Origin of the sequence: Mesorhizobium sp., assembly GCF_004962245.1 — a bacterium.
GTDB lineage: Bacteria > Pseudomonadota > Alphaproteobacteria > Rhizobiales > Rhizobiaceae > Mesorhizobium.
On sequence record NZ_SUHQ01000003.1, the window covers coordinates 278,021 to 333,205 of the forward strand.

Annotated in this window: 57 protein-coding genes, 3 tRNA genes and 1 pseudogene (2 of these 61 only partly in view); 29 read left to right on the plus strand and 32 right to left on the minus strand. The window is 61.9% G+C overall.

Annotation, left to right across the window (positions count from 1 at the left end; genetic code table 11):
* From E5X88_RS05000 to E5X88_RS05015, 4 genes are all read right to left on the minus strand, one after another.
* On the minus strand, nt 1-694 hold the 5' portion of the coding sequence (locus E5X88_RS05000) for an NAD(P)/FAD-dependent oxidoreductase (protein WP_292158829.1). It extends 518 nt beyond the left edge of the window; only the first 694 of its 1,212 coding nucleotides appear in the window; the start codon lies at nt 692-694; the stop codon falls past the left edge of the window.
* 10 nt (nt 695-704) lie between these two features.
* Nucleotides 705-1,937 carry an NAD(P)/FAD-dependent oxidoreductase gene (locus tag E5X88_RS05005; protein ID WP_292158831.1) on the minus strand — a complete coding sequence of 411 codons (1,233 nt, stop codon included), beginning with the start codon at nt 1,935-1,937 and terminating at the stop codon, nt 705-707.
* Nucleotides 1,938-2,002: 65 nt separating this feature from the next.
* Nucleotides 2,003-2,581: an OsmC family protein gene (locus E5X88_RS05010; RefSeq protein ID WP_292158833.1), complete on the minus strand. Its 579-nt coding sequence runs from the start codon at nt 2,579-2,581 to the stop codon at nt 2,003-2,005.
* 292 nt (nt 2,582-2,873) lie between these two features.
* A complete protein-coding gene (locus E5X88_RS05015; protein ID WP_292158836.1) occupies nt 2,874-3,131 on the minus strand; it encodes a DUF1127 domain-containing protein in 258 nt (85 codons plus the stop codon).
* Between the two features lie 215 nt (nt 3,132-3,346).
* Between E5X88_RS05015 and E5X88_RS05020 the strand changes: the two genes are divergently transcribed.
* Nucleotides 3,347-3,823 (plus strand): hypothetical protein, encoded by a 477-nt coding sequence (locus E5X88_RS05020; protein WP_292158838.1) that lies wholly within the window; start codon nt 3,347-3,349, stop codon nt 3,821-3,823.
* Between the two features lie 131 nt (nt 3,824-3,954).
* Here E5X88_RS05020 and E5X88_RS05025 read toward each other — a convergent pair whose 3' ends face one another.
* From E5X88_RS05025 to E5X88_RS05040, 4 genes are all read right to left on the minus strand, one after another.
* On the minus strand, nt 3,955-4,380 hold the full coding sequence (locus E5X88_RS05025; RefSeq protein ID WP_292158840.1) for a globin family protein: 426 nt from the start codon (nt 4,378-4,380) through the stop codon (nt 3,955-3,957).
* A 443-nt stretch (nt 4,381-4,823) separates the two neighbouring features.
* Nucleotides 4,824-5,432, minus strand: coding sequence for a transglutaminase-like cysteine peptidase (locus tag E5X88_RS05030; protein ID WP_292158842.1), 609 nt, complete (start codon nt 5,430-5,432; stop codon nt 4,824-4,826).
* Nucleotides 5,433-5,826: 394 nt separating this feature from the next.
* Nucleotides 5,827-6,444 (minus strand): PilZ domain-containing protein, encoded by a 618-nt coding sequence (locus E5X88_RS05035; RefSeq protein WP_126042574.1) that lies wholly within the window; start codon nt 6,442-6,444, stop codon nt 5,827-5,829.
* 117 nt (nt 6,445-6,561) lie between these two features.
* The gene (locus E5X88_RS05040; protein WP_292158846.1) at nt 6,562-7,200 is read right to left on the minus strand and encodes a PAS domain-containing protein; all 639 of its coding nucleotides are present in this window, start codon (nt 7,198-7,200) and stop codon (nt 6,562-6,564) included.
* Nucleotides 7,201-7,603: 403 nt separating this feature from the next.
* Between E5X88_RS05040 and E5X88_RS05045 the strand changes: the two genes are divergently transcribed.
* Nucleotides 7,604-8,362 (plus strand): rhomboid family intramembrane serine protease, encoded by a 759-nt coding sequence (locus E5X88_RS05045; protein WP_292158848.1) that lies wholly within the window; start codon nt 7,604-7,606, stop codon nt 8,360-8,362.
* 178 nt (nt 8,363-8,540) lie between these two features.
* Nucleotides 8,541-8,972, plus strand: a complete 432-nt coding sequence (locus E5X88_RS05050; RefSeq protein WP_126042568.1) for a CBS domain-containing protein — start codon at nt 8,541-8,543, stop codon at nt 8,970-8,972.
* A 153-nt stretch (nt 8,973-9,125) separates the two neighbouring features.
* On the opposite strand, the gene E5X88_RS05055 is transcribed toward E5X88_RS05050, so the two are convergent.
* Nucleotides 9,126-9,395: a DUF6455 family protein gene (locus tag E5X88_RS05055; protein WP_292158853.1), complete on the minus strand. Its 270-nt coding sequence runs from the start codon at nt 9,393-9,395 to the stop codon at nt 9,126-9,128.
* 241 nt (nt 9,396-9,636) lie between these two features.
* Here E5X88_RS05055 and gatB point away from each other — a divergent pair, with 241 nt between their 5' ends.
* Together gatB and E5X88_RS05065 are read left to right on the plus strand one after the other, a co-directional pair.
* Nucleotides 9,637-11,136: an Asp-tRNA(Asn)/Glu-tRNA(Gln) amidotransferase subunit GatB gene (gatB, locus tag E5X88_RS05060; RefSeq protein ID WP_292158855.1), complete on the plus strand. Its 1,500-nt coding sequence runs from the start codon at nt 9,637-9,639 to the stop codon at nt 11,134-11,136.
* Nucleotides 11,137-11,140: 4 nt separating this feature from the next.
* Nucleotides 11,141-11,629, plus strand: coding sequence for a GNAT family N-acetyltransferase (locus tag E5X88_RS05065; RefSeq protein ID WP_292158975.1), 489 nt, complete (start codon nt 11,141-11,143; stop codon nt 11,627-11,629).
* Between the two features lie 74 nt (nt 11,630-11,703).
* On the opposite strand, the gene E5X88_RS05070 is transcribed toward E5X88_RS05065, so the two are convergent.
* From E5X88_RS05070 to panB, 3 genes are all read right to left on the minus strand, one after another.
* Complete coding sequence (locus E5X88_RS05070; protein ID WP_292158857.1) at nt 11,704-13,101, minus strand: glycosyltransferase family 39 protein; 1,398 nt, start codon at nt 13,099-13,101, stop codon at nt 11,704-11,706.
* A 159-nt stretch (nt 13,102-13,260) separates the two neighbouring features.
* Nucleotides 13,261-14,112, minus strand: a complete 852-nt coding sequence (panC, locus tag E5X88_RS05075) for a pantoate--beta-alanine ligase (protein ID WP_292158858.1) — start codon at nt 14,110-14,112, stop codon at nt 13,261-13,263.
* Between the two features lie 47 nt (nt 14,113-14,159).
* Nucleotides 14,160-15,002, minus strand: coding sequence for a 3-methyl-2-oxobutanoate hydroxymethyltransferase (gene panB / locus E5X88_RS05080; protein ID WP_292158859.1), 843 nt, complete (start codon nt 15,000-15,002; stop codon nt 14,160-14,162).
* Nucleotides 15,003-15,249: 247 nt separating this feature from the next.
* On the opposite strand from panB, the gene E5X88_RS05085 reads away from it, so the two are divergent.
* The 3 genes from E5X88_RS05085 (at nt 15,250) to E5X88_RS05095 (ending at nt 16,859) form a co-directional block, all read left to right on the plus strand.
* Nucleotides 15,250-15,648 carry an NADH:ubiquinone oxidoreductase subunit NDUFA12 gene (locus tag E5X88_RS05085; RefSeq protein WP_145714921.1) on the plus strand — a complete coding sequence of 133 codons (399 nt, stop codon included), beginning with the start codon at nt 15,250-15,252 and terminating at the stop codon, nt 15,646-15,648.
* A 339-nt stretch (nt 15,649-15,987) separates the two neighbouring features.
* Nucleotides 15,988-16,386 carry a DUF2155 domain-containing protein gene (locus E5X88_RS05090; protein WP_292158977.1) on the plus strand — a complete coding sequence of 133 codons (399 nt, stop codon included), beginning with the start codon at nt 15,988-15,990 and terminating at the stop codon, nt 16,384-16,386.
* Nucleotides 16,387-16,490: 104 nt separating this feature from the next.
* Nucleotides 16,491-16,859: a hypothetical protein gene (locus E5X88_RS05095; protein ID WP_292158863.1), complete on the plus strand. Its 369-nt coding sequence runs from the start codon at nt 16,491-16,493 to the stop codon at nt 16,857-16,859.
* 11 nt (nt 16,860-16,870) lie between these two features.
* Here E5X88_RS05095 and aat read toward each other — a convergent pair whose 3' ends face one another.
* The 6 genes from aat to E5X88_RS05125 form a co-directional block, all read right to left on the minus strand.
* Complete coding sequence (gene aat, locus E5X88_RS05100) at nt 16,871-17,488, minus strand: leucyl/phenylalanyl-tRNA--protein transferase (protein ID WP_292158865.1); 618 nt, start codon at nt 17,486-17,488, stop codon at nt 16,871-16,873.
* Between the two features lie 34 nt (nt 17,489-17,522).
* Nucleotides 17,523-18,866: an acetyl-CoA carboxylase biotin carboxylase subunit gene (gene accC / locus E5X88_RS05105; protein ID WP_292158866.1), complete on the minus strand. Its 1,344-nt coding sequence runs from the start codon at nt 18,864-18,866 to the stop codon at nt 17,523-17,525.
* Between the two features lie 18 nt (nt 18,867-18,884).
* Complete coding sequence (accB, locus tag E5X88_RS05110) at nt 18,885-19,343, minus strand: acetyl-CoA carboxylase biotin carboxyl carrier protein (RefSeq protein ID WP_292158868.1); 459 nt, start codon at nt 19,341-19,343, stop codon at nt 18,885-18,887.
* A gap of 26 nt (nt 19,344-19,369) precedes the next feature.
* Nucleotides 19,370-19,804, minus strand: coding sequence for a type II 3-dehydroquinate dehydratase (gene aroQ, locus E5X88_RS05115; RefSeq protein ID WP_292158870.1), 435 nt, complete (start codon nt 19,802-19,804; stop codon nt 19,370-19,372).
* Nucleotides 19,805-20,106: 302 nt separating this feature from the next.
* Nucleotides 20,107-20,910: a DsbA family protein gene (locus E5X88_RS05120; protein WP_292158872.1), complete on the minus strand. Its 804-nt coding sequence runs from the start codon at nt 20,908-20,910 to the stop codon at nt 20,107-20,109.
* Nucleotides 20,911-20,997: 87 nt separating this feature from the next.
* Entirely contained in the window at nt 20,998-22,392 is a 1,395-nt protein-coding gene (locus tag E5X88_RS05125) for a M48 family metalloprotease (RefSeq protein WP_292158874.1), read from the minus strand.
* 170 nt (nt 22,393-22,562) lie between these two features.
* On the opposite strand from E5X88_RS05125, the gene E5X88_RS05130 reads away from it, so the two are divergent.
* Both E5X88_RS05130 and E5X88_RS05135 read left to right on the plus strand, forming a co-directional pair.
* Nucleotides 22,563-23,711, plus strand: a complete 1,149-nt coding sequence (locus E5X88_RS05130) for an aminotransferase class I/II-fold pyridoxal phosphate-dependent enzyme (protein WP_292158876.1) — start codon at nt 22,563-22,565, stop codon at nt 23,709-23,711.
* Nucleotides 23,712-23,721: 10 nt separating this feature from the next.
* Entirely contained in the window at nt 23,722-24,651 is a 930-nt protein-coding gene (locus E5X88_RS05135) for a glutaminase (RefSeq protein WP_292158878.1), read from the plus strand.
* A gap of 96 nt (nt 24,652-24,747) precedes the next feature.
* Here the strand turns inward: E5X88_RS05135 and E5X88_RS05140 are convergent, their stop codons facing one another.
* Complete coding sequence (locus E5X88_RS05140) at nt 24,748-25,245, minus strand: hypothetical protein (RefSeq protein WP_292158880.1); 498 nt, start codon at nt 25,243-25,245, stop codon at nt 24,748-24,750.
* Between the two features lie 134 nt (nt 25,246-25,379).
* Nucleotides 25,380-28,331, minus strand: a complete 2,952-nt coding sequence (locus tag E5X88_RS05145; RefSeq protein WP_292158882.1) for a ribonuclease E/G — start codon at nt 28,329-28,331, stop codon at nt 25,380-25,382.
* A 660-nt stretch (nt 28,332-28,991) separates the two neighbouring features.
* On the opposite strand from E5X88_RS05145, the gene E5X88_RS05150 reads away from it, so the two are divergent.
* From E5X88_RS05150 to E5X88_RS05180, 7 genes are all read left to right on the plus strand, one after another.
* The gene (locus E5X88_RS05150; RefSeq protein ID WP_292158884.1) at nt 28,992-30,254 is read left to right on the plus strand and encodes an N-acetylmuramoyl-L-alanine amidase; all 1,263 of its coding nucleotides are present in this window, start codon (nt 28,992-28,994) and stop codon (nt 30,252-30,254) included.
* Between the two features lie 214 nt (nt 30,255-30,468).
* Nucleotides 30,469-32,925, plus strand: coding sequence for a penicillin-binding protein 1A (locus E5X88_RS05155; protein WP_292158886.1), 2,457 nt, complete (start codon nt 30,469-30,471; stop codon nt 32,923-32,925).
* Between the two features lie 142 nt (nt 32,926-33,067).
* Nucleotides 33,068-34,199, plus strand: a protein-coding gene (prfB, locus tag E5X88_RS05160) for a peptide chain release factor 2 (RefSeq protein ID WP_292158888.1) whose coding sequence is annotated in 2 segments (ribosomal slippage) — nt 33,068-33,133 and nt 33,135-34,199 — 1,131 coding nt in all. Because the reading frame shifts where the segments join, the coding sequence is not laid out codon by codon here.
* Nucleotides 34,200-34,643: 444 nt separating this feature from the next.
* Nucleotides 34,644-35,030, plus strand: a complete 387-nt coding sequence (locus E5X88_RS05165) for a hypothetical protein (protein WP_292158890.1) — start codon at nt 34,644-34,646, stop codon at nt 35,028-35,030.
* A 169-nt stretch (nt 35,031-35,199) separates the two neighbouring features.
* Entirely contained in the window at nt 35,200-35,568 is a 369-nt protein-coding gene (locus E5X88_RS05170; protein ID WP_292158892.1) for a GFA family protein, read from the plus strand.
* Between the two features lie 179 nt (nt 35,569-35,747).
* The gene (locus E5X88_RS05175) at nt 35,748-36,398 is read left to right on the plus strand and encodes an OmpA family protein (protein ID WP_292158894.1); all 651 of its coding nucleotides are present in this window, start codon (nt 35,748-35,750) and stop codon (nt 36,396-36,398) included.
* Between the two features lie 248 nt (nt 36,399-36,646).
* Nucleotides 36,647-37,255 (plus strand): hypothetical protein, encoded by a 609-nt coding sequence (locus E5X88_RS05180; RefSeq protein ID WP_292158897.1) that lies wholly within the window; start codon nt 36,647-36,649, stop codon nt 37,253-37,255.
* A 75-nt stretch (nt 37,256-37,330) separates the two neighbouring features.
* On the opposite strand, the gene E5X88_RS05185 is transcribed toward E5X88_RS05180, so the two are convergent.
* Both E5X88_RS05185 and E5X88_RS05190 read right to left on the minus strand, forming a co-directional pair.
* Complete coding sequence (locus tag E5X88_RS05185; protein WP_292158899.1) at nt 37,331-38,935, minus strand: DEAD/DEAH box helicase; 1,605 nt, start codon at nt 38,933-38,935, stop codon at nt 37,331-37,333.
* 191 nt (nt 38,936-39,126) lie between these two features.
* Entirely contained in the window at nt 39,127-39,900 is a 774-nt protein-coding gene (locus tag E5X88_RS05190) for an NAD kinase (RefSeq protein ID WP_292158901.1), read from the minus strand.
* A gap of 256 nt (nt 39,901-40,156) precedes the next feature.
* Between E5X88_RS05190 and E5X88_RS05195 the strand changes: the two genes are divergently transcribed.
* A complete protein-coding gene (locus E5X88_RS05195; RefSeq protein WP_162457874.1) occupies nt 40,157-40,306 on the plus strand; it encodes a hypothetical protein in 150 nt (49 codons plus the stop codon).
* 25 nt (nt 40,307-40,331) lie between these two features.
* Here the strand turns inward: E5X88_RS05195 and E5X88_RS05200 are convergent, their stop codons facing one another.
* From E5X88_RS05200 to E5X88_RS05220, 5 genes are read right to left on the minus strand one after another with little or no spacing between them, the layout of a single operon-like run.
* On the minus strand, nt 40,332-41,090 hold the full coding sequence (locus E5X88_RS05200) for an MBL fold metallo-hydrolase (RefSeq protein ID WP_292158905.1): 759 nt from the start codon (nt 41,088-41,090) through the stop codon (nt 40,332-40,334).
* 3 nt (nt 41,091-41,093) lie between these two features.
* Entirely contained in the window at nt 41,094-42,158 is a 1,065-nt protein-coding gene (locus tag E5X88_RS05205) for an ABC transporter ATP-binding protein (protein WP_292158907.1), read from the minus strand.
* Nucleotides 42,155-42,937, minus strand: a complete 783-nt coding sequence (locus tag E5X88_RS05210; RefSeq protein ID WP_292158909.1) for an ABC transporter permease — start codon at nt 42,935-42,937, stop codon at nt 42,155-42,157. Before E5X88_RS05210 ends, E5X88_RS05205 begins: the two co-directional genes overlap by 4 nt.
* A gap of 16 nt (nt 42,938-42,953) precedes the next feature.
* A complete protein-coding gene (locus tag E5X88_RS05215; protein ID WP_292158911.1) occupies nt 42,954-43,799 on the minus strand; it encodes an ABC transporter permease in 846 nt (281 codons plus the stop codon).
* A 13-nt stretch (nt 43,800-43,812) separates the two neighbouring features.
* On the minus strand, nt 43,813-44,904 hold the full coding sequence (locus E5X88_RS05220; protein ID WP_292158913.1) for a spermidine/putrescine ABC transporter substrate-binding protein: 1,092 nt from the start codon (nt 44,902-44,904) through the stop codon (nt 43,813-43,815).
* Nucleotides 44,905-44,995: 91 nt separating this feature from the next.
* Here E5X88_RS05220 and E5X88_RS05225 point away from each other — a divergent pair, with 91 nt between their 5' ends.
* The gene (locus E5X88_RS05225; RefSeq protein WP_292158916.1) at nt 44,996-45,610 is read left to right on the plus strand and encodes a TetR/AcrR family transcriptional regulator; all 615 of its coding nucleotides are present in this window, start codon (nt 44,996-44,998) and stop codon (nt 45,608-45,610) included.
* A gap of 131 nt (nt 45,611-45,741) precedes the next feature.
* The gene (locus E5X88_RS05230) at nt 45,742-46,308 is read left to right on the plus strand and encodes a DUF2569 family protein (RefSeq protein ID WP_292158918.1); all 567 of its coding nucleotides are present in this window, start codon (nt 45,742-45,744) and stop codon (nt 46,306-46,308) included.
* 398 nt (nt 46,309-46,706) lie between these two features.
* Here E5X88_RS05230 and E5X88_RS05240 read toward each other — a convergent pair.
* Nucleotides 46,707-46,782 (minus strand) — tRNA-Thr (locus E5X88_RS05240).
* 159 nt (nt 46,783-46,941) lie between these two features.
* Here E5X88_RS05240 and E5X88_RS05245 point away from each other — a divergent pair.
* Both E5X88_RS05245 and E5X88_RS05250 read left to right on the plus strand, forming a co-directional pair.
* Complete coding sequence (locus E5X88_RS05245; protein ID WP_292158921.1) at nt 46,942-47,109, plus strand: hypothetical protein; 168 nt, start codon at nt 46,942-46,944, stop codon at nt 47,107-47,109.
* 190 nt (nt 47,110-47,299) lie between these two features.
* On the plus strand, nt 47,300-47,608 hold the full coding sequence (locus E5X88_RS05250) for a BA14K family protein (protein ID WP_292158923.1): 309 nt from the start codon (nt 47,300-47,302) through the stop codon (nt 47,606-47,608).
* A gap of 84 nt (nt 47,609-47,692) precedes the next feature.
* Here E5X88_RS05250 and bhcR read toward each other — a convergent pair whose 3' ends face one another.
* Nucleotides 47,693-48,511, minus strand: a complete 819-nt coding sequence (gene bhcR / locus E5X88_RS05255) for an HTH-type transcriptional regulator BhcR (protein WP_292158925.1) — start codon at nt 48,509-48,511, stop codon at nt 47,693-47,695.
* 202 nt (nt 48,512-48,713) lie between these two features.
* Between bhcR and gcl the strand changes: the two genes are divergently transcribed.
* The 3 genes from gcl to E5X88_RS05270 are packed head-to-tail and all read left to right on the plus strand — an operon-like array spanning nt 48,714 to nt 52,263.
* On the plus strand, nt 48,714-50,495 hold the full coding sequence (gene gcl / locus E5X88_RS05260; protein WP_292158927.1) for a glyoxylate carboligase: 1,782 nt from the start codon (nt 48,714-48,716) through the stop codon (nt 50,493-50,495).
* A gap of 24 nt (nt 50,496-50,519) precedes the next feature.
* Complete coding sequence (otnI, locus tag E5X88_RS05265; RefSeq protein WP_292158930.1) at nt 50,520-51,317, plus strand: 2-oxo-tetronate isomerase; 798 nt, start codon at nt 50,520-50,522, stop codon at nt 51,315-51,317.
* Between the two features lie 58 nt (nt 51,318-51,375).
* Entirely contained in the window at nt 51,376-52,263 is an 888-nt protein-coding gene (locus tag E5X88_RS05270) for a 2-hydroxy-3-oxopropionate reductase (RefSeq protein WP_292158932.1), read from the plus strand.
* A gap of 83 nt (nt 52,264-52,346) precedes the next feature.
* On the opposite strand, the gene E5X88_RS05275 is transcribed toward E5X88_RS05270, so the two are convergent.
* A complete protein-coding gene (locus E5X88_RS05275) occupies nt 52,347-53,189 on the minus strand; it encodes an RNA methyltransferase (RefSeq protein ID WP_292158933.1) in 843 nt (280 codons plus the stop codon).
* Nucleotides 53,190-53,389: 200 nt separating this feature from the next.
* Here E5X88_RS05275 and E5X88_RS05280 point away from each other — a divergent pair.
* Nucleotides 53,390-53,474, plus strand: a tRNA-Tyr gene (locus tag E5X88_RS05280).
* Between the two features lie 26 nt (nt 53,475-53,500).
* Nucleotides 53,501-53,574 (plus strand) — tRNA-Gly (locus E5X88_RS05285).
* Between the two features lie 158 nt (nt 53,575-53,732).
* Here the strand turns inward: E5X88_RS05285 and E5X88_RS05290 are convergent.
* Nucleotides 53,733-54,205 (minus strand): annotated as a pseudogene (locus E5X88_RS05290) (YidB family protein).
* A gap of 159 nt (nt 54,206-54,364) precedes the next feature.
* Here E5X88_RS05290 and E5X88_RS05295 point away from each other — a divergent pair.
* Complete coding sequence (locus E5X88_RS05295; RefSeq protein WP_292158935.1) at nt 54,365-54,622, plus strand: GlsB/YeaQ/YmgE family stress response membrane protein; 258 nt, start codon at nt 54,365-54,367, stop codon at nt 54,620-54,622.
* On the opposite strand, the gene E5X88_RS05300 is transcribed toward E5X88_RS05295, so the two are convergent.
* On the minus strand, nt 54,619-55,017 hold the full coding sequence (locus E5X88_RS05300; protein WP_292158937.1) for a hypothetical protein: 399 nt from the start codon (nt 55,015-55,017) through the stop codon (nt 54,619-54,621). The genes E5X88_RS05295 and E5X88_RS05300 overlap by 4 nt on opposite strands.
* On the opposite strand from E5X88_RS05300, the gene E5X88_RS05305 reads away from it, so the two are divergent.
* Nucleotides 54,986-55,185: the 5' end (the start) of a sulfotransferase family 2 domain-containing protein gene (locus tag E5X88_RS05305; RefSeq protein WP_292158939.1), read on the plus strand. 610 nt of this gene lie beyond the right edge of the window; the window shows 200 of its 810 coding nt (coding positions 1-200); it begins with the start codon at nt 54,986-54,988; its stop codon lies beyond the right edge, outside the window. The two genes, E5X88_RS05300 and E5X88_RS05305, sit on opposite strands and share 32 nt — an antisense overlap.

Sequence of the window (55,185 nt, forward strand, 5' to 3'; positions counted from 1 at the left end):
CGGAGGCGACGATACAGGCAAACCCATCATTCGTCGGTATCATGCCGCCGGATAGGTTCCGGCCGAAATACCAGTGATATCCCGAGAACGCCGGCGTGGGGGCGTAGCCGAAGACATGTGCCACCGAGCACCGCCCCTGCACCAGCGTTCGTGCCTCGACCTTGCGAGCGACAAACGAGCCGAGCCCGTCTGCTCCAACCACGATATCGGCGCTTACCTCGCGAGTTTGGCCGGCGGCATCCCTGAACGTGACGCCGCGTACACGGCCATGTGGGTCGAACACGAGATCATGGACCGCAGTGTCATGCAGAACCGTCGCGCCCGCCGCGCGCGCCGCGTCGACCAGCATGCGGTCAAGCACCGTGCGCCGTGGAGCGATCAAGCCCGGCATATCTGGCTCGGGCCGGATGGGTACAGTGACCTCCTGCTCGCCGTAGTGAAACGTGGTGGACCTGATCACCGGCGCACCGCTTTGGATCAACGGTTGGAGCAGGCCCCAGCGCGAGAGCTGGATGGCGGCTGGTCGCATCAGAGCGTGTGTGGATAGCGTGTCAGATCCATAGGACTGGCGGTCGCCTGCCAGCACCCGCAATCCCGCCCGGGAGAGCAGCATTGCCGTCGAGGCTCCGGCGCAGCGCGCGCCGACGATGATGGCGTCGTAGTGAGAATGCAGGGGGACAACGTTGGAACGCATTGGAATGTCCTTATGCTGCCTTGAGGCCGCTGTGACCGAGATAGTGTGAGACATGAGCGGCGATCGCTTCCGCATCCGCGCCAACGCCTCCAATGAAATTGGAATCGCGTTTGCGCAGAAAGCGGAAGCCGAGCGCGTAGAGGCCGGCGACGGTCGTGATCCCGTCCTTGTGGGCCAGTTCGCCATCGGCGGTGAAGGCCGGTAGTTTCAGCCATGAAAACGAGCGGCTGTAGCCGGTCGCCCATATGATGGTGCCGATGATGCCGTTCGCGAACGACAGGCGCTTGAGGCAGGTTGTCGGCACCTTGACCGGCGCAGGACCGAGGCCCATGGACTTGTGACCTGCGAACTGGTCGATCTGGCGAAGGAGCCGCTCCTGCTTGGCATCCGCCGCCGTGATGCTGTCCTCGAGATCATCGGCAAAGCCAATTGTCCGGTTCGAGATGTGGCTCAACCGCCCGGTGAGTTCGACCCCAATGCCCTGAAGGGTCGCCAGATCGACATTGGAGCGATCCGCCCGACCGGCAAGCTGAAGTGAAGGCTGTCGCCTGGCGCTGTCGGGATCTGTCAATTCGTCCAGCCGCTGGGACATGAATCCCATATGGTAGAGCCACCAGAAGATATCCTTGTCTCGCCAGATGCGCGGCAAACGCGTGTGCTTGCCGACAGACAGGATTACGCGCCTGCCGCTGCGTCGCAGCTCGTCGGCTATCTGGATGCCCGACGACGATGCGCCGACAACCAGCACGCCGCCCGATGCAAGCTCGTCGGGACTTTGGTACTGCGAAGCGTGGATGCTGACCGGTTGATCCGCGCCGGCATGCGGCGGGAAGGGCATGCTTGGCACATCGCAATGACCGGTGGCCACAACGACAACTTTCGCCGACCAGTCGCCTGCGGTCGTCCTCAGCCTGAAGCCTTGCCCATCCTGTTCGCACGACAAGACATCGACGTACGAGCGCACCGGCGCTTGCGATCGATGGGCATAGCCGACCAGGGTTTCCACAAACGCGTCGCGCGTCATGTAACCGTCGGGTTCGGAGCCACAATAGGGGGAGCCTGGCAGCGAGTTCAGCCAATTGGGCGTCAAAAGGCGGAGCGAACGCCATGTCGAGGACCGCCACCGTTCGCCAATGCGCCCGCGCTCCAGAACGACATGCGAGATTCCGCGTTTTCGAAGGCAATGGCTCAAGGCGATGCCCGCCTGGCCAGCGCCGACGATGACAACGTCAGCGTGTTCCATATTGTTTCCATCAGCTTTGGAGGACGACGGTTCAGACCCCCGTCCGAACCGTCTTTCCGGGTGGATCACTGGATGGTTTTGACACCGACCGAAACGGAAACACCGTTCGTCAGCACGTCGAAGACCGCGGACCGTGCCCGTGCCTGCTCGACCAGTTGCTGAAGCTTCTCGGACGGCGCATCGCCCTCGATTTCGAACGCCACCGCGATATTCTGAAAGCCGTTTCGAACCTCGTCGGAAATCCCGAGGATGCCGCGCAGATCGATGTCGCCATCGACGGAGCACTGCACCTTGGTCAGCTTGATGCCTCTGGCGGCAGCTATGTTCGCCACGCCGGACATCAGGCAGCTGGCGAGCGCATGCAGCAGCCATTCGACCGGGGTGGGGCCGTGATCGGCGCCGCACAGCACGGCCGGGTGGTCGCTGTCGGCGTAATAGGCTTTGGCATGCTTCTGTTCCTGGCCGGCGCCGTGGAAGCCCAGCATGACGCTCTTGCTGTGGGTGCCTTCGACCCACTCGTTGTGGGCGCGGAACTGGAACTTGGCCAATTCAGGCTGGCCGGCGACAAAATTGATCGTTGCCAGAAGGTTCGGCGTGTCGACGCCGTTCAACGGTGGTCTTGAGGCCTTGGTGGTGTGTTGCATCGTCTTCTCCAAGTGATTAGTGCGGCGAATTTGCCGGACCGCTTCCTTGTGACGGCGCTTCGTTTGAACGAGGGTGGTTGCGTTCGTGGAATTTGCCATGGAATTGCTATGATCCACATGCTTCCACGCGCGACGAAACGATTTGCGAGACGTGGGCTTTGTTCAAAGCCCCAAATCCCCGGCGATGGGACCGCCAGGGATTGCGCGGTCGAGCAATTCTTGTGTTGAAGGCCCAGGCTCGACTTCAGGGCAACCTCTCGCGTCCATCGGTCGAGCCTGTCAGCAGGCCGGGTCAACGCGGATCGGCATCATTCGCGTTCAAACGATCGCTTTTGTTGGCAATTGTAAGCCGCATGGACGTGATATGATCGATCTCTGAGCGGCCGATGCCGATGTCCTTGAGCAGGTAGTCGGGCATTGAATGCAGCGCGACTCGCGCGCTGCGCATCTTCAATGCACGGAAGGCTAGGCGGATCGCCGATTTGGCGAAGCCGATCGCGTCGAGCCTGTCCCTCGAGGCGGAATAGTTTGCGTGATCGATAGTGGTCATCTTTGTCTCCATTCTCGCGACGCGACCATTCGCGCCGTCGATGGGAGAAGATTGCGACAGGATCAGGGGAATGAGCGTTTGATCATGCGTCGAATTTTGGGCCGACCAGCGGGCTTTCGGATGCGTCTGTCATTGGATAGGCTCCTGGTGATCCTCAAGCGAAGAGCGCGTCGCAGAGGGGGATGCGGCTTTGGGGTAGCGAAGGGAAGGATTTGATGCGGAACGCGATGCTTGGTCTTGCGGCATTAGCACTCGCTGGATGCCAATCGGCTCCTGAGGCACTGCCGCCTGCTGCTCCCGAACCTGCCTTGGGTCCTGTTGCTCTTCCTTCCAGCTCGGCAGTGATTGATCAATCGGTGACGATCACCCCTCCTAGCAAGGGCGTTCCCACACAGTACGCTGCATTTTCGGGTATATGGGCCGGACGGCTGGAGGGCATGTACGAAGGCAAACTGGCTGTGCAGACGGTTTCTCCGAAAGGAAAGGTGGCGGTCACCTATGCCTGGGGAGATCTGGCCGACAACAGGCCGGGCGTAGCCGATGGCACCGGGAAAATCGTGGGGAACACGTTGAAGCTTGAGCGTCTGCCGAATGGCGCAGATGCCACCTTTATGATGCTCCCCGACGGAACCCTGTCCGGAACCTACACACTTGCCGGCCAGACCTATACGGGCGCGTTCATCAGGCAATGATCAGAGATGCTTGGCCTGTTTGCCTCGGCAATCGACGAAACGGTCAGGAAGGCGTCATAGCCACGACTGCGACCACTGATCTGGCTGCAGCCTATGCGAAGACAACGGGTGATAGCTAACGGCTGTACAAGTCACGCTGCGAGCTGATCCTCGTGGGCAGCCGCTATCATCACACTGGCTAGCAACGCGTAGGCCGCCTCCCAAGCCTCGCGGACCGCCGGCGTAAAGGCAGTGCCGAGGCCGGCTGCCAGCGTGTCGATGAACGCTTGTCCGACGATCGGGTAATGATGCTCCTTGAAGCCGTAGGCCGCGTGACGCTTGGCGAGCTCGCGTACGATCGGGAGGACAGTGCTGGCACGATCCAGTCCGCGCACGACGGAGCCCAGGCTCGCCATCAGCTCTGCGCCTTGCTTGGGCATGTCGCTGGCCAGAAACAGGGCGCGAAGATTCGAGTCGATCGCGAACAGGCGTTCATAGAACAGAGCGGCGGCGGCCACGCGTATCGGGAGGACCTCGCGAAAACTATCCTGAACAAGTCTGATCTGGTCGGGTGTCATCGGCGACTCTCCTAGGGTGCTCCTAGCCTGGGCGAGGCTCGACCATCCCCCCAAAACGTTTCGCGTGGATGTCGCCTGTCGCATCGATGTGTTTCAGTTGTGTCTCAATTTTGGTTTCAGTTTGCGCTCGGTTGTATTCGATCCCTTCTGTGTCCTGGCGGTGTCCGGAAACCTCTCGAAGTGACCTCTGATCACAAATCCCTCGAATTTTCATCGCATGGCGGTTCACGGCCGAAGCTCATCGCGCGCTGAACTTGTCGCAATCGGACCAACGTCCGCACCGGTCATCTTCCGCCATTCTCAACGCGCACGTCGGATTGTCACCCATCAGGATCCCGGTGCCGCTTGAAACGGTGGAGCCGGCCCGGGGACGGGGCCGGCTCCTAAACCCGGTCGTTGGGACGGGGAGGGTGGGGACTCGACCGGGTTTTTACGTCGCGTCCTTAGCGGACGCTGGCGACCGCGTCGGAGCGGCCGTCGTTGATCGTGACCCAAGCGCCCGAATTCTGGCTCGATTGGCGCTTCAGGTAGGTGTAGTCGGTGTCGGTCCAAGACAGCACCTTGGACTCCAGATTGTCGAGGATGAACTCTCCGAGGCTGGTGCGCACGGTCAGCACCGCATGGCCATCTCCGTTCCGCTGGCGCGCAACCGTCATCAGCAGGTCGCCGGCAGGAACGCCGATGCTCATCAACGCGCGGCGCTTCGCCAGCGCATAGTCCTCGCAGTCGCCGAACCCGCTGTCGGGATAGGACCAGACTTCCTCCTTGCCCCACAGTTCCATGTCGGTGCGCGGCGCGATCTCGTTGTTGATCGAATTGTTGATGCTCACGATCCTTGCCCACAGCTTGCGGGTCAGCTCGACCGGCGCCTGCTTCGGCGTCCGCTCATTGCATTCCCGCGGGATCTGCTGACAGAGCTCGTAATGACCGACCGGCTGGGTGGTGCGGCTGCCGGTATGCATGAAGGCAGATCCCGCTGCGTTCGCCACCCCCACGGCGAAAAACTGCATCGCCATTGCCAAGAGCAACAGCTTGCCCCTCGTCTTCGTCATCGTTCCAGTCTCCCCGTTTGAGGAGACAATGACACGATTGGATTTATTCGACGCAAAAGCGCGAAGTAGATATTAAGTAAAACGCCTATAGAATAAACATAAAATTTGAATCATTTCAGTATAAAATTGTTGAGGCGCTTTTCGCGAAGCCGTGTCGGCCGGTGCGGGTTCGCCAGAAAGCCGGCCGAAACGGGCCGGGCAATCGCTTCAAGCTTGCGCTGCCCCTTCCATCTGCGAACAGCTACAAGGGACGGCGCCGACATCGACAATCGATCGCCTTCACACGAATTGCACGCCATCATTTGTCTGAATCGATTGCCCTGGCAAATGGCCCGGTTCGATTAAGGCCCGGTTCGACTAAGGCCCCGGTTCGACTAAGGCAATGTGTTGTTTGTCAGACGCCGGGTGCGTTGAATTCGGAATCGAGCGTCTCTGGCCGCTGGATGACGGCGAACTCGATGGCGACGCCTTCCTCGAAATGGCGCACCACCTGGCCGCGCATTGTGCCCAGCATGACCTGGACGCCGACTGCCGGCTTGACGTCGATTTCGACCGCGGCGCCCGAAAGCGACAGGTCGATGATGCGGCACTGGTACTGGCGACCGTCGGCGAGCTGAAGCACGCTGCTTGGATTGCGCGGCGCCACGCGTTCGTGACGGCGGTCTTCCGGCAGATCGAGCTCGTGCTTGTTGGCAAGCCAGGTCAATTGCGCGGCAAGCTTGTCCTTCTTGCGTTCCGACGCGATGACCGTCATCGCGAAACCATCTTGCAGGATGCGGGTGACAACGCCTTCGACGCGGCCGATGTGATCTATATAGGCGATGATTTTCTCGCCTGGCATGCCGATGCGCTCGGTGCGAAGTGCCACATTGCCCGGCGACATGTCGACCACCTGGCACGGATGTTCGGTGCGATCCTCCAACATGAAGCGTCCATAGATCTTCACGCGGACGCGCTGAAAGTTGCGCCTTTCAGCTCGAGACGGCGCGGTGTCGACCGCCGCTGACCTCATGACTGCCTACACCCCGTTTGGCATCCCGCGCGTTGATGCGAGGAACTTCGTCAGAAAATTACAGCAAAGCAGGTTAACAAAGGGGAAAGCCCGCCACCGTTACTTTAGGATTTGGGATTATTCCCCGCGCCCACCGTCGAATACGACCAGATGGCGGATGCGGCGCGCGTGGCCAAGCGCCGAAATCGTTTCAGGCGGATCGAGTTCCGACGGGACAAGCGAGGGAACGTCGATGGCCGGACGGTTCTTGGGGAATATCGGCTCCTTCTCCGGATCGACGGCGCGGATCGAATCGATCAAGGCGTCGACGATCGGATCCGCGCCCAGCCAGAAGGGTTTTTCCGCGGCGCTTATCACGCCGAGGCAGCGCGGATTTTCGACTCCGCCGTCGAGCGGCAGGGCGAGCAGTTCGAACTTGCTGGTGCGACCGTTGCGGCTGAAACCTTCATAGGTGATGAGCACCACGGATTTCTGGTCCAGGACGCCGTGGATCAGCCTTGAGACAAGCCGCTGGTCCTTCTCTCGCCACAGCGACGGGAAGGAAAACCCCTTGAGCTCGCGGCCATAGGCCGCGCAAAGCCTGGTGCCGGCGAGCCGGAATACCGCTTCGCCGCGCGTATCCTTTTCCAGGATAAACGTGTCGGCCAGCAGCGACTTGATGTCGGCCGGTTCGACTTCCGAACGCTTCGGGGCAGGGCGCCCGTCACGCAGCCGGTTCCAATAATGGAACAGCGTGATCGATCCGTTCTGGTTCATGCTATGCTGCTCCGCGCAATCTGTCGTCTGATGTCCCATCGGTGAACAGAAGGGCGCCCTCCGAGGACCTACATGCGTTGCGGAGCAGGATGCGTGCCAGCATCGTTAACACTTGTTCACGGGTGGGGGTCGTTAAGGTTAACAAGTGGTTTACGTTGCGCCGCGCCCAAGCCCGTGGCACGCCAAAACCACTCCAGAAGTGGTCGTTTCGCAGCGATCGGCAGCAGTTCAGTCAAGAGTTTGGGGAGCAGGGTGCTCGACCAGCCGTTCAAGGGAAACCTTGGACGGCTTCTTTTTGATTCGCGCCCAATTTTGATTCGGGTGGGCGATTCGCTGTTTGTGATTCGTTTGACCATGGCCTACATGCTCGCGAAGTCGAATCCAGCGGCCGAGCGCAAGGCATATGAGCGAACCAGCAAGCCCATCGGAAATCGAGCAGGGCGAGGGCGGTCCTTTCGGCCGAGAGCCGCAACGGCGCCGCGAGCCGGTGTTCAACCTGCCACCCGTCGTGCTGGCGGTGATCGGCATCTGCGTCGTCGTTCACCTGATCCGGTTCTACTGGCTCACCGACGACCAGGATTTCTCCCTGCTGATCCGGACCGCCTTCATTCCGATCCGCTATTCCGGTCGCTTCGATCTCGATTTCTATGCGTTTTCGAGCCCCTTCACCTATGCCTTCCTGCATGGCGGCTTTGCCCATCTCGCCATCAACATGGTGTGGCTGGCGGCTTTCGGCTCACCGCTGGCGAACCGCTTCGGCGCGCTTCGTTTCGGCTTGTTTTTCGCCGCGACGGGGCTGGCGGCGGTGGTGCTGTTCTGGGCCTTGCATCCGCTCGGCCAGGCGCCGCTGGTCGGCGCGTCGGGTGCGATTTCCGGCATGATGGGGGCCGCCGCGCGCTTTGGCTTCCGCATCGACCGCTCGTCCGGCAAAGCCGCCTTCGCCGGCGCGCCGCTGCCGATGGCGGCGGTGTTCCGCTCGCGCGGCGTTGTGACCTTTCTCGCCATCTGGATGGTGATCAATCTCGTCACCGGCCTCATGGCCTTCGCGCCCGGCATGGACAGCCAGATCGCCTGGGAGGCCCATATTGGCGGTTTTGTCGCCGGCTTCTTCGGCCTGCGCGCTTTCGATCGGCGGCAGCAGGCGGATGAGTTCATGGCCTGAAGCAGGTCGCCCAAAAGCATGCCCTCGGTCTTGAACCGAGGGTGTGCGGCGGTTTTGCGACAACGACATGCGATGCTCATTGAGGCGCCGCACTTGAAATGCGATCGATCGCGGCGCACGATGTCTGGCACTAAGCCGGTCAGGGCAGGAACCGGCAAGTAAGACTGAGGAGGACGCCATGACTGTTAAGGCAATTCTCGAGCAAAAAGGCCATGATGTGTTGACGCTCGGGCCGAACGAAAAGCTGAGCGAGGCCATTCGCATCCTGACCGAACACAGGATCGGTGCGCTGGTCATCACCAATGGTGACCACAAGATCGTCGGCATTCTTTCAGAGCGCGATGTCGTGCGGGTCCTCGCCAGGGAAGGAGCCGCCGCACTGGATATAGCGGTGCGTTCGGCAATGACGCCCAAAGTGAAGATCTGCAATGAGAACCACACTGTCAACGAGGTCATGGAGATCATGACCAGTGGCCGTTTCCGCCATCTGCCGGTGGAAAAAGACGGCCTGCTCGATGGCATCGTGTCCATAGGCGATGTGGTCAAGCGGCGCATCGAGGATGTCGAGCGCGAGGCCGCGGAGATCAGGGCCTATATCGCGACGGCCTGACGGCCTGTTTCTTCAACCGGCCGGCCGGTCTAAAGCGCGTCGCTTCTGAACGGATTCATGCGACGCGCTTTGAGTTCTTTTCATGCATGTCATTACCCCAACCCGCTGCACTCCTCGGCTCAAGACCGAGGCCATGCTTTTGGCCGACATACTTTAGCGTAGGCCGGCCGCATGTTGCAGCCGTGCGATCAGGTCACGGTTGCGGCAATAGTCCGGCGGATCGTTCGGTTGCTCGTTTTCGTCGAGCCAAACCGCGCATTCGTCCTGATGGCCGCACGAACGGCAGCGGTCGACGGCGCGGCTGGTGACGGCTTCGTGGTCGGGTATGGTTTTCAATTGCCGGTCGACGCCCAGCTTCTGCATCATGCGACCCATCAATGCGGTTCTGGCGTCGACTGAAATCAAGTAGTCGAGAAAACTCATGTCGGTCACTCCTGCCTCCCCCGCAATCATTGCCATGTCAGGGGTCGGTGACATTGATCTGGGTCAACAGGGGGATCTGGGTCAACAGGGGGGATCTGGGTCAACAAGAGGGAACTGGGTCAACAGGGAGATCTCGGCCAACAGGGCCTCCCTTGCCAGTTCCGGCCGATTGATCTAGCGAACGGTTGATTTTATCGGCCGACAACGCCAGACAATTTGAACAACAACTATCTGGATCGCCATGACCCTAATCGACACCCGCACGCCCGACGCCAAACGCCTGATATCAGGCGCCACCGGCGACTGGGAAATCATCATCGGCCTCGAAGTCCACGCGCAGGTGACCTCGGAAGCAAAGCTGTTCTCCGGCGCGTCGACGGCTTTCGGTGCCGCACCCAACGCCAATGTCAGCCTGGTCGATGCGGCGATGCCGGGCATGCTGCCGGTCATCAACGAGGAATGCGTCAAGCAGGCGATCCGCACCGGTCTCGGGCTGAAGGCCGAGATCAACCACAAGTCGGTCTTCGACCGGAAGAACTACTTTTATCCCGATCTGCCGCAGGGCTATCAGATCTCGCAGTTCAAGCAGCCGATCGTCGGCGAGGGCAAGGTGATCGTCTCGGTCGGCCCTGACCGGCAGGGCGAATTCGAGGACATCGAGGTCGGCATCGAGCGCCTGCATCTGGAGCAGGATGCCGGCAAGTCGATGCACGACCAGCATCCGACCATGTCCTATGTCGATCTCAACCGCTCCGGCGTGGCGCTGATGGAGATTGTCTCCAAGCCCGACATGCGCTCCGCCGACGAAGCCAAGGCCTATGTCACCAAGCTGCGTACCATCGTGCGCTATCTCGGCACTTGCGACGGCAATATGGACGAAGGGTCGCTGCGCGCCGACGTCAACGTCTCGGTGCGCCGGCCCGGCGGCGAATTCGGCACGCGCTGCGAGATCAAGAACGTCAACTCGATCCGCTTCATCGGCCAGGCCATCGACTACGAGGCGCGCCGGCAGATCGCCATTCTGGAGGACGGCGGCAAGATCGACCAGGAAACGCGGCTGTTCGACCCCAACAAGGGCGAGACGCGCTCCATGCGCTCCAAGGAAGAGGCGCACGACTACCGCTATTTCCCGGATCCGGACCTTCTGCCGCTGGAATTCGACCAGGCCTATGTCGACGCGCTGGCGAAGGATCTGCCTGAACTGCCGGACGACAAGAAGGCGCGGCTGATCTCCTCGCTCGGCCTGTCGACCTACGACGCCTCGATCCTGGTGTCGGAAAAGGCGATCGCCGACTATTTCGAGAAAGTGGCCGCTGGTCGCGACGGCAAGCTCGCCGCCAACTGGGTCATCAACGATCTGCTGGGCGCTCTGAACAAAGCCGGCAAAGATATTGAAAATGCTCCCGTTTCGCCCGATCAGCTTGGCGCTGTGATCGACCTGATCAAGGAAGGCACCATCTCCGGCAAGATCGCCAAGGATCTGTTCGAGATCGTCTGGAACGAGGGTGGCGATCCGCGCCAGCTGGTCGAAAGCCGCGGTATGAAGCAGGTCACCGACACCGGCGCCATCGAAAAGGCGGTCGACGAGGTGATATCAGCCAACCCGGACAAAGTCGAGCAGGCGCGCGCCAAGCCGACCATGGCCGGCTGGTTCGTCGGTCAGGTGATGAAGGCGACGGGCGGCAAGGCCAACCCGCAAGCGGTCAACGACCTCGTCAAGGCCAAGCTCGGGATCGAATAGGATGATGTTCGTCCGCACCGCCGGCGAGCGCGATCTTGCCGCGGTCCGCGCGCTGCTGGTTGAAACCTGGCACGCCACCTACGACAGCATCTATGGTGCCGCCAAAGTCACCGAGATATCAGATGAATGGCATTCGATCGCCTCGCTCAAGGCGCGGCTGGCACGGCCGAATTCCGAATTCCTGGTGGCGGACGACGGCAAGCGCATCGGCGGCATGGCTTTCGCCGCAGCCACCACGGATGCCAAGATCGTCATGCTGAACCAGCTTTACGTGCATCCGACCTGCCAGAGGCAAGGGATCGGCCAGGCATTGCTGGAAGAGGTCGAGGCCAGCTTTCCGGAGGCGCGGACACTGCGTGTCGAAGTGGAAGAGGCAAACGCTCCGGCCGTCGCCTTCTACCGCGCGAAAGGGTTTTTACCCGCCGGCAACACCGCCGACTGTGGCGGCGGCTCAGGGCTGCCGGCACTGATTTTCGAGAAGGCGATCGGATAGGTCTGGCTGCCCGGGCACGTCCCGGTCAGTTGCGTTGCACGGGCTGCGCCGGTCGGTTGCGGGGTGCCACGTCGTCAGTGTTGGCCCTTGAGGACGACAAGATAGCCTCGCTCCACGCGAAGGCTGAAAGCAGTTTGCTCCGACGCGGCAGGGGCCTTGGATTTGCCAATGACATAGCCGCCAGGATGGGAGCGAAGCCATTCCTCGGGATGGTCGGTGGTTTCAAACGGCTTTTGCAATTGGGCAAGGAAGCCGACCTCGTCCTGGTAGTCGAAGGCGACAGCCCAGTCCGCATCCTTTCGCTCGTCGATGAAGCTGGCCAGCGGCTTGAGATCGTCGCGTTTGAAGACGGTCGCTGATGCTATGGCATGGCCGATGCCGAAAATGGCAAGCAGCACGAAGGCCGGGTTTCTAAGCCTCGCGAGCGGAATCTCCGCCATGAAATACGCGAACAGGATGGCCACAAATGGCAACGTCGGCACCATATAGTGAGGCTGCTTGCCGGATATCGCGCTGAAAATGAGCAAAATCGCAACGAACGAGAGCGACAGCAGGCGCAACGCGCGCAGGTCCGGCGATCTCGTATCGACCAGGCCACGTATCCGGGCGCCCAGTTTCAGCCGCCACACTTCGGGTATGAAGATCCACGGTATGAGCATGATCGGCATTAGCACGGCATAGAAATAAAACGGCCGGCTATGGGAGTTGTGCAGATTGCCGGTGACACGCCCTGCCGACTGGTTCCAGACAAGGTCGTAGACGAAGTTGCCTCTCGTCAGGATGGTCGCCGGCACCAGCCAGATCGCCACCGGAATCAATGCGGCGAGAATTGCCAGGCTGGCCCCGGCGAAGAATTTCGGCGTTGTCAGCCCGGCCTGCCGATCGCGCCAGAACGGATAGAGCAGGATGGGGGCGCCGACATGGATAGGCACCACCGGACCTTTCGTCAAAACACCCAGTCCGATGAACAATCCCGCCAGCACGGCGTGCCAACGGTTGCCGCTCCTGGCAAAGGCAAGCAAGGACAAAAGCGCGGCCAGCACGAAAACCGTCAGCAGCATGTCGAATAGGATCAGGGTCGAATAAATGACGAAGACGGTGCTTCCGGCGACGAGCCAGGGGACACGGCTTACGATGTCGTCGCGCTCGGGAAACAGGGTTTTTGCTAGTTGCGTCGTCAGCCAGATGACAAGCGACGAGGCGACGAAGACGACGAGCATCGCGGCAATCCGGCTTGCGCCGAAAATGCCCCACACCAGGTCGATAAGCCAGAACAGCAGCGGCGGCTTTTGCAGATAGGGCGCGAAATTCATCGTCGGAACGAAGATCTGGCCGCTCAGATACATCTCCCAGGTGACGCTGAGATATCGCGTTTCATCGACAGGCAGGAGCGGCCGGAAGACGACCGCGATGCAGATCAATGCAAGCAGCAACAGATGGGGGAGCAACCGCTCGACATGTGTCGGTATCAAGACTGAGGATCCGCGCCAGAAACCCTTCTCTTTCCAGCCGTGCATGATGCTGCGCCCCTGGAGCGCGCAGGATCGCACCATGATTTTGGCCGAATTGTAACGGAACCGGCCCGGTGTTCCGAATTTTTGTCGGGGATTGAGCAGGTGAGGCCCCCCAAACTAAGCGGAAGGAACCTCCACATTGTCGATCAGCCTGGTCTTGCCCAGCCAGGCGGCTGCGAGCAGGCGTCCGTCACGGTCTCTCCGCCAAGGGGCGAGCGTCAGGCTCTCGCGCGCGGCGATATAGTCGACTTTGTCGAAGCCAGCCTTGACGAGCGCGCGGCTGGCCTCGGCGGTCGTGCTGCCTTCGTCGCTGCCTGCCGCGAGTGCCGCCGCCGTCTGGCGCAAGACGACGTTTAGGTTGCGCGCAACCTCGAGCTCGGCTTCGCCGAGATAGGCGTTGCGCGACGACATGGCGAGGCCACGCGCGTCGCGTACCGTTGGCGCGCCGATGATTTCCACCGGCAGATCGAGGTCGCGGCAGAGTTGCCTGACGACACAAAGCTGCTGGTAGTCCTTTTCACCGAAGATCGCATAGTCGGGCGATGCTTGCAGGAAGAGCTTTGCCACGACCGTCGCGACGCCGTCGAAGAAGGTCGGCCGGAAGTCCGATTCCAGCCCGGCGGCTGGCCCGCCGACCGAAATCCTCGTGGCGAAGCCGGCAGGATACATCTCCGCCACATCAGGGGTGAAGGCGAGCTGTGCACCGACCTCGGCCAGCCGGTCGAGGTCGCGGGCGAGCTGGCGCGGATATTTGTCGAGGTCTTCGCTCGGCGCGAACTGCGTCGGATTGACGAAGATCGAAACAACGCATCGATCGGCCTTTTCGAGCGCGATCCTGACCAGCGAGATGTGGCCGTCATGCAGCGCACCCATGGTCGGCACCATGGCAACACCGAGGCCATCACGACGCCAGTCGCGGACCTGTGCGCGAAGCGCGGCGACGCTGTCGACGACGTGAGGCCGGCTCATGCCATGTCCTCACTCATGCCCTGTCCTCACTCATGCTTTGTCCCCACTCATGCCTTGCCCTTGTCGGCTGTGGCGGAAAAGACGTGGTCTGGGCCGGGGAATGTCCGGCTTCGCACCTCCGCTGCATAGCTGGCCGCCGCCTGCGATATGGTGCTGCGCAGGTCGGCATACTGCTTGACGAACTTCGGCACGCGGTCGACGGTCAGGCCGATCATGTCGTCGATGACGAGGATCTGGCCGTCGCAGTCGCTGCTGGCGCCGATGCCGATGGTTGGAATTGAAATATGCCGGGTGAGGTCGGCGGCGACGGTCTCGACGGTGCCTTCGATGACCACCGAAAACGCGCCGGCCTTTTCGACAGCGTCCGCGTCGCGAAAAAGGGCCGCCACATTCTCCTGCGTCCGGCCCTTGATCCTGTAGCCGCCGTCGCTTTCCACCGATTGCGGCTGCAAGCCGATATGTCCCATAACCGGAATGCCGGCAGCGACGATCGCCGCTATCTGCGGGGCAACTGTGACGCCGCCCTCCAGCTTGACGGCCTGGCAACCGGTTTCGCCGGCGATCCGCCGCGCCGAAGCGACGGCTTGGCGCGCCGAATCCTCATAGCTTCCGGCCGGCATGTCGACCACCACGCAGGCTCTGGCTGAACCCCGCATCACCGCTTGTCCATGGGCGATCATCATCTCCAGCGAGGCGCCCAGCGTGGTCTTGTGGCCATGGAGAACCATGGCGACGCTGTCGCCGACCAGAAGCAGGTCGACGTGATCGTCGAGCAGGCGAGCGACAGGGTAGGTATAGGCGGTGAGGCAGACAATCGGCACGCCGCCCTTGCGCAGGCGGATGGAGCTGGCGCTGGTCCGCAGTTCGGGGTCGGATGCGTCTGCGGTCATCTTTACCTCCTCAACCGTCACCAGGCTGGACACGGCACCGGGCGCGCAGAGCTTTAGAAAGACGAGGAAGCCTTGGCAAGGCATGCGCCCCGCAAACGTGAAGCTTGCATCGGTTTCCCGTCAGCATTTGCGCGGCACTTGCGGCAAAACCCTTGCCTTCGCCATAGGCTGACGCCATAAGCAGGAAACAGGCGCCGCCGCTGCCGTCGCGCGAGACTTGCCACGAGGACTTGCCAAGAGGACTTGGATGAAAACTTTCCTGCTGCAGTTTTTCACATGGTGGAACAGCCAGACGCTGGGAACGCGCTTCCACACCTGGCGGCATGGCAAGAAGGTCGGGCAGGACGAGGCTGGCAACGTCTATTACGAAGGCGGTGTCGATTCGGAAGGCCGCACCCGCCGCTGGGTCATCTATAGCAACTATTCGGAAGCCTCGATGATTCCGGCCGGCTGGCATGGCTGGATGCACCACCGCGTCGATACCGCGCCGCCGAGTGACAACTACAAGCCACGCGAGTGGCAAAAGCCGCATCAGCCGAACCTTACCGGAAGTGCCGCCGCCTATCGCCCAAAGGGCTCCGTGCTGACCAATCAGCACCGCCCGCAGGTGACAGGCGACTACGACGCCTGGACGCCGGGATCGTAACCGCTCGTCCCAGAGTCTAACCGCTAGTCGAGGCGCGGGTCGGTCCTTTATCGCCACAATTGGCGTTTAGCTGCTTGCTGATCTGACAGCAGCGACTAGCCTTGGGCGCGACAGAATCACCCCGGGCGCAAACCACCGGACCCTTGCATGAGCATTTTCAGCCGAATCTCGATAGGCGGACTGACGGCGGTCGCCGCTTTTGCCGCTTGCAGCATGGCCGTTGCACAGGCGCAGGAGGCGCCAGCGGCACCGGAGGCATGGGAGGCGCCAGCGGCACCGGAGGCATGGGAGGTGCCAGCGGCACCTGAGGCATGGGAGGCGCCAGCGGCACCGGAGGCATTGGAGGCGCCAGCGGCACCAGAGGCATCGGAGGCGCCAGTGGCACCTGCGGCACCGGAACGCATCACCAACCCGGTCGCCGAATTCGCCGGCATCGACAAGATCACCGGCCGCATCATCACCTTCGATGTCTATATCGACGAGACGGTGCAGTTCGGTGCTTTGCAGGTGACGCCGCGCATCTGCTATTCGCGGCCGCAAACCGAAGAGCCGAAGACCGATTCCTTCGTCGAGGTCGATGAGATCACGCTCGACCGGAAAATCCGCCGCATCTTCACCGGCTGGATGTTTGCCGAAAGCCCCGGCCTCAATGCCGTCGAGCACGCCGTCTACGACGTCTGGCTGAAGGCCTGCAAGCAGAAGTCGGATGTGCCGGCGCCCGAGGCCAAGGCCAATTAGAACGCCAGGCGCACGGGATCCCTGTTCGGGATTGCACGCTGAATCTTCCGGAACCGCCCTGTTGTCCGTGCGTTGGTCATGGCTGGCGATACGGAGGATGTCCCATGATGGCCAACAAAGGCGAGCTTCTCGAGCTCGAAAAAGGGTTCTGGACGGGCGACGCTGCCTATTTCAAAGCCAATGCCGACACCGAATGCCTGGTGGCTTTCCCACAGATGGCGCAAGCGATGAGCAACGCCGATCTGGCCGAAACCGCGACGGACCCTAACCGCTGGCGCGATCTCGACATAGAGCTCAAGGGGATCATCGAGCCGGGCAGCGACATTGTCATGCTAACCTATGAGGCCCATGCCACTCGCGACAATGGCGAGCCTTATGCAGCGCTGGTCAGCACCGGCTATGTCCATCGCGCCGATGGCTGGAAGATGATGTTCCACGCGCAGACGCCTCTTGAGCCTGCTGCAAAAAGCTAAGCTGGCGCAGATCAGGGAAAAAAGACAGCTTCGCCTTTCAGCGCGTCAGCCAGCATCTTTTCGTATCTGCCTCTCGGGACGTCGACCGCGCCGAAGCGTTTGAGGTGCTCGGTGGTGAACTGCGTGTCGAGCAGCGCGAAGCGCCGTTCCTTCAGGCGCTCGACCAGATGCACCAGGCAGACCTTTGACGCATCCGTTTCCCTGGCGAACATGCTTTCGCCGAAGAACACCCGACCGAGCGACACGCCGTAGAGGCCGCCAACCAGCCGGCCCTCGCGCCAGGCTTCGACCGAATGGCAATGGCCCATCCGATGGAGTTCGACATAGGCTTCGCGGATCGGCGCATTGATCCAGGTCGACCGGCGTTCCTCGCGCCTCTCGGCGCAACCGTCGATGGTTGCCTCGAAGTCGAAATCGAAACGGATATCGAACAGGTTTTTCCGGATCACCTTCCTCAGGCTCTTGGGCGCATGGAAACCATCGAGCGGGATGATGCCGCGGGTTTCCGGCCGTACCCAGAACACTTCAGGATCGGTGGCGCTTTCAGCCATCGGGAAAACGCCCGAGGCGTAGGCCTTGAGCAGCAGGTCGGTCGGAATGCGATAGCCTGGCGCGTAGGGACGGGTCATCGCGTCATCATATCTAAAAATACAAGTTCAGGATCTAATCCTCTTCGGCCAGGTATTTTTCCAGCCAGTGGATGTCATACTCGCCGTTGGCAATGTCGGCATTGCCGACGAGATCACGGAACAGCGGCAGCGTCGTCTTGATGCCGTCGACAACGAATTCGTCAAGCGCCCGCCGCAGCCGCATCATGCATTCGACGCGGTTGCGGCCGTGCACGATCAGCTTGCCGATCAGGCTGTCGTAGTAGGGCGGGATCTTGTAGCCGGAATAGACGCCGGAATCGACGCGGATGCCGAGGCCGCCCGGCGTGTGGAAATGGGTGATCGTGCCGGGCGACGGAGTGAAGGTGCGCGGATCCTCGGCATTGATGCGGCATTCGATGGCATGACCCTGGAAGCGGATATCTTCCTGGCGCACCGAAAGCCCGCCGCCCGAGGCGACACGGATCTGCTCATGCACGAGGTCGATGCCGGTGATCGCCTCCGTCACCGGATGCTCGACCTGCAGGCGGGTGTTCATCTCGATGAAGTAGAATTCGCCGTTCTCGTAGAGGAATTCGATGGTGCCGGCGCCGGAGTAGCCGAGATCGGCGATGGCCCTGGCACAGACGCCGCCGATATGCGCGCGTTCCTCGGCATTGAGCGCTGGCGAGGGCGCCTCCTCCCAGACCTTCTGGTGGCGGCGCTGCAATGAGCAGTCACGTTCGCCGAAATGCACACCGCGGCCGGCACCGTCACCGAACACCTGCACCTCGATGTGGCGCGGCTTTTCGAGATACTTCTCGATGTAGACGGCGTCGTCGCCGAACGCAGCACCGGCTTCCGATCGCGCCGTCTGCAAGGCGACTTCAAGATCGCCCTCGCTGCGCGCCACCTTCATGCCGCGTCCGCCGCCGCCGGCCGACGCCTTGATGATCACGGGATAGCCGATCCCGGCGGCGATACGCTTTGCTTCCTTCTCCTCGGTGACCGCGCCGTCGGAGCCGGGCACCACCGGAATGCCCAGACGCTTTGCAGTGCGTTTGGCCTCGATCTTGTCGCCCATGACGCGGATGTGATCGCCGGACGGGCCGATGAAGGTGATGTTGTGCGCGGCAAGGATGTCGGCGAATTTGGCATTCTCCGACAGGAAGCCGTAGCCGGGATGCACCGCATCGGCGCCGGTGATCTCGCAGGCGGCGACGATCTGGTGGATGTTGAGGTAGCTGTCGCGCGACGGCGGCGGGCCGATGCAAACGCTCTCGTCGGCGAGCCGCACATGCATGGCGTCGGCGTCGGCGGTCGAATGCACCACCACGGTCTGGATGCCGAGCTCCTTGCAGGCGCGCAGCACCCTCAAAGCGATTTCGCCGCGATTGGCGATGAGGATTTTCTGGAACATTTTCAGCTGTTCCCGGCTCTACTCGATCACGACAAGCGGCATGCCATATTCGACCGGCTGCGCATCTTCGAACAGGATCGCCGTCACCGTGCCGGCACGGGGCGAGGGGATCTGATTCATCGTCTTCATCGCCTCGATGATCAGCAGCGTCTGGCCTTCCTTGACCTGCTGGCCGACCTCGATGAACGGCTTGGCGTCGGGCGACGGCGCCAGGTAGGCGGTGCCGACCATGGGCGAGGCCACCGCATTCTTGGACATGTCGGCCGCTGCCGGGACCACTGCGGCCGCCGGTTGCGCTGCTGGCGGCGTGTAGGCGGGCTGCGGTGCGGCGACCGCATGCACGGCCGGCGCCTGTCGTGACACGCGGACCTTCAAGTCGCCCAGCTCGACCTCGATTTCGGTGAGGTTGGTGTCGTTCAGTATGCCCGCCAGATCGCGGATAAGCTGCTGGTCAACACCGTTCTTCTTTATCGACATTTTCGAGCCTTCTGTTTGTTGGCCGATCATAGGCGTGCGGCCAGCGCCTGCAGCGCCAGTGTATAGCCGAGCGGCCCGAACCCGCAGATCATGCCGACGGCGACCGGCGAGACCATGGAGACGTGGCGAAATGATTCCCGCGCATGGATGTTGGATAGATGAACTTCGACGACGGGCAATGGCGCGATGGCGCGGATGGCGTCGTGAATGGCGATCGAGGTGTGGCTGTAGGCGCCCGGATTGATGACGATGCCGACAGCCTTGTCGGCGGCTTCCTGGATCCAGTCGACGAGGTCGCCCTCATGGTTCGACTGACGGAAATCGATATCGAGCCCAAGTGCCGCACCCGCCTGCTTGCAATCGTCGGCGATCGCGGCAAGCGTCTTGCCGCCATAGATGCCTGGCTCGCGCTTGCCGAGCGCGTTGAGGTTGGGACCGTTCAGGACGAAAACCGTTTTCAAAATGCCGACCTTTCCCAGTGTGGCGAATCCGAAATTGGCAATACCTCAAAGCAGCGCTTTGAACGAATTTCGGATTCAAAGCCACACTGGCAACTTATACATTTCTGATATGGTGGATTTGAAGTTCCTGAACGCTGATGCCACCAAGATAGCAGGAACTTCAAATCCACCATATCAGCGCCGGCGTCAGCCGGCGCACTGGGCCTCTATAATGGGCTTAAACGCCTGCGAAAAGAGCGCAAGTGGGTTCTTTCGCTGTCCACAACAGGTGGGAAATGGCCTGCGCCGAAACCCGTGGTCGATCAGAGTGCGGCCTTGGCCGCCTCGATCTTCTCCGCCAGCACTGCCTGCCCGAGCGCTCCGAACACCACCTCGTTGCCGACCACATAGGAGGGCGTTCCGGTGATGGCCAGCTTGTTGGCAAGGTCATAGGTCTTGGAGAGGGCCTCGGCGATCGACGGGTCCTTCATCTTTTCGCGCAGCTTTGCCTCGTCGGCGCCGAGCGAAAGCGCCACCTTGACTGCCGCCGCTTCGGTGGCGCGTCCCTGGCCGCCGAGCAGCGCGTTGTGGAACTCGCCGTATTTCTCCGGCATCATCAGGTGGAACGCCATCGAGACGACGCTCGCCTTTTGCGAATCCGGGCCGAGGATCGGGAACTCCTTGAGCACGAAGCGCAGGTCCGGATCGGCTGTCGTCAGCGCCTGCATGTCATCGATGGCGCGTTTGCAGTAGCCGCAATTGTAGTCGTAGAACTCGACGATGGTGACCTTGCCGTCCGGATTGCCGACGACACCGTCGAAGGCCGAGTTGAAGATCTCATCCTTGGCATCTTTGATGACGTTGAGGCTTGCAACCTTCTGCGCCTCCTTCTGCTTGGCCTCGAGCGCTTCCTGCGCCTCCAGCAGCACTTCCGGGTTCTTCAAGAGATAGTCGCGGATGATACCCTCGACTTCGGCCCGGTCGACCTTGGTGTCGGCGGACGCCGTCTGGGCGATCTGCGCGGCATCGGCCCTTGCCGTCTGCGGACTTCCGGTCACGAACCCGAAACCCAGCATGGCGAGAGCGACCGCCGTTCCCGTGGTGCCCAGCAGAATTGCCTTGTTCATTATCCCTGATCCTCTCGCCTGGTTTCCGGCCCGATTGGTCTGACCTCGATCGGTCCGACTATATGTCGCCGCGCACGGCCGGAAAGTTCACTTTTTCTTGCCTGATGGTGCGTAGTTTATGATGTCTTGCGCGCGGATCCAGCCGGGCTCGCCGCGCTTCATTTTCATTTGCGCACGCATAGCGAAGATTTTGGCATCCTTGTAGGCGCCGGAATAGAAATGGCCCTCAGCGGTTGCAAGATCCGCGGCCGGGATGTTGCCAAGCTCGCCATAGGCCTGCGCCAGATAGCGGTAACCTGCGGTGTTTTCCCGGTCGCGCCCAAGGCCTTTGTTGATCTGCACCACCGCTTTCTCCAGGGAATCGGGCGTGCCGGTGGCCATCAGTGCCTGACCGTAAGAGACCAGCAGCAGTCCGGATCGCGCCGGATCGAGGTTGACCGCCTTGGCATAGGCTTCCGCGGCATCCCTCGGTCTGTTCGCCTTCATCAGGATGTCGCCGCGCAATTCCTGGAAATAGGGGTTCTTTGGTTGTTCCTTGATCAGCGCGTTGGTCTTGGCAAGCGCCTTGGCCAGATTGCCGTAAAGATAGGCCGTCTGCGCGTCGCCATATCGCGAGGCGAGGCTGCCCGGATCCTTGCGCATCAGCCGCGATGCGGCGGCCTGGCCTCCCATATAGGCGGCGATCTTGATGCGCATCATGTCGTGCCGCTGCTGCAGCGCCGGCGAGTCGACCTTGTCGACGTAAGGGCTCTTCTTCACCAGCACTTCGAGATTGGAGATGCGGTCCCGCGGTATCGGATGGCTGATTCGATAGGGATCGACCTGCGCCCCCGACAGCGACAGCGCACTCTGGAAGCGGTCGAACGTCTTCAGCATGCCCATGCCGGATTGGCCGGTGGCATTGAGATAGGTTATCGCCGAGCGGTCGGCGGTCATCTCTTCGGTGCGCTGATAGGCGAGGATACTGCGCTGCGCCATCTCGCCGCCGCCAGCCGCAACACCCATGCCGGCGCCGGCGAGGCCCCGGCTGTTGGTGGTGGCGCCGGCGACCATCGCGCCAGCGCCAAGCAGCGTCGCGATGATGGCCATCGTCTTGGCGCGTTCAAGCTGGTTGCGCAATTTTTGCTGGTGCCCGCCGGCAATATGACCGGCTTCGTGCGCGATGACGCCGATGATCTCGTTGGGCGTCTCCGCCGTCATCAAGGCGCCGGTGTTGATGAACATGCGGCGCCCGGCAACGAAGGCGTTGAAGCTCTGATCGTTGACCAGCACGATGTTGACGCCGTCTTCCGGCAGGCCCGCCGCCTTGAAGATCGGCCGGGCGTAATCGCGCACCAGCGCTTCGATCTCGGCATCGCGCACCACCGGCACGTTTTGCGCGAAAGCGCTGACCGTGCCGGTTACAGCAACCGTCGCGGCAAGCGAAAGCGTCGCGAAGACGCGCGCTGCCCTGGCAATCGTCGATTTGGGTCGGCTCAACATGGCAGGTCCACTGGTAGACGAGCGGGCGAAGGATGAAAAGTCGGCACTGAAACTTTACTGAACTTGTGATCCTCACATCAATCGGGCATTTGTGCGGCGCGGGACGCCAAAGCTTAGGCGCCGGCAGCCGGCAAGGGCCGACCCAAGGGGCCGATAAGGAATGAGGTCAAATGGTTGTATCGCTTTCGCGTCGCGGCGAAGTCGAGCCGTTCCACGCCATGGACATTCTGGCGGAAGCGAATCGGCTGAAAGCCAGGGGCGTGCCGGTCGTTTCCATGGCCGTTGGCCAGCCGTCCGACCCGGCGCCGGCCGGGGTCAGGCAAGCGGCGGCGAATGCATTGAAGATGGGTCGCATCGGCTATACCGACGCATTGGGTCTTGCGGGCTTGCGCGAGGCCATCGCGCAGCACTATGCGGACCACTACGGGCTTGACGTCCCGCCCAGCCGGATCGCCGTCACCACCGGATCGTCGGCCGCCTTCAACCTGGCGTTTCTGGCGATGTTCGATCCAGGCGACCGCGTCGCCATCGCCGCGCCCGGCTATCCGGCCTATCGCAACATCATGGCCGCGCTCGGCATCGAGATCGTCGAGATCGAGCTCGACGGTGACGCCTATCTCCACGCCGAACACCTGAAGGCGGCGCATCGCGACAAGAAGCTGAAGGGCGTGTTGTTCGCCAGCCCGGCCAATCCGACCGGCGCGTTGATCCCGCCCGACGAGCTGTCGGCGCTGGTGATGGCGGCGGAAGAGCTCGGCATCGCCGTGATCTCCGACGAGATCTATCACCGGCTGGCTTACGCCGCGCCGGACACCACGGCGCTTGCCTACGGCCCGGATGTGACGGTGATCAATTCCTTCTCGAAATATTACTGCATGACCGGCTGGCGCATAGGCTGGATGGTGCTGCCGGAACAATTGGTGCGGCCGGTGGAGCGCATCGCCCAGAGTCTCTACATCTCACCGCCGGAACTGTCCCAGATCGCCGCGATCGAGGCGTTCAAGGCGACCGGGGAATTGGAGGCGGTGAAGGCGCGCTACGCCTGGAACCGCGAGCTTTTGATGAAACGCCTGCCCGAACTCGGCTTTGCGCTGGCCGCCCCGATGGACGGGGCTTTCTACGCCTTCTGCAACGTCACCAGGCACACCAACGACAGCATGGCCTTCGCGCGCAGGATGCTGGCCGAGGCGCATGTGGCGGCGACGCCCGGCCGCGACTTCGATCCGCTTCAAGGCCATCGGACCATGCGCTTTTCCTATGCCGGCAGCCACGATGAGATGGTCGAGGCGATGGTGCGCATCGAACGCTGGCTGAGGTAACGGGACGCGAATGCCGGGACTCGAACAGGCTTTAACCGAAATTGCCGCCGAAATGGCGGAGCGCACAGATCGCGGCGACGTCGCGACCTACATTCCGCAACTCGGCAAGGTCGATCCAAGGAAGTTCGGCATTGCCGCCGTGACCAATGATGGCCGCGTGCTGATGGCGGGCGACGCCGACGAGCCGTTTTCGATCCAGAGTATCTCGAAGGTGTTCACGCTGACATTGGCGCTCGGCAATGTCGGCGATGCGCTGTGGCAGCGTGTCGGGCGCGAGCCTTCGGGCAACCCGTTCAACTCGATCGTCCAGCTCGAGCATGAGAACGGCATTCCGCGCAATCCGTTCATCAATGCCGGCGCCATCGTCATTTCCGACATCCTGCTCGCCGGCCACCAGCCGCGCGAGGCGATCGGCGAGATCCTGCGCTTCATCCAGTTCCTGGCTGACGACGAGACCATCATCATCGACCGTGAGGTCGCGGCTTCGGAACGCGCCACCGGTTTTCGCAACCTGGCGCTTGCCAACTACATGAAATCCTTCGGCAACCTCAACCACGCGCCGGACCTGGCGCTGGGCGTCTATTTCCATCATTGCGCCATCGCCATGAGCTGCCGGCAACTGGCCTTGGCCGGCCGCTTCCTCGCCAATGGCGGCAGGAACCCGGCGACCGGCCATTCCGTCGTGTCGGCTGAGCGCGCCCGCCGCATTGGCGCGATGATGCTGACCTGCGGCCACTATGACGGCTCCGGCGATTTCGCCTTTCGCGTCGGCATCCCGGGCAAGAGCGGCGTCGGCGGCGGCATTTTGGCGATCGTGCCGGGCGTGGCCTCGCTTGCCGTATGGTCGCCCGGTCTCAACGCCAACGGCAATTCCAGGCTGGGGTCGATCGCGTTGGAAAGGCTGGCGAAGATGATGAACTGGTCGGTCTTCGCGCCATAGCGCATGTGCCGTAAGCGTCCGGCCTGAGGCGCCTTTTGATGGCGCGGGAATGGCAGACTGAGCCTACCTTCAATCATCTTGACTTTCGGCGCGAGGTTACGAGGCGCTTCGTCTGAGTGCTTCGACAGCTTCATGGTTGAGTTCGAGCACGGATTTCAGGCTTGTGCTGATCCGCTCAACAATATCTGTGCGCGGGCCGTTCCTCCACGCATCGCTTTTATAGAAGACTTGTTGTGACGAATTGAGATGGTCGAGGCTGTCATAGGCCCTAACGAGGTAGTAGCCATCAGGGTCGTGAAGCGAGTTTCCAAAGGAGACAACATCAATGTTGTTATTCCTATGAAGCGGAACGCTGACTTCGGTCATGATTTTGTGAAACTCGGGACCGGTACCGGATTTCAATGTGTACAAAAGAACTTCGACGATTTTGTTCACGCTCGACTCCTTCGCTAAATTTTGAAGGAGGCTTTGCCACTTCACGCTCGCCGGTACAAGGTAAGTGGGGCCGTGCTCACCGGTCCGCGGCCCAGTAAACCCGTGGAAGGAGTTTTCGATCCGGTTGATCGGGTGACCGTCGGTGATGCGGGCAAGCATGTCAGTGAGCCATGCCCCCGGGTGGACACGGTTGAGCCTGGTGCCGCTTGGGGCCGGGCAAGAAAAATCCCGCGCCGTCTTTGGACAGCGCGGGATTCTTTTTATCAGGAGATCAGGCTAATCAACTGAAAAGTTTAGAAAAAGCCCTTCTTCTGCCACCAGCCGGCACGCTTCGGCTTGTCCTCGGTCTTTGCCTCGTCGACAACAGTCGACGACACGATCGGCACAACCGGAGCATCTACCGGCACAGGCTTGCGTCGCGACGGGCGGACCTTCGGCGTTTTTTCGACGGCGGCCGCGGCTGTTTCCTCCGAAACAGGTGCGGGAGGCTCTGCAGAGGCTTCCGGCTCGGCAACCGGCGCCTCGGCGACGACGTCCGCCGCGGCCTTCTTCGGCTTGGCGGCGCGACGCGGCTTCTTCGGCTTCTCGACGCTCGGCGTGTCATCATTGGCCGGGGCAAGGGCCGCAGGCTCTTCGACCGGCGTTGCTGCCACCTCCGCCTCGCTGGCGATGGCTACGCCCTCCAGGACTTCGCTCTCGGAAGCATCGATCGACTCGGCCGTGCCGGCATCGACCACGCCGTCGCCGTCTTCACGGCGATTGCGCTTGCCGCCGCGCTTGCCGCGCCGGCGCTTCTTGCCCTGACCGTCATCCGACGTTTCGACCGCCTCAGTGACGCCGACCTGCGCCTCGTGGTCTGCTCCGGTGTCTTGATCACTCACAGCTTCGGCAACGCCATCCGCTGCCGCCGAGACATAAGCACCTTCCACGGGCGCGCCGTGCTCACGGTCGCGATCCTTGCCGCCACGCCGTCTGCGGCGCTTGCGGCGCTTGCGGTCGCGGCCTTCGCCATCCTCGCCGAGCCTTGGCTGCTGCGGCTGTTGAGCGTGGCGCGGTTGCTCCGCCGGTGCAACAGCCTCGTCCTCCTCCTCCTCGATGACGATTTCGTCGGCGGGCTCTTCCGGCTCGACATAGGCGGGTAAGGTGCGCACCTCGACAAAGCCTTCCGGCTTTTCCGCCAGCGCGCCGCGGAAGATCGCATAATGCTGGGCGCCGACGGTGTCGTCGGCTTCGACGGTGATGGTCAGGCCGAAGCGGCTTTCGAGCTCCACCAGCGTGCCACGCTTGTGGTTGAGCACGTAGAGCGCGGTCGCCGCCGGCGTCCGCACCGTGATGTGGCTGCGCGAATCCTTGAGCAGGAATTCCTCGATCGCCCGCACCACCATCAGCGCGACAGACGAATCAGACCGCACATGGCCGGTGCCGCCGCAATGCGGGCAAGGCTTCATCGTCGATTCCAGCACGCTGGCGCGGATGCGTTGGCGCGACATCTCCATCAGGCCGAAATGCGAGATGCGGCCGACCTGGATGCGGGCGCGATCGTTCTTGAGGTGATCCTTCAACCGCTTCTCGACGGAGCGGTTGTTGCGGTTCTCCTCCATGTCGATGAAGTCGATGACGATCAGGCCGGCGAGATCGCGCAGCCGAAGCTGACGTGCGACTTCCTCGGCCGCTTCCAGATTGGTGTGGAGTGCCGTGTCCTCGATCGAGTGCTCCTTGGTGGAGCGGCCCGAATTGACGTCGATGGCGACCAGCGCTTCGGTCTGGTTGATGATGATGTAGCCGCCGCTCTTCAGCGTCACCTGCGGCTGCAGCATGCGGTCGAGCTGCGCCTCGATGCCGTTGCGCACGAAGATCGGTGTCGTGTCGCGGAACGGCTGCACGACCTTGGCGTGGCTCGGCATCAGCATGCGCATGAAGTCCTTGGCCTCGCGATAGCCCTCGTCGCCGGAGACCAGGATCTCGTCGATGTCCTTGTTGTAGAGGTCGCGCACCGAGCGCTTGATCAGGCTGCCTTCCTCGTAGACCAGGGCAGGGGCCGTGGACTGCAGCGTCAGATTGCGGACGTTTTCCCAAAGCCGCATCAGATATTCGTAGTCGCGCTTGATCTCGGCCTTGGTGCGGCTCTCGCCGGCCGTGCGCAGGATGACGCCCATGCCCTGCGGCACTTCGAGATCGGCGACGACCTCCTTCAGCCGCTTGCGGTCCTGTGCGTTGGTGATCTTGCGCGAAATGCCGCCGCCGCGCGCCGTGTTCGGCATCAGCACCGAATAGCGGCCGGCAAGCGACAGGTAGGTGGTGATCGCCGCGCCCTTGTTGCCGCGCTCTTCCTTCACGACCTGCACCAGAAGGATCTGCCGGCGCTTGATCACTTCCTGGATCTTGTATTGGCGGCGCATCGGCTTGCGGCGGTTGCGCGCTTCTTCCAGCGCATCCTCGGCGCCGACCGATTCGACCTCATGGTCGTCGGAATGCGAAGACGGCACCTCTTCCAGCATGCCGCGATCATTGTCGGTGGACGCGGCGTCGCCAGCCGGCTCCGCCTGCGGCACTGTTTCGGAAATCACATCCGCATCGATGCTGGCGGCGATCGAATTGGGTCCGCCTTCTGAAGGCCCAGTCTGATCGCTATCAGTCTCATCGTTATCAGTCTCGCCGCTGCCAGTCTCTTCGTTGCTGGCAACATCCTCATGGCTGGCGACGTCTTCGCGACGTTCCGAAGCCTGGGATACAATGTCCGCATTTTCGGAAACGGCATTGAAGCTCTCCGTGATCGCGTCCTCGCCGTTCTCGTTGTGTTCGCCGCCCTCATCGGATTCGGCAGAATCGGCCGCACCTGCATCGCGCTTGTGCTCGCCTCGATCGCGGCTCTTGCCGCCGCGCCGGCGTCCGCGCCGGCCGCGATCGCGGCTCTGGCGGTCGTCGCCTTCGCCGTCCTCGTCGTCCTCATCTTCAGCTTCCTGCGCTTCCGCGCGCAGCAGCGCCTGACGGTCGGCGACCGGAATCTGGTAGTAGTCGGGATGAATTTCACTGAAGGCGAGAAAACCGTGACGGTTGCCGCCATATTCGACAAAGGCTGCCTGAAGGGAGGGTTCGACGCGGGTTACACGGGCGAGGTAGATATTTCCTTTGAGCTGCTTCTTGTCCTGGGATTCAAAGTCGAATTCTTCAATACGGTTACCGCGAACGACGACAACACGCGTTTCCTCCGGGTGGGAGGCGTCTATCAGCATCTTGTTGGGCATTATTTCGTTTCCCTCCGGCAACCGTCATCGGGCGCAGCTTGCGGGGCAAGGCCCGCCGCTGCGGATGAACATGGGTGCCGGACATCTGAATGTCCGCCGGCCGCTGCCTGAGCGTCATGGCGGTGCCGCCCGCAGCCATAATGGCGCGGTTTGCTGCGGACCTTTCCATGATTGCGCTTGAAGCCATCGTAACCAGCAGAACCTTTTTGAACCAAAGCCCGGGAAAACCGGACCAGCTTGTTTGCTCGTACAGAGCCGGCGCGGGACAATCCCGGCCGTTTTCCTCACGCAGGCGACTCCCCCGCCACGGGCTCGCATCTGCGAAATTCGTCGCGATCACCTGATACCTTTTTCGCCTGGGGCGAAAGGATCCGTCGTTCATCTGACCTGTAGCAGGAGGCTGCGGAGAAGGACGGTTCCAGGATTGCAGTGATCCACCATCGCTTTTATGATTTGGCGGGTTGGAAGGCAACCCCGATTCCGATGCCGGCAAAAAGCAGTTCCGCAACGGCAGCACAGCTTTAACCCTTGCATGAAAAGGCTTGGTTAACCTTCTCTGGATACCAATCGTTAATCGAGTTCGCGGCCACTTCGGCAAGACGCCGACACTCCGACAAACAGACTGGGCGCATGGCGCCAAACCGGAGCGACTGGAAAGAAATGGGACTGGCAGCCTTCACAGACAAGGGTGGTCGTGCCGGAGGTGCTTTCTTCCACGCTGCTTGTCTGCTCTTGCTGGCTGTCATTTGTCTGGCTTTTCCGCCGGTTTCCCTTGCTGCCGAAGCGCCGCTCGCCGCGACGGGTTACAAGATGGCGGGCGATGCCACCAAGATGCGCATTGTCATGAATTTCAACCGCGAGCCGGACGTCCGATGGTTCCTGCTGCGCGGCCCCCACCGTCTGGTCGTCGACCTGCCAAGCACGAAGTTCGCCATCAATGCCAAGGATGTGAAGGCGCGCGGCCTCGTCAGGGGCGTGCGTTACGGCGATCTCGGCGAGGGGGTATCGCGGCTGATCCTGACCGGCAAGGGCCCGTTTGCCGTCGATAGGCTCGACGTGCTCAAGAACGATGACGGCAGCGGCTATCGTATCGCCATTGACATGTCGGCGGCATCCGCGCGGGAATTCGACGCCGCCCTTGCCAATCAGGCGCTGACCACCGGCTCGACGGTCTCCTCCGACAAGGGCGGCAGGGTCGGTACCGGGCCGATCTCCAATCCAGGCCATCGCTTCACCGTCGTCATCGATCCAGGCCATGGCGGCATCGACGGCGGCGCCGAGGGCCTGAACGGCACGGTCGAGAAGGACGTCACGCTCGCCTTCGCCAAAGAACTGCGCGACAGGCTTGCCGCAGCCAGCAAATACGACGTGTTCATGACGCGCGAGACCGACCAATTCCTGCGGCTGGACGACCGTGTGCGCATTGCCCGCCAGCACGAGGCCGATCTGCTCATTTCGATCCACGCCGACACGATCAGGGTCAAGGGCGTCCGCGGCGCAACCGTCTATACGGTCTCCGACAGGGCTTCCGATCCCGAAGCGCAGGCGCTGGCCGACCGTGAAAACCTTTCCGACCAATTCGCCGGCATGGAAATCAAGGACGACAACAAGGAAGTGACCGACATCCTGATCGACCTGATCCGCCGCGAGACGCACAGTTTCTCGATGAGTTTCGCCCACACTTTGGTCGGCCAGCTCTCCACCAGCGTCGGCCTCATCAACAATCCACAGCGTTCGGCCAGCTTCAAGGTGTTGAAGGCGCCGGATGTCCCATCCGTGCTGGTCGAACTCGGCTATCTGTCGAACGCCAAGGACGAGGCGCAGTTGCTCAGCGCCGATTGGCGCAGCAAGGCAGCCCAGAGTATAACGGATGCCATCGCCCTGTTCGCCTCAGCCAGGGCCGGAGCAGGAGCCGGAGGCTGAGATGCCCGCCGTTGCCCACGACCACAGGCAGGGGTTGCACGGCGACAACACCTTGTACTTTTATTTCCGCCATTCGAGGCCGAAATCCCATGCTGCCGTATTTTGCCCACATGGTGGCGACATGGGTTTTCGATTACCGGTCGGGATTGTCTGGAAAGCTTGCGCGAAAGGCGGCTTCCTTTAGGAGACTCCCGAACCAAGGACTGGAGCGGGCATGATTCGTCTCATTGGCTATTTCTTCGGCGTCGGCACCGCGCTGGCCCTTTTGGTCGCGGCGGGCGTGGCGATCTATGTTGGCCATTTGTCGAAGGATCTGCCCGACTACGAGGTCCTCGCCAAGTATGAGCCGCCGGTGACGACCCGCATTCATGCATCCGACGGTGCGCTGATGGCCGAATACGCGCGCGAGCGGCGCCTCTATTTGCCGATCCAGGCGGTGCCGGATCGCGTCAAGGCGGCCTTCCTGTCTGCCGAGGACAAGAATTTCTACAATCACCCCGGCATCGATATTTCCGGCCTTGGCCGCGCAATCATGGTCAATCTGCAGAATTTCGGCTCGGGCAAGCGCCAGGTCGGCGCCTCGACGATCACCCAGCAGGTGGCGAAAAACTTCCTGTTGTCCTCGGACCAGACCTACGAGCGCAAGATCAAGGAGATGATCCTCGCCTTCCGCATCGAGCAGGCCTATTCGAAGGACCGCATTCTCGAGCTCTACCTTAACGAGATTTTCTTCGGGCTTGGCGCCTACGGTGTCGCCGGCGCGGCACTCACCTATTTCGACAAGGCAGTGAACGAGCTCACCGTGTCGGAGGCGGCCTATCTGGCGGCCTTGCCGAAGGGGCCCTCCAATTATCATCCCTTCAAATATGCCGACCGCGCCATCGACCGCCGTAATTGGGTCATCGAGCAGATGGTCGACAATGGCTACGTCACGCAGGAGGAAGGCGCGAAGGCCAAGGCCGAGCCGCTCGGCGTCAAGCCACGCCGCTCCGGCACCTATCTTTTCGCCGGCGAATACTTCACCGAGGAGGTGCGACGCCAGATCAGCGCGCGCTACGGCGAGAATGCGCTCTACGAGGGCGGCCTGTCCGTCCGTACGACGCTCGATCCCAAGATGCAGCTCATCGCCCGCAAAGCCATGCAGAACGGCCTGATGAAATTCGATACGCTGCGCGGCTATCGGGGGCCGGTAACGACCATCAACGTGTCGGGCGACTGGGGCGTGCCTTTGAGCGACGTCAAGGGACTGGACGACGTGCCCGAATGGTCGCTCGCCGTCGTGCTCGACAGCTCGGCGAGCGGCCTGACCATCGGCCTTCGGCCGACCCGGCAGATTTCGGGCGAACTCGTCAAGGATCGCATCGAAGGCACCGTCAGCCGGGAGGACATGAGCTTCGCCATGCGTCATGTGGTCGACGGCAAGACCGTCAAGGCCAAGTCGCCGGCGGAGGTGCTGAAGCCGGGCGACGTCATCTTCGTGCAGAAGAAAGAGGGTACGGACGGGGCCTATACCCTGCGCCAGGCCCCCGAAGTGGAAGGCGGCTTGATCGCCATGGATCCCCATACCGGGCGCGTTCTGGCCATGGTCGGCGGGTTCTCCTACGCGCAGTCCGAATTCAACCGTGCCACGCAGGCCATGCGGCAGCCGGGTTCGTCGTTCAAGCCGATCGTCTATGCGGCCGCCCTCGACAATGGCTATACGCCGGCTTCGGTGATCATGGACGGCCCGATCACCATCAAGAGCGGCAACACCACCTGGACGCCGAAGAACTACGATGGAAGGACAGCAGGCCCGGCGACCTTGCGGTCCGGCATCGAGAGGTCGCGCAATCTGATGACGGTGCGCCTTGCCAACGACATGGGCATGAAGCTGGTTGCGGAATATGCAGAGCGCTTCGGCGTCTACGATCGCCTGGCGCCATATCTGCCGATGGCGCTGGGGTCGGGCGAGACCACGGTGATGCGCATGGTGTCAGCCTATTCGATCATGGCCAACGGCGGCAAGTCGATCAAGCCGACGCTGATCGACCGCATCCAGGATCGCTACGGCAAGACGGTGTTCAAGCAGGACGAACGCGGCTGCGAAAATTGCAACGCGGCCGAATGGCAGAATCAGCCTGAGCCGGAACTGGTCGACAATTCCGAGCAGGTGCTCGATCCGATGACCGCCTATCAGATCACCTCAATGATGGAGGGCGTCGTTGAGCGCGGCACCGGCGCCACCGTCGCTGAACTCGGTCGCCACATCGCCGGCAAGACCGGAACGACAAACGACGAGAAGGATACCTGGTTCATCGGCTACACGCCCAATCTCGTTGTCGGCCTCTATATGGGCTATGATCAGCCGAAAGGTCTTGGCAAAGGCGCGACCGGCGGCGGCCTCGCAGCGCCGATCTTCAAGGACTTCATGCGGGTGGCGCTGGACGGCACGCCCAATATCGATTTCCAGGTTCCCGAAGGCATGAAGCTGATCGCCATCAATCGCAAGACCGGCATGCGGGCCAACCCGGACGACGCCAGCGCCTTTATCGAAGCCTTCAAGCCGGGTACCGGCCCCGCCGACAGCTACTGGGTGATCGGCATGGGTGCGGACGGCTCCAACGCCGCCGGGGGCGCGCTGTCGCCACAGGCCAACCAAGCCATCCAGTCTGGCGGCGGCGGCTTGTATTGAGATAGGATAGGTATTCCTGGCCGGCTTTCGAGCCGGCCCATTTCGCTTTACAGGCGGCGGTGCCGTCCCTATGTATCGCGCCAACCCCAAGCGCTATTTCAGTCATGGGGCACCATTTCAGCACGGGACAGAACAGCCAGCCATGCGCGCGGAAACGCAGAACATTGTCGACGAAATCAGGCAGGCGATAACCCTGCTGAGGAGGCATCTTTGACTGGGATCAGGCCATAAAGCGGCTTGAATACCTGAATGTGCGTGCCGAGGATTCGAGCCTCTGGAACGAACCGCTGGAGGCGCAGAAGCTGATGCGTGAGCGCCAGGGCCTCGAGGAAGGCATCGCCGCGGTCAAAGGCCTCACCCAGGCGCTGGAAGACAATATCGGCCTGATCGAGCTTGGCGAGGAAGAAGGCGACGAGAGCGTCGTCGCCGAGGCGGAAGCGGCGATCCGCTCGATGCGCGGCGAGGCAAAGGCCCGCCAGATCGAGACGCTGCTTTCGGGCGAGGCGGACGCCAACGACACCTATCTCGAAGTCCATGCCGGCGCCGGCGGCACCGAAAGCCAGGACTGGGCCTCGATGCTTCTGCGCATGTACACGCGTTGGGCCGAGCGGCGCCGCTTCAAGGTCGAGGTGCTGGAAGTGCATGACGGCGAAGAAGCCGGCATCAAGTCCGCCACGCTGCTGATCAAGGGCCATAACGCCTATGGTTGGCTGAAGACGGAATCCGGCGTCCACCGTCTCGTGCGTATTTCGCCTTATGACAGCAATGCGCGCCGCCACACGTCCTTCGCCAGCGTCTGGGTCTATCCCGTGATCGACGATACAATTGAGATCGACGTTTCCGAATCGGATGTCCGCATCGACACCTATCGCTCGTCCGGATCGGGCGGCCAGCACGTCAACACCACCGATTCGGCGGTCCGCATCACCCATCTCGCCACTGGCATCGCGGTCGCCTGCCAGGCCGAGCGCTCCCAGCACAAGAACAAGGCGAAGGCCTGGGAGATGCTGCGCTCGCGGCTCTACGAGGAAGAGTTGAAGAAGCGCGAGGCGGTGGCGAACGCCACCGAAGCGTCCAAGAGCGATATCGGCTGGGGTCACCAGATCCGCTCCTACGTTCTGCAGCCCTATCAGCTGGTGAAGGATCTGCGCACTGGCGTCGAGAGCACAAGTCCGTCGAGCGTGCTGGACGGCGACCTCGACGATTTCATGGAGGCCTCGCTGTCGCAGCGCATCGAGGGCGGCGCCGGCGAAGCGGTTGCCGACATCGACTGAGGCGCCTACGCACCAAAGCAGCAGGAACATCACGCTTAAGTAACAGGCTCTCACGCTAATTGAGCGACCGCTTTATAGCTTTGTTTTTCATCGAATTTTCGAGAATGATTTGTACCTCCGGGCTAGCTGTGGCAGGCCTGCCGGGCGCTTGGCCCGGAACCACTGCGAGCTGATCTCGTTGTCTGCGAGCCCATCTGCCGGGGTTGATGAGGTCAACCTCGTCAACCCCGGCAGGCTGGTTCCTGCCGCAGAAGTCGGCGCTCGGTTTGCACAGCAATTTCTTGCGCCAACCAAGGAATCAGCCCAGCATCCGACGGCTGGGGGAAAAAAGCATTTATGGCCGGACGCGGCGTATCTGCGACCTGACGATCCGGCCACTGGGAAGATGCGTTCCGGGAACGGGCAAGCGAAACGCTTGATAACTCGTTGATAGGAACTGCGCCCATGCCTGCTCTCACAACCCGACCGGCCTCAGCCGTCCAGACGGCGCGCCGCCTCCTGAATTCAATCATGGCAGTGGTGGCTCTGACGGCCGCCACCGTCACATTTGCAGCGCCCGCTTTGGCCCATGACGCCACGCCGACCGCGGCGAAGCCGCAAGGCTGGAGTTACCCGTTCTCCTGTTGCTCGGGCTATGATTGCCGCGCGGTCTCGCAGACGTCGATCAGCGAGCGCCCCGAGGGCTATGTCATCAAGGGTACAGGGGAGGTCGTGGCCTACAGCGATGCACGGATCAAGAATTCGCCCGATGGCGAATATCACTGGTGCTCGGTCGCCGGCGCCAATGACGGAAAGACCATCTGCCTGTTCGTGCCGCCGTCGTCGTTTTGATGCATGCCCAAAAGCACGTCCTCGGGCTTAACCCGAGGGCGCGTAGCGGTTTTGGGCTAACGACATGCATCAGCCGACGCAGGCGAGTGAGTCTGCTGACAGGCGGTTGTCAGAAGCGTCTCTTTATGTTGCCTTGCCGCGCGGGCGGGCAATCGTAAGGAAGGCGTTCATGACCATAAAGGCAAGCTGCCACTGCAGGGCGACGACATTCGAGGTCTCGCAAGCGCCGCAAACCGTGACGCAATGCACCTGCTCCTTCTGCTCGAAGCGCGGCGCGTTGTGGGCTTATTACACACCCTCACAATTCAAGCTCACCAGCCCGCTCAAGAATGTCTCGTTCTACCGATGGGGATCGAAAACGATCAAACACGGTTTCTGCGCTACCTGTGGCTGCGGCACCTTCACCGAAACGCCTGACTGGTCGACCGGCAAGCCGGATTTCGGCAATCCGAAGATCAGCGTGAACTCGCGCCTGTTCGATGATTTCGACCTCGACCAGGTCGAGGTCGTCGTCATCGACGGCAAGAATCTCTGGTAGCGTTAATCTCTGGTCGCCGATCAAAATCGCGCAATATGGCGGCCGTGGAATTGACTGGGAAAAGCCCTGTCCAGCCGCTTTTCCCGTTCCGCTTTTCGCCGCATTTCATGGTACAAGGAACCGGAAGGGCTGATGTGGCGCGCCGTCGGCGTGACCGCGGTTTGGAGAGGGACTACCGAATGAAAAAGACTGTGCTCGTCGTCGTGGCGACGGCTGTACTCGTGAGCGCCTGCACCACCACCGATCCGTATACCGGAGAGCAGAAGGTTTCCAACACTGCGGCCGGCGCCGGCCTCGGCGCGCTGGCGGGTGCGGGGCTCGGCCTGCTCGCTGGCGGCAACGATCGCCGTAATGCACTGATCGGCGCAGGCGTCGGCGCGCTCGCCGGCGGCGCCATCGGCGCCCATATGGACCAGAACGAGGCCGAACTGCGCCGGCAGCTTCAGGGCACCGGCGTCAGCGTCACCCGCACCGGCGACCAGATCATCCTCAACATGCCGTCCGACATCACCTTCAACGTCGACCAGGACGCGGTGAAGCCCGGCTTCTATCCGGTGCTGAATTCGGTCGCACTTGTGCTGAACAAGTTCCGGCAGACCACGGTCGACGTGTTCGGCCACACCGATTCGACCGGTGGCGACGAACACAATTTCGACCTGTCGCAGCGCCGCGCGCTGGCGGTCGCCAACTATCTGTCCGGGCAGGGCGTCGATTCCCGCCGCTTCGCCGTCACCGGCTTCGGCGAAACACGTCCGATCGCCTCCAACGGGTCGGCGGCCGGCCGTGCCCAGAACCGTCGCGTCGAGATCCAGCTTTCACCGCTCACCTGAGCAATTCGGCACCAAACGTAAAAACGGCCCCGCGGGGCCGTTTTTGTTGGATGGAATGTTTGCCCTTCAGTCCAATCCAACCGCCTTTAGAGTATTAGGTAACTCTAACGAACAGCTTTCCCGGAGCTGCAGAAAGGAATAGAATCGACGTCGTTCCAAAGGGGATGAGGCGGTACAACCGGCCGCGCAATCAATATCTTCGACGCCTCGGTCTTGCACGGCCAGATCAGAAAATCTGGGAGGAATGCATGACAAGAATAGCTCGCCTTGGGCGTTGCGGCGTCCTCGTTCTGACAGGTGTCATTGGCGCTTGGCTTGGCATGGCCACGGCCCAGGCCGAGGACGCCAACAAGGCCGACATCGATGCCTTGCGCAAATCGCTCGACAAGTATCAGGACTATACAGCCGCCATTCGCGACCTCTATCTATCGACCGTTGGCTGCGTCCACTACACCGGAGAAAAAATTCCCGGCGCGATGGATTACCCGAAGGGCGCCATGGGCATCCATTTCGTCAATGTCCCCAGCGTCGGCCAGAAACTCGACCCGATGCGTCCAAACGTGTTGATCTACGAACCGACCAAAGAAGGCTTGCGCTTGGTGGCCGTGGAATGGCTGGTACCTCTGACGCCAGACACCAAGGAACCTCCGAAGCTCCTTGGCCAAACCTTCCAGGGACCGATGGAGGGGCACTATCCTCTTATCCCGAAAGAGTTCGTCCATTACGATCTTCATGCGTGGCTGTTCAAGGAGAACCCGAACGGCATGTTCAGCCCAACGAACCCGAACGTGGAATGCAGCAATGCCGAGTTCCCGATGCTGGAGAAACCGACCAAGATGATGCCGGGACCGATGTAACGGTGATCCGGTTGCAGCGTAGCGCGCCCGCCGGGCGCGCCGGCGTGCCTGGACACACGAACCTCGATTGACTTATCAGACCTTGGCGACGATCCGCATGAAGGCAGGCATGTCGTCGCCGAAGCCGACGGTCGCGTCATTGTCTTCCTGACGCTGGCGGGCAGGGCGATTGGCGTCGCGCTGCGGTCTGGTGTCGCCACGTTCCGGCGCACGCTGTTCGCTGCGATTGGGCGAAACCTTGCGTTCGGGCGAAGCCTGGCGCTCGGTGTTTTCCGAGCGGATCGCTTCCTTGCGCGCGCGCCGCTCGCCGATATCGGCGACCGCGGTCTCGGCCACCACTGGCTGTTCCTCGCGCGCTACACCCGGTGCTGCATCTTCGCTTTGCTTGGCGTGGCGTTCGCGTGGTTTGCGTTCGCTCCTGTCCTTGCGGTCATCGTCCTTGCGGCCGGCGCGGCGCGGGGCGCCGCGGCCACGGCGGGGAGCATCGTCCTCTGCACCCTCGCTGGCGACGACCGTCGACAGATCGCCGTCATGCCACTCGATCTTGGTGCCGATCAGCCGTTCGATCGCGTCGATGTATTTCGTGTCGGACTTGGTCGCGATGGTGAAGGATTTGCCCGAGCGTCCGGCGCGGCCGGTGCGGCCGATACGGTGGACATAGTCCTCGGCATGGATGGGCACGTCGTAGTTGAAGACGTGGCTGACGTCGGGGATGTCGAGGCCGCGCGCGGCAACGTCCGACGCAACGAGGTAGCGCAGTTTGCCGTCACGGAAATTGGCCAGCATCTGCATGCGCGCGCGCTGGTCCATGTCGCCATGCAGCGCGCCGGCGTCGAAATCATACTTCAGCAGAGAGCGGAAAAGCTCGGAGACTTCGACCTTGCGGTTGCAGAAGATGATGGCGTTCTTCAGCTCCGCATCCTCGGCCTTTATCAGATTGCGCAGCGTCTCGCGCTTGTCCCAGGGTTTCGAGCCGGATTTCACCAGCCGCTGGATGATGTTGGTGGCGGCGGACGCGGCCTTCGAAACCTCTACGCGCACTGGCGCGTGCAGGAACTTCTCAGTGAGTTTGGTGATCTCCGGTGGCATCGTCGCCGAGAAGAACAGCGTCTGCCTCGTGAACGGGATCATCTCGCAGATGCGCTCGATGTCGGGAATAAAGCCCATGTCGAGCATGCGGTCGGCCTCGTCGATAACCAGGATCTCGACGCCGTTGAGCAACAGTTTCCCGCGCTCGCGGTGATCGAGCAGGCGGCCGGGCGTCGCGATCAGCACGTCGGCGCCGCGCTCCAGCTTCTTGTCCTGCTCGTCGAAGGACACGCCGCCAATCAACAACGCGATGTTGAGCTTGTGGTTCTTGCCGTATTTGACGAAGTTTTCCTCGACCTGCGCGGCAAGCTCGCGCGTCGGCTCAAGAATCAGCGTACGCGGCATACGGGCACGGGCCCGGCCCTTTTCAAGCCGGGTGAGCATCGGCAGCACGAACGAGGCCGTCTTGCCGGTGCCGGTCTGGGCGATGCCCAGCACGTCCTTGCCGAGCAAGGCATGCGGAATGGCGCCGGCCTGGATCGGCGTCGGCTCGGTGTAGCCGGCATCGGTAACTGCGGAAAGGACCTTCGGCGACAGGCCGAGGTCTGCGAAGGTCAACGCTTCTTGAGCGATCTGGGTGTCTGAGGACAAGTTTGGCGGTCTTTGGCTGGTTCGGGGGCGCAACGTAAGCAGTCGCGGCAAGCGCCGCGCGCCTGCAAGATTGGTATTGCAGGTAGGCGCAAGTCCACGATTTGTCAACAGAAACGGGTGGGGAATGGCATGATTGTGAAGTCGTAACCTTAATCGCGATGCTTAATGCAGGTGCCTGTCGCTGCGCCGGCTCAATAGCGGAACTGTTCGGCGAGAATGCGCTCGTTCCACGAATGGTTGGGATCGAACAGCAGCGTCGCCGTCGCCGTTGGCGATTCCCGCACCGTCACCGAGGCTACAGCCTTCACCTCGGTGTGGTCGGCGGCGGCGTTCACCGGCCGCTTTTCCGGCTCTAGAATGTCGAAACGAACGGTCGCCTTGTTGGAGAGCAGCGCGCCGCGCCAGCGGCGCGGGCGGAACGGACTGACCGGGGTCAGCGCCAGCAGCGGCGCGTCGAGCGGCAGGATCGGCCCGTGCGCGGACAGGTTGTAAGCGGTCGAGCCGGCTGGCGTCGCGATCATCACGCCGTCGCAGTTCAATTCCTCCAGCCGCTCCTGCCCGTCCACGGTGATGCGGATCTTGGCCGTCTGGTAGGACTGGCGCCACAGCGCAACCTCGTTGATCGCCAGCGCCGAGACCGTTTCGCCTTCATGCGTCACCGCCAGCATCTCGAGCGGACGGATCGTTTCGGCAGCCGCGGCGGCAATGCGCTCCGCCAGGCCGCCGGCGCGGTACTCGTTCATCAGGAAGCCGATGGTGCCACGGTTCATGCCGTAGACCTTTTTTCCCGTGCTCATCGTGTCGCGCAAGGTCTGCAACAGGAAGCCGTCGCCGCCGAGGGCGACGACGATCTCTGCATCCTCGATGGATGCCTGGCCATAGCGCGTGGACAGACTCTGCAGCGCCGCCTTGGCGTCGGCGGTATCGGACGAGACGAAGGCGAAACGGCTGGCGGCTTTGTTCATGGTTCCCCGATGACGACGGCTGCTTGGGCCGCGCCAGCGCCGGGTTATCATGGGCGGGCAAATCTGCAAAGGGAGGCATGTGCTGCCCCTCGACACAGCGCCGGCCAGGCGCTCGCGTATCGTGTCGAGTGACAAGCGAATGTGATGGTTAAGACTGAGGTTAAACTCTCGTAAAGCCGGATCGATCATGTTAGCCGGCAGGAGATGGGCGGCGTGGGGGCTAGCCAGTCGGACCGATCTGTTGCCGGTAACACGCATGATCATCATTGTCCTGATGCTGGGAAGTTTTGCTCTTGCCTTTGCTCAACTGGTGCGCCAGTCCGAGGAGACGAGTTTGAGACCCCAGCCTACGGCTTCACGTTGCGGCGATGCCGCGGGCACGCCGTGCCCGCAACGGGCGTTGTGAATTCCCGCGATAAGGAAGCCGGGGCTTATCGCACCTGAAGATGGCAGCCGGCCTGCCGCTTTTGCGCGAGATATTCCTCGATAAGCTGGCGGTAGCGCACCTTGCCGAAGCTCGGGAAGTGGCCACCATGCACGACCGCGACATCGAGCTCGCGCATCCCTAACAGCGTTTCGACATAGTCGTCGACGACTGAATGATAGACGTCGTCGATCAGTGGGCCGTCATAGACGATGTCGCCGGAAAGCAGGATGCCGGTCTTCTTCTCGTAGAGCGCGATGCCGCCTGGCGAATGACCCGGCGTGTGGATCACCTCGAAGGCACGGTCGCCGAGATCGACGACGTCGCCCTGTTCGAGCAAACGATCGGCCGGCGCCGGCAGGATCCGGTAGCGCGTTGCATCCCAGCCTTCCGGCATGCCGTCGAACATCGCGTCGGTTGCGTAGCGGTCGGCAACCGTCCATTCATTGCGCGGATCGGCGAGGATCTCCGCTTCGGCCGGGTGCACGCAACGGTCCGGAAATTCGTGATGGCAGCCGATATGGTCGAAATGCGTATGGCTCGCCACGCAGGTGAGCTTTCGCTCGGTCACCAGCGGCACATGGCGCCGCAAGCTGAAATGGCCGAGGCCGGTGTCGAACAGGAGATCGCGGTCGCGACCGCGCACATGCCAGATGTTGCAGCGGAAGAACGGCTTTATCCACGGCTCGTGGATCAGCGTCACGCCATCGCCCATGCGGATGGTTTCATACCAATTCGGAGCGTCTATGACCGGAAGCGTGCCCATCGCTCAGCCCGTCAGAAGGATGACGTCGCCAGCGTCGCATGAAACCGCAACGATGTCGCCCGGCTGGACGACCGCGGCGGCGGGGACCCTGGCGATGAAGTGCAGCGCCGGGTCGTTCTCGGAGGCAGCAAGCACGCGCTTGAAGCTGCCTTGAAACACAACGTCGCTCACCTTGGCCGTGCCCAGCCTTATAGCGCCGCCGGCCGCACCGAGGACAAGATGTTCCGGACGGACTGCGAGGGCGACAGCCATCCCGGCCGGCAATGTGCCGGGCAGGGAGAACGAACCGGTCTGCGTCGCGACAGTGATTGTTCCGTCCTTCGCCTCCGTCACCGCTCCCGATATCAGCGTGCTTTCGCCCATGAAGGTGGCGGAAAAGCGCGTCGCCGGCCGTGCATAGACGCGCTCGGGCGGCCCCTCATCCTCGATGCGCCCGTCATTCATCACCACGCAATGGTCGGCCAGCGCCATCGCCTCTTCCTGGTCATGGGTGACATGGATGAAGGCGGTGCCGACCCGCTTCTGGATCGCTTTCAACTCGTCCTGCATCTGCCGGCGCAATTTGAGATCGAGCGCGCCGAGCGGTTCGTCGAGCAAAAGCACCGCCGGCTCGACGACAAGGGCGCGGGCCAGCGCCACACGCTGTCGCTGGCCGCCGGAAAGCTGGTGCGGCTTCTTGTCGAAGGCGGCGGCCAGACCGACCAGCGCCAGCGCCTCACGCGCCCTTGCGGCCCGTGTCGCGGCATCGACGCCTTGCATGCGCAGGCCGAAGCCGACATTGCCGCCGACGCTCATATGCGGAAACAGCGCATAATCCTGGAACACCGTCGTCGTCGGCCGCTTCGCCGGCGGCACTGTGGTGCAGTCCTCACCGCGGATCAGCACCTTGCCTTCGCTCGGCGTGACGAAGCCGCCGAGAATGGACAAAAGCGTCGTCTTGCCCGAGCCCGACGGCCCGAGCAGGATGGTGTAGCTGCCCGGCTCGATCTGCAGGGAGACGTTCTTCAGCACGGTCTGCTGACCGAAGCGGTGCGAGACCGCGCGGATATCGACCAGGGGTGCGGTCATGCCGGCTTTCTCCGCAACAGCATCAGCTCAAAAAACACCACCAGCACGATGGAGACGGCGAAGACCAGCGAGCCGACAGCGTTGGTCTTGGGATTGAGGCCGGAACGCAACAGGTTCCAGATCTCGACCGGCAGCGTCGTGTCGAAGCGCGTCAGCAGGAAGGAAATCACGAACTCGTCCCAGGAAAAGGTCATCGACAGGAAGAAACCGGCGAAGATGGCCGGCGCCATCACCGGCACGGTGACCAGCAGCAGCACCTTCCATTCCGGCGCGCCAAGGTCGCGCGCGGCGCGCTCGATGTTGATCTGGTGGTCGCCCATCTGGCTGTAGATGATGGCAAAGCAGAGCGGCAGGTTGATCACCACATGGCCGATGCCGGCGGCAAGCAGCGATTTCGGCACGCCGGCCCAGTTGAACAGCACCAGCAGCCCCATGCCGATGATGAGATAGCTCACGGTCAGGGGCAGGGTGATCAGTCCGCGCAGCAGGGCCGAGCCCGGCAAGGTGAACCGCGCGAAACCCCAGGCGGAGAGGAACCCGAGCGTGACGGCGACAGCCGAGGAGAGGGCGGCCACTAGAAGCGAATTGACCAGTGCCGAGGTCAGCCGGGTGTCGGCGAGCACGGCGTCATACCAGCGCAGCGACGGCCCGGTGAAGGGCGGGATCGGAAACGACGTCGCCTGCAGTGAAAACAGCACCAGCACGCCCACCGGCAGGAAGATGAAGCCATAGATGGCGACGGCGTAAAGACCGGAGACGATGCGGATGACTTTGGCCACAGTAGAGGGGCGCATCTCAGGCCCGCTCGATCTTCAGCCAGCGGGCGCAGCTGAGATAGGCAATGGTGACGATCGCCATCAGGATGATCGACAGCGCCGAGGCGAGCGGAAAATCGCCGCGCCGGCCGATCTGCATCATCACCAGTTGTGGCATCAAGAGCTCGTTGTTGCCGCCCAGGATCTGCGGCGTGATGTAATCGCCGATGCACAGCACGAAGGTGAGGAAGGCGCCGACCATGATGCCGGGCAAGGTCAGCGGCAGGACGACGTGCAGGAACGTACGCACCGGCCCGGCCCCGAGATCGGCGGCGGCTTTGCGGTAGCTCGGGCTTAGCTGCTTCAGGTTGGCGAAGATCGTCAGCGTCAAAAGCATGACGAAGAAATGCACGAAGCCGGTGATTGTGGCCAGCCGTGTGTTGGCGAGTTGCACCGGTTCGGTGAACAGGCCGGAATCGGTCAGCGCGCGGTTGATCACGCCGTTCTGCGCCAGCACCAGCAACCAGGAATAGGAGCGCACGACGTAGGAGGTCCAGAACGGCAGCACCGCCAGCATCAGCGCCAGCCGCTGCCAGCGCTCCGGCACCTGTTCGGCCAGGATCCAGGCGAAGGGGTAGGCGAGCAGCACCGAGACCAGGGTGACGATGGCGGTGACCTGCAGCGAGTTCACCATCGCCTGCCAGTAGGCTGGATTGGTGAAGAACTGGCTGTAGTTGGACAGGGTGAAGCCGCCGCCGTCATGCGCCGTCAGGCTGGAAAACCCCATGGCCAGGAAAGGCAGCACGAAGAACAGCAGCGTCCAGCCGAGCGCCGGCGTGACCAGCGCCCAGGGCAGGGCACGCCCGCTGTTCGTGGCAGGGTTCACGACCGGCGACCGGTCACTGCGCCTGCAGCATTTCGGTCCAGACGTCCTGCATCTTCTTGTCGAGATCGGCGTTCGGCGCCGGATAGGACTGGGCGCGGGCGAGGAAATCCGGCTGCTCGTCGAAACGCAGGATCTTCTTCTGCTCGTCGCTCAGCGCCGCCTTGGTGTTCGCCGGCATCCCCCAATAGCAGGACGAGGTGGCAAGCCGCGCCTGACCCTCGGGGCTCATGATGTACTGGATGAACTTCAGCGCCAGGTCCTTGTTTTCTGAATCCTTGAACATGGCCAGCGACTGCGACCACAGCACCGCGCCCTCTTTAGGAATCGAGAAGTCCAGGGCAGGGTTCTCCTTGGCCAGCCCGGCCGTCACCCATTCGCCGCCGCCGACCAGTATGTCGACCTCGCCGGTCGCCAGCGCCGTCTGGCTGGCGGTCACCTCGCCGACCAGCTTGGCATTGGCCTTCATCTTCAAGAGTTCGTCCTTGATGGCGGGAAGGTCGGCTTCGGTCAACTCGGCGGTTTTCTTGCCGATCGCAAGTGCGGCCATGCCGATGACCGGCAGGTAATAGTCGTAGATGGCGATCTTGCCTTTGTATTTGTCGCCGGTCAGCGCGGCAAGCGACTGCATGTCGGCCGGATCGACCTTGGTCTTGTTGTAGCCGATCGTGTTGTAGCCGAATTTTTCGGTGATGCCATAGCGCTTGCCGTCGACGACGGTCGAGCTGTCCATCTTCACCTGGGGAAAGAGGTCGGCCAGCGGCAGTTTGTCTTCCGGCAGCGGCTCGAACAGGCCCTTTTCGACGCCGCGCGGTATGTCGATGCTGTCGATCACCATCACATCCCAGTCGCCGGGCTGCGACTGTTCGACGATCGCCATGCCGGCGCCGGTGCCCTCGAATTCCTTGACGTTGACCTTGACGCCATTGGCCTCCTCGAAAGGCTGCAGCAGGGCAGGGTCGGCGTGATCGCACCAGATCAGGGCGTTGAGGTCCGCAGCCTGAACGAGACTGCCCGTCGCCAGCAGCAGTGCTGTCGCAGCACACGCGGCGCGGAGATGGCTCTTCAGGACGGAAAGCGGATTCATGGTCTTCATATTGATGGACATCGAGTGTTCTCCCTTGCCTTTTTGGCTTCTGGGAAAAAATTGAACCAATTCTAAAATTGAGTCAATTCTGTTTCTGTGGCAAATAGCCGATATGAGTGGATTGCGGGCAAGGCAAAAGGCGGATCGGCACCGTCGCATCATCGAGGCGGCGGCGGCGCTGTTCCGCGACGCCGGCTATGAAGGCGCCAAGATCGAGACGATCGCCGCGCAGGCCGAGGTCTCGGTCGGCACGATCTACAACTACTACCAGAACAAGGGCGATATCCTCGGGGCCATCGTTTCGATGGAGGTCAACGAAGTGCTCATTGCCGGGCAGGACGTCGTCGCCAACCCGCCGGCCAATGTCGGCGATGCGCTCGATACGCTGCTCGGTATCTACATCGAACACTCGCTGCACTATCTCAGCAAGGAGATGTGGCGGCAGGCGATGGCGATCTCGACGCAGCTGCCCGACAGTCCGTTCGGCCAGGCCTACACCGCGCTCGACCGGGCGCTGACCGAGCAGATCCGCGCGCTGATCGCCCGGCTGCAGGCGCTCGGCCTGGTGCGCTGCGATATCGACTGGCAGGCGCTCGGTGAATTGGTGTTCAACAACATGAACATGATGTTCATCGAGTTCGTGAAGCGCGACGAAGCCAGGATCGCGGAACTGCGCGCGGCGATACGCCGGCAGAACCGGATTCTGGTGGCGGCGATTGCGGTGTGAAGTGGGTAACCCTGTCAGGAATAATCGGGAGGAACGGATTCTCGATCAAAGGGATTGATCCGCGCGAATTCCCCCTTGAGTTGCTATAAAAAGGTGATACATCCTAAAGATGTAAAAGGGGGGAAGGGTAAATGCATTTTTCGTTCTGGCACTGGGCAATGGTTTTGTTGCTGATTGGCGTGCCTGTCTTTTTCGCTGTTCGGTCTGCGATCAAGCCGTCACAGAATCCAGCGGGCCTTGTGGGGTTTGGAGGCTGGCTGATGCTGCTTGCAATCGGTCAGGCTTTGTCCCCGCTGCGCACACTCGTCGCATTGGGTTCGTCGAGTGACGGCTACCAGCAACTCATGACGCTCCCAAATGGCACCTTGGCGGTCTACGGCGAGGTTGCCCTCTTGCTGGCGTTTGCGGTGTTCCAGGTGGTTGTGTTCGTTGCAATGCTGCGGCGGAGTTACCGCTTCAAGCAGCTATTCCTGTACCAGTGGTTCGCAATACCCGTGGTGTTTCTCTTGAACACGGTGTGGGTTTCAGCGGTTCTTGGCATCCCGGTGAGCCAGGTGCTTGCGGGAAATGCGCTGATAGCGCCCGTAGTCTCTTTTATACTGACCGGGATTTGGGTCGCCTACGTCTACAAGTCGGTCAGGGTGAGGAACACGTTCACCAAGGTGGGCGCATCTGGTCAGGTCGCGAGCGCGTCATAGAGGCGAGAAAGCGTTTGCCTTATCAACCTATCTCGGGAGAAGGTTGAAGCCCCAGCTTAGCGAGCATGCCTGGGTGGCCGTGCACGCGGAAACGGAACGACCGTCAATGGTGCCTTGCGGAATTCCGCGACGGCTATTTCTTCGATCAGGGAGTCGAGTGCCTCGCTGACGCGTTGGCTGGTTTCGTCCTTGCCGCAGAGCCGATTTTGGGCGCACTCCAAAAGCTCGCGCGCTGCGGCAAAGTCGCTTCGCATGACACCCACCCGTTGTTTGGCCCCCCGCCGGACAGACATTGTCAGCGCGCTAAATTGAGCGATTGCTAATATGCACAGGAGAATTTTAATCGAATGGCATTAAATGCCCGAGGAGAGGAGATGCCGGCCGGCTCGCGATGGTTCTGGTGCCCCCGGACGGAATCGAACCGCCGACCTTCGGTTTACAAAACCGCTGCTCTACCAGCTGAGCTACAAGGGCACGGCGCTCCGGTTAGCATATTTGTTGCGCCAGTAAAGACAAAACTCTGTTTTCGGTTGCCGGCGAACACGCCGGAGCGGCAGGGGCCGGCATCCTGAAAACGGCCAATTCGCTTCCTATATTGATCGGAAGCTGCAATCGCTTAGGCGAGGGTGTCTCATGATCAGACTTGTCGTCATTGCCCTGGTCGTCGTCGTGGCCTGGATTCTCCTGGTGAAGCTCATCAGGCAAGTGAAGAGCGCCAATGTCGACTGGACCGGCGTCGCCACCATCATCGGCTTCATCGCGCTCGCCTTCTGGCTGCGCCATATCACCGGCATGGGCTGAGATCCGCCGCCGTTGGGCTGCCGACCGGCGCTCCTCGCCGGTCGTCATTGCGGTTGCAAACCCGTGTTTAGATCGGCCGCTTTTGCGCTTTTGAAAAAATCAAAAAGCCGTCGAACCTTTTTCCTTGCTGCAACGACTGATGGCCAAGAGGCGGATGGATCGCCTCTCTCAACGCAGCAAGGAGATCATCATGTTCAAGCGCACCATCGTTTCCGGCCTCATCGCCACCACTGTAGCCGCCGCCATGCTGGCCGGCACGGTTCAGCCTTCGGCCGCCCATCACAAGCACCATCACAACAAGCACCTTGGCATCGGCATCGCTGCCGGCGTCGGCGGCTTCCTGCTTGGCACTGCGCTTGCCCAGCCGCGCACTGTCTACATCGAGGAACATGGCGGTTCGTGGCACGTCCGGCGCTGCCTCGAGCGCTATCGGAGCTACGATCCGTATTCGGATACCTATGTCGGCTACGACGGCTATCGCCACTACTGCCGGCTCTAGGAAGAACCGTTTCAGGCAACTGGAAAAAGGGGCACCCCACTGCCCCTTTTTCTTTGTCTGGATGATTGCCCGCCCGGAGCGTAGTCAGGGCGTCCTGCCGCCGATCATCTTCGTCACTTCGGCTGCCGCATCGTGCACGAGCGGGCCGATCTCGGCCAGCCGTTCCGGCGTTACCCGAACGGTCGGTCCCGAAACCGAAACCCCGCCGATCGGTTCGCCGAATTCGTTGAAGATGGCGGCGGCCACGCAGCGCATGCCGGGGTGCCGCTCCTCGTCGTCAACCGACCAGCCGCGCAGCTTGATCGTCACGAGATCGCGGGCCAGAGCGGAGATGTCGGAAAGCGTCTTTTCTGTGAAGTGCTCCAGCCCGGCCCGGCGCAGGATGGCGCCGACGCGCTCCGGCTCGAGATGCGCCAGCACTGCCTTGCCGATGCCCGACGCATGGAAGGAACTGCGCGTGCCCGGCCGGAAGAAGGCGCGGATTGCCTGGTGCGTCTCCACCTGGCTGACGAAGACGACGCAATCATCCTCGGCGACACCGAGGTTGGCGGTCTCGCCGGTCTTCTCCATCAGTTCCTGCATGACGATGCGGGCGCGGTCGACCAGCTTGCGGCGGCGCAGGAACGCCGCGCCCATGCGATAGGTCTCGACACCGATCGACCAGAGCTGGTCGGTGCCGTCGAACTCGACCATGCCGTGGTTCTCCAGCGTGGTCAGCATGCGGTAGGCGGTGGACGCCGCGAGGCCGCTCTGTGCGGCGATCTCGCTCAGCGACAGGCCGCTGCCCTCGGCGACAATGGCGAGAATACGCAATGCCCGGTCGAGCGACTGCACCGAAGCGGCCTCGGACGGACCGTGGAAGGCGCGCGGCCGTCCGCGCTGGCGTTTTTCGGTCGTTTCCATGGCGCCATTCTCCCTGATCTCGCCAAATCCACAATGAAAAAGTTTTTCACTGACTTGCGCGGGCCAAACCTGAAAAATGGAAAACAGAATAAAATCAGTAGGTAATTACCGTTTTCTAGAAATGAAAAAATATTCTGAAAAAATTGAAAAATAGTTGACGCGCTGGCATTCTCAGCCATCAACAAATTCCGTGGAGGCTGAAATGGCCAGGATGCGCGCAGTCGACGCAGCGGTTCTCGTTCTCGAAAAGGAAGGCATTTCCTGCGCCTTCGGCGTGCCGGGCGCAGCGATCAACCCATTCTATTCGGCGCTGAAGGCGAGGGGCACGATCCGCCACATCCTCGCGCGCCACGTCGAGGCGGCGTCGCACATGGCCGAAGGCTATACCCGCGCCAAGTCAGGCAATATCGGTCTGTGCATCGGCACTTCGGGTCCGGCTGGCACCGACATGATCACCGGCCTCTATTCGGCCGCGGCCGATTCTATTCCCATCCTTTGCATCACCGGCCAGGCGCCGCGTGCGCGTCTCAACAAGGAGGATTTTCAGGCCGTCGACATTGCCGCCATCGCAGCGCCCGTCGCCAAATGGGCGGTCACCGTCATGGAGCCCTATCTCGTGCCGATGGCGCTGCAGAAGGCGTTCCATCTGATGCGCTCGTCGCGGCCGGGTCCGGTCCTCGTCGATCTGCCGGTCGACGTGCAACTGGCCGAGATCGAGTTCGACATCGATGCCTACGAGCCGTTGGTGCCGTTCAAGCCGGCAATGTCGCGCAGCCAGGCGGAGAAGGCGCTGAAAATGCTCAACGCGGCGGAAAAGCCTGTCATCGTCGCCGGCGGCGGCATCATCAATGCCGATGCTTCGGATCTGCTGATCGAGTTCGCGGAAGTCACCGGCGTGCCTGTCATCCCAACGCTGATGGGCTGGGGCGCGATCCCCGACGACCACCGGCTGATGGCCGGCATGTGCGGATTGCAGACGTCGCACCGCTACGGCAATGCGACGATGCTCGAGGCCGACTTCGTCTTCGGCATCGGCAACCGCTGGGCCAATCGCCACACCGGCTCGGTCGACGTCTACACGAAGGGCAAAAAATTCATCCATGTCGACATCGAGCCGACGCAGATAGGCCGCGTCTTTGCGCCGGATCTCGGTGTCGTCTCGGATGCCGGTGCTGCGCTGAAAATGCTGCTTGACGTCGCCACCGAGTGGAAGACGGCGGGAAAGCTGCGCGACTGGTCCGGCTGGACCCGGGAATGCCAGCAGCGCAAGAAGACGATGAAGCGCAAGACGCATTTCGACCAGGTGCCGCTGAAGCCGCAGCGCGTCTACGAGGAGATGAACAAGGCATTCGGCCGCGACACCACCTATGTCACCACCATCGGGCTTTCGCAGATCGCCGGCGCGCAGTTCCTGCATGTCTACAAGCCGCGCAACTGGATCAATTGCGGCCAGGCCGGGCCGCTCGGCTGGACGTTGCCGGCGGCACTTGGCGTTCGCGCCGCCGATCCGCAGCGCAACATCGTCGCGCTGTCCGGCGACTATGATTTCCAGTTCATGATCGAGGAACTGGCGGTCGGCGCGCAGCACAGATTGCCCTATATCCATGTCGTCGTGAACAATGCCTATCTCGGCCTGATCCGTCAGGCGCAGCGCGGCTTTTCGATGGATTTCGAGGTCAGCCTCGCCTTCGAGAACGTTAACCGGAAGGACGATCCCGAGGCCGGCTATGGCGTCGATCATGTCGCCGTCGCCGAGGCCATGGGCTGCAAGGCGGTTCGGGTGCGCAAGCCGGAGGAATTCGCGGGCGCCTTCAAGCAGGCACAGCGCCTGATGAAGGAGCACCAGGTTCCGGTCGTGCTCGAATTCATCCTCGAGCGGGTCACCAACATTTCGATGGGCACCGAAATCGACAAGATTACCGAATTCGAGGAGCTTGCCGAAAGCCATGAAGATGCGCCGACTGCGATCGTGATGCTCGACTAAGGCGGAGAAGAAGGAGAAAAAAGAATGCCGCGTTTTTCAGCCAATCTCTCGATGCTCTTTGGCGAGCATGATTTCCTCGATCGCTTCGATGCCGCCGCGCGCGCCGGTTTCAAGGGCGTCGAGTATATCGGCCCCTACGACCATGCACCGGAAGTGGTTGCGGCGCGGCTCAGCAAGAACGGCCTGACGCAGGTGCTGTTCAACCTGCCGGCCGGCGATTGGGCCAAGGGCGAGCGCGGCATCGCCGTGCTGCCGGATCGGATCCCCGCATTCCGGCAAGGCGTCGCCAAGGCGATCACCTATGCCCATGCGCTGGGCTGCGAGCAGGTCAACTGTCTCGCCGGCATCGCGCCGCAAGGCGTCGAGCGAAGCGTGCTGGAAAATGTCTTCGCCGATAACCTGGCTTTCGCCGCCGAGAAGCTGGAGCAGGCCGGCATCAAGCTTTTGATCGAGCCGATCAACACGCGCGATATTCCCGGCTTCTTCCTGAATTACTCGGACCAGGCCTTGGCGCTCATCGATCGCGTCGGCTCGAAGAACCTGTTCCTGCAATACGACATCTACCACATGCAGATCATGGAGGGGGATCTCGCCCGCACCATCGAGGCAAACCTCGGCCGCATCGCGCACATCCAGCTTGCGGACAATCCCGGCCGTCATGAGCCGGGGACGGGCGAGATCAATTTCCCCTTTCTGTATAACCACATCGACAGCATTGGTTATTCGGGCTGGATCGGAGCGGAGTACAAGCCGAAGGCGGGGACGGAGGCTGGACTTGGGTGGTTTCGGGAATTGGCCGGGCAGGGAAGCGCGGCGGCTTAGTTGGCAGGCCAGAGGGGCGCGCGAAGGAACGCGGCCTTAACAGAGAACGGAGAACCACATGGAAACCATCGGCTTTATCGGCCTCGGCATCATGGGCGCGCCGATGGCGGGGCATCTGCTCGACGCGGGCTACACCGTCGTCGCCAGTGACCACCGCTCCAAGCCGCCGGCCGGTCTCGTCGCCAAGGGTTTGAAGACCGTCACCGGCCATAACGCTGTGGCGAAAGCGGCCGGCATCGTCATCACCATGGTGCCTGATACGCCTGAAGTGGCCGATGTGCTGTTTGGCGAAAACGGCGTCGCATCCGGCCTGACCGGGGGCAAGCTGGTCATCGACATGAGCTCGATCTCGCCGATCGAAACCAAGGTTTTTGCTAAGAAGATCAATGGGCTCGGCTGCGATTATCTCGACGCGCCGGTGTCGGGCGGCGAGGTCGGTGCCAAGTCGGCGTCGCTGACCATCATGGTCGGCGGCGAGGAAAAAGCCTTCGAGCGCGCCAGGCCGGTATTCGAAAAGATGGGCAAGAACATCACGCTGGTCGGGCCGAACGGCGTCGGCCAGATCACTAAGGTCGCCAACCAGATCGTCGTCGCGCTGACCATTGAAGCCGTCGCCGAAGCCCTTGTTTTTGCTTCAAAAGCGGGTGCTGATCCAGCCAAGGTCCGGCAGGCGCTGATGGGCGGACTGGCCGCCTCGCGCATCCTCGAAGTGCATGGCGAGCGCATGATCAAGCGCACCTTCGCGCCGGGTTTCCGCATCGAACTGCACCAGAAGGACCTCAACCTGGCGCTGGAAGGCGCGAAGGCGCTTGGTGTCGCGCTGCCCAATACTTCGACGACGCAGCAACTGTTCAATTCCTGCGCGGCCAATGGCGGCGCCAAGGAGGATCACTCGGCCCTGGTCAGGGCGCTGGAGCGGATGGCGGGACATAGTTTAGGGGAGTAGGGCAGTAGGAAAGGTCTGTTCACGGCATCAGACAAACTTGCCTATTCCCCTGCTCCCTTACTGCCCTATATTGCCCTACTCCCCTAACCCAAAAACTTCCTCGCCGCATAAAGGCTTACCGCCGCGGCGTTCGACACATTGAGTGAGCGGATGGCGCCGGGCATGTCGAGCCGGGCGAGCGTGGTCACCGTCTCGCGCGTCTTCTGGCGCAGGCCCTTGCCTTCGGCGCCCAGCACCAGCGCGATCTTTTCCCCGGTAAAGCTCTTCTCGAGTTCCGCCGGTCCGTCCGAATCGAGGCCGATGGTCTGGAAGCCGGCCTCGTGCAACTGGCCGAGCGCGTCGGCGAGGTTCTTCACCTCGATCTGGTCGATATGCTCCAGCGCGCCGGAGGCCGATTTCGCCAGCACGCCGGATTCCTGCGGGCTGTGGCGCGCTGTGGTGATCAGCGCGCCGGCGCTGAAGGCGACCGCCGAGCGCAGGATCGCGCCGACATTGTGCGGGTCGGTGACTTGGTCGAGGACCAGCACCAGCCTTGTGTCGCCGAGCGCATCGAGGCGCTTGGGCTTCAGCGGTTCGGCCTCGATCAGCACGCCTTGATGCACGGCATCGGAGCCGGTGACCTTGTCGATATCCTTCGGCTCCACCACCTCTGTCTTGAAGGGCAGGGCGGCGAGGTCGGTGATTGCCAGACGCTCGGCGGCGTTGCGCGTCACCAGCATCTTCTTGATCCGTCGGCGCGGATTGTCGAGCGCTGCCCGCACCGTGTGCAGGCCGTAAAGCCGCACCAGCCCATCCGCCGGGTTCTCGCCGGGCGGTATTGGCTGGCGCGGCCTGAACGCTGGCGCGCCGCCGGCCTTCTCGTCGCGATGGGCGCGGCGCAGCTTGGCATAGTGGGTATCTTTGGGGGTGCCTGCCTTATTGCTCATGGCTGGCTTCTATAACCGCCTACTTCGGCTAAGGATATGGCACGTTGCGGCGGATACCGAACAACAACGAAAAAGGCTTGCTGCGCGGTTGACACCCAATGACCTTGCCGCCATAAGGCGCTTCGCTGATTTCGGACAAAACCGGAGGTTTCGACCCTGATCAGCGAGAATGCCTCGTTGCAAGGCTTCGACGGCAGGCTGGAGAGGTGCCCGAGTGGTTAAAGGGGACGGACTGTAAATCCGTTGGCTTAGCCTACGTTGGTTCGAATCCAACCCTCTCCACCACTGCCAGCCCGGAAGCCTTGAAGCGTGCGGGTATAGCTCAGTGGTAGAGCAGCAGCCTTCCAAGCTGAATATGCGGGTTCGATTCCCGCTACCCGCTCCAGATTTCCCAACCCGGTGCAGATTCCCGTCCGCTGCAAGTCTCGCGCATGATCCCAAGCCAAAGGTCAGCGCAGATTGAAACGCTTTGCGGACGGGACCGTCCGCAATTGAAATTCATGGTGTTGGAGCTTCGTGGCGCGTCCAACGGGGCGCGGCGAGCTAGTTGCTGAATTTGCTGAATATCGACGCGACCTGATGCTGCTGCGGCACTTGGCCGTTCGGCGTCAGCTGGTCGACGATACCCGGCAAGGCCGCGGACAATTGCTTGAGCAAGTCCTGCTCGTTCAACCCTGTCCTTGCGCGATCTCGCGAATGACCTGTGGGCCTAGCGCATTGCCCAGGTCGTTGGCCTGGATCGGCTGGTTCTGCCCGGTGCCGACCCACGAATCGGCGGTATTGCCGTGCCCGACTTCTTTCAGTCTATCGAGCAGGCCACCCAGTCCGCCAAGCAGGCCGCCATCGGCGGATGTGGTCGTCCCCGATGGGGAAGGCGCGGGGGCGGGGCTTTCAGCCTGGTCCGTCTGGTCGGCACTTTTGCCGCTCAGCATTTTTCCAACCAGCAACGCACCGAGCGCGATCATCAGCGGCTTGGCGACGTTGCCGCCGGGAACGGCATTGTCAAACAATCCCATTGTGGATCTCCATGTCAATGTTGCCCATCCCATACCCACAATGACCCATTCGGGCTGAATTTCAAGTTGGCTGAAGCTTTCCGTAATCGCGAATTTCAAGTTGGCTTGAGCTTTGCTTGATGATGTGGAAGTAATTGAGGGCGGGGAATGGAGAGGAAAATGTCGATACTAAGCTGGATCATCCTCGGCGTCATCGCCGGTTTTCTTGGCAGCAAGATCGTCAACAAGAGCGGGCAGGGCCTTGTGCTCGATATCGTGCTCGGGATCGTGGGTGCCATCGTCGGCGGGCTGATCTTCAGCGCCTTTGGCGCGTCAGGGGTTACCGGCCTCAACATCTACAGCCTGATCGTCGCCGTGATCGGCGCGGTGGTTGTTCTTTGGGCCTATCACCAGTTCACCGGGAAGCGGGCTCTCTAGAAATCGGAAGCCCGGCAAAGCGGAGCCGCTTCGACGAGCTGCGCGACGTATTCTAACCGGCCGCATTCGGTCCTGTATTCAATGTCGCGGCTTTCCGCTCTGGGAAGCCGCGACCCTCTGAAACGCCCCACCTGATCCGTTTTGAAAATCTCCCGGATCAGCATGTTGAGGCTAGCCTCGAGTCCTCCGGCCAGAATTGGCCACAACTCATCGAGCAAACGCCTCAAGGCTGTTTCGAGAGCCGCGTCACCGCCTATTCTGACAGGCAGGTCAGGCATTTCCCCCACCATGATTTCTTTGACAGAGAATGCGAAAACGAAACGATAACTTGGTTGAGCGTTTCTAACATGGCGCAGGTCGGCAATGGCGATTGAAATAAAACAGCTCGCAATCACCTACTATCCTATTCCCAAGAGCGGCAGCAGCAGCATCAAATACGCGCTTATGGCGCTCGACGGAAATCAGCGCGCTCTCGCCGATCCGGACAATGAGGTTCACGGGCAACTGACGACGAATTACGTCGATCCCTTCCTTGCGGTCTATGACGGACACAAGGGCAAGTT

Excerpts from the sequence above, each read along its gene's own strand:
- E5X88_RS05055 (WP_292158853.1), bottom strand. The coding sequence starts at position 9,395 with ATGAGTTTTCTCGACTACTTGATTTCAGTCGACGCCAGAACCGCATTG.
- E5X88_RS05140 (WP_292158880.1), bottom strand. The coding sequence starts at position 25,245 with ATGCTTGCCCGCATCACCGACGGTCACCCGATCAACCGGATCGAAAAC.
- E5X88_RS05205 (WP_292158907.1), bottom strand. The coding sequence starts at position 42,158 with ATGACCGCACCCCTGGTCGATATCCGCGCGGTCTCGCACCGCTTCGGT.
- accC (WP_292158866.1), bottom strand. The coding sequence starts at position 18,866 with ATGTTCCAGAAAATCCTCATCGCCAATCGCGGCGAAATCGCTTTGAGG.
- E5X88_RS05230 (WP_292158918.1), top strand. The coding sequence starts at position 45,742 with ATGCATTTTTCGTTCTGGCACTGGGCAATGGTTTTGTTGCTGATTGGC.
- E5X88_RS05050 (WP_126042568.1), top strand. The coding sequence starts at position 8,541 with ATGACTGTTAAGGCAATTCTCGAGCAAAAAGGCCATGATGTGTTGACG.
- E5X88_RS05030 (WP_292158842.1), bottom strand. The coding sequence starts at position 5,432 with ATGACGAAGACGAGGGGCAAGCTGTTGCTCTTGGCAATGGCGATGCAG.
- E5X88_RS05190 (WP_292158901.1), bottom strand. The coding sequence starts at position 39,900 with ATGAACAAAGCCGCCAGCCGTTTCGCCTTCGTCTCGTCCGATACCGCC.
- panB (WP_292158859.1), bottom strand. The coding sequence starts at position 15,002 with ATGACCGCAGACGCATCCGACCCCGAACTGCGGACCAGCGCCAGCTCC.
- E5X88_RS05095 (WP_292158863.1), top strand. The coding sequence starts at position 16,491 with ATGATGGCCAACAAAGGCGAGCTTCTCGAGCTCGAAAAAGGGTTCTGG.
- E5X88_RS05135 (WP_292158878.1), top strand. The coding sequence starts at position 23,722 with ATGCCGGGACTCGAACAGGCTTTAACCGAAATTGCCGCCGAAATGGCG.
- E5X88_RS05035 (WP_126042574.1), bottom strand. The coding sequence starts at position 6,444 with ATGAGGTCAGCGGCGGTCGACACCGCGCCGTCTCGAGCTGAAAGGCGC.
- otnI (WP_292158930.1), top strand. The coding sequence starts at position 50,520 with ATGCCGCGTTTTTCAGCCAATCTCTCGATGCTCTTTGGCGAGCATGAT.
- E5X88_RS05250 (WP_292158923.1), top strand. The coding sequence starts at position 47,300 with ATGTTCAAGCGCACCATCGTTTCCGGCCTCATCGCCACCACTGTAGCC.
- E5X88_RS05130 (WP_292158876.1), top strand. The coding sequence starts at position 22,563 with ATGGTTGTATCGCTTTCGCGTCGCGGCGAAGTCGAGCCGTTCCACGCC.
- E5X88_RS05040 (WP_292158846.1), bottom strand. The coding sequence starts at position 7,200 with ATGAACCAGAACGGATCGATCACGCTGTTCCATTATTGGAACCGGCTG.
- E5X88_RS05245 (WP_292158921.1), top strand. The coding sequence starts at position 46,942 with ATGATCAGACTTGTCGTCATTGCCCTGGTCGTCGTCGTGGCCTGGATT.
- E5X88_RS05085 (WP_145714921.1), top strand. The coding sequence starts at position 15,250 with ATGAAAACTTTCCTGCTGCAGTTTTTCACATGGTGGAACAGCCAGACG.
- E5X88_RS05015 (WP_292158836.1), bottom strand. The coding sequence starts at position 3,131 with ATGACCACTATCGATCACGCAAACTATTCCGCCTCGAGGGACAGGCTC.
- E5X88_RS05200 (WP_292158905.1), bottom strand. The coding sequence starts at position 41,090 with ATGGGCACGCTTCCGGTCATAGACGCTCCGAATTGGTATGAAACCATC.
- E5X88_RS05120 (WP_292158872.1), bottom strand. The coding sequence starts at position 20,910 with ATGAACAAGGCAATTCTGCTGGGCACCACGGGAACGGCGGTCGCTCTC.
- panC (WP_292158858.1), bottom strand. The coding sequence starts at position 14,112 with ATGAGCCGGCCTCACGTCGTCGACAGCGTCGCCGCGCTTCGCGCACAG.
- E5X88_RS05275 (WP_292158933.1), bottom strand. The coding sequence starts at position 53,189 with ATGAGCAATAAGGCAGGCACCCCCAAAGATACCCACTATGCCAAGCTG.
- accB (WP_292158868.1), bottom strand. The coding sequence starts at position 19,343 with ATGTCGATAAAGAAGAACGGTGTTGACCAGCAGCTTATCCGCGATCTG.
- E5X88_RS05165 (WP_292158890.1), top strand. The coding sequence starts at position 34,644 with ATGCCTGCTCTCACAACCCGACCGGCCTCAGCCGTCCAGACGGCGCGC.
- E5X88_RS05145 (WP_292158882.1), bottom strand. The coding sequence starts at position 28,331 with ATGCCCAACAAGATGCTGATAGACGCCTCCCACCCGGAGGAAACGCGT.
- E5X88_RS05175 (WP_292158894.1), top strand. The coding sequence starts at position 35,748 with ATGAAAAAGACTGTGCTCGTCGTCGTGGCGACGGCTGTACTCGTGAGC.
- E5X88_RS05005 (WP_292158831.1), bottom strand. The coding sequence starts at position 1,937 with ATGGAACACGCTGACGTTGTCATCGTCGGCGCTGGCCAGGCGGGCATC.
- gatB (WP_292158855.1), top strand. The coding sequence starts at position 9,637 with ATGACCCTAATCGACACCCGCACGCCCGACGCCAAACGCCTGATATCA.
- gcl (WP_292158927.1), top strand. The coding sequence starts at position 48,714 with ATGGCCAGGATGCGCGCAGTCGACGCAGCGGTTCTCGTTCTCGAAAAG.
- E5X88_RS05180 (WP_292158897.1), top strand. The coding sequence starts at position 36,647 with ATGACAAGAATAGCTCGCCTTGGGCGTTGCGGCGTCCTCGTTCTGACA.
- aat (WP_292158865.1), bottom strand. The coding sequence starts at position 17,488 with ATGACCCGTCCCTACGCGCCAGGCTATCGCATTCCGACCGACCTGCTG.
- E5X88_RS05010 (WP_292158833.1), bottom strand. The coding sequence starts at position 2,581 with ATGCAACACACCACCAAGGCCTCAAGACCACCGTTGAACGGCGTCGAC.
- bhcR (WP_292158925.1), bottom strand. The coding sequence starts at position 48,511 with ATGGAAACGACCGAAAAACGCCAGCGCGGACGGCCGCGCGCCTTCCAC.
- E5X88_RS05270 (WP_292158932.1), top strand. The coding sequence starts at position 51,376 with ATGGAAACCATCGGCTTTATCGGCCTCGGCATCATGGGCGCGCCGATG.
- E5X88_RS05295 (WP_292158935.1), top strand. The coding sequence starts at position 54,365 with ATGTCGATACTAAGCTGGATCATCCTCGGCGTCATCGCCGGTTTTCTT.
- E5X88_RS05020 (WP_292158838.1), top strand. The coding sequence starts at position 3,347 with ATGCGGAACGCGATGCTTGGTCTTGCGGCATTAGCACTCGCTGGATGC.
- E5X88_RS05155 (WP_292158886.1), top strand. The coding sequence starts at position 30,469 with ATGATTCGTCTCATTGGCTATTTCTTCGGCGTCGGCACCGCGCTGGCC.
- E5X88_RS05170 (WP_292158892.1), top strand. The coding sequence starts at position 35,200 with ATGACCATAAAGGCAAGCTGCCACTGCAGGGCGACGACATTCGAGGTC.
- E5X88_RS05220 (WP_292158913.1), bottom strand. The coding sequence starts at position 44,904 with ATGTCCATCAATATGAAGACCATGAATCCGCTTTCCGTCCTGAAGAGC.
- E5X88_RS05065 (WP_292158975.1), top strand. The coding sequence starts at position 11,141 with ATGTTCGTCCGCACCGCCGGCGAGCGCGATCTTGCCGCGGTCCGCGCG.
- E5X88_RS05150 (WP_292158884.1), top strand. The coding sequence starts at position 28,992 with ATGGGACTGGCAGCCTTCACAGACAAGGGTGGTCGTGCCGGAGGTGCT.
- E5X88_RS05195 (WP_162457874.1), top strand. The coding sequence starts at position 40,157 with ATGATCATCATTGTCCTGATGCTGGGAAGTTTTGCTCTTGCCTTTGCT.
- E5X88_RS05045 (WP_292158848.1), top strand. The coding sequence starts at position 7,604 with ATGAGCGAACCAGCAAGCCCATCGGAAATCGAGCAGGGCGAGGGCGGT.
- E5X88_RS05125 (WP_292158874.1), bottom strand. The coding sequence starts at position 22,392 with ATGTTGAGCCGACCCAAATCGACGATTGCCAGGGCAGCGCGCGTCTTC.
- E5X88_RS05225 (WP_292158916.1), top strand. The coding sequence starts at position 44,996 with ATGAGTGGATTGCGGGCAAGGCAAAAGGCGGATCGGCACCGTCGCATC.
- E5X88_RS05025 (WP_292158840.1), bottom strand. The coding sequence starts at position 4,380 with ATGACACCCGACCAGATCAGACTTGTTCAGGATAGTTTTCGCGAGGTC.